Source organism: Corynebacterium sp. KPL1995, from assembly GCF_000477935.1.
GTDB lineage: Bacteria > Actinomycetota > Actinomycetes > Mycobacteriales > Mycobacteriaceae > Corynebacterium > Corynebacterium pseudodiphtheriticum.
In genome coordinates, this window is sequence record NZ_KI515715.1 from 57,672 (window position 1) to 114,150 (window position 56,479).

The window sequence follows — 56,479 nt, forward strand, 5'->3', positions numbered from 1 at the left end:
ATTTCGCAGCGGGATCCCCACCCCTACCGATCTAATGCCCTATCACTCAGCCCCTACCATTAGGCACCTGCGATACTCGCTTCGGCAGTATTAGCCTCGGCAGTATTAGCCTCGGCGACGTGGTGCGTAATGCAGTTCCATCCAAGCATTCGACTGCGGGTGAAAGATCATCAGCAAGGCGATCACAGCCGAAGCCAAGATGAAGATGCCGAAAAACACTGCCCCACCCGACATCATCTGAAACGACGACGCAGCCAGAATCACCTGCAACAACACGATTGGACCGCGCCCCCAGCGCTTACCACGATATTGCGAGAGCGCCGCTGCCACTATCGTGCCGAAGATAATGGCAATAAAACCGGCAGTGCCAGCCCCAATCCAGTTCGCCGTGGCAGCATCTGATGCGATGCTGTTGTTTTCTGCATTGATGATCTCGCGCCAAATCAGCACCCCCGCAAAAATCAGCGCAATCACCGACTGCACCACGGCAATCAGCGACGCAAATTTGATCGTCGCTGGTGGCTGCAAAGGTTTTTCTTTTTTTGCAGGGTTGTTTACTGCGGATTCTGGTTTTTCTGGCATCGCAGAATTTTCGGATCGGGCATTCACGTGCAGTATTCTACCGACTGCAGCAAGCTAGCGATAGATAAAGGATTTGCCGAAAAAAGAACCGCCAGCATTCCTCTCGGAAATTACATTCGCGCTGCATGATTTAACTCACTATTTATGGCAGACCCCTAGCATTCACCTTTTATTCATGTAATCATTCCTTCATAGCGACAACATAGGCCGCTAACCGGCACTATTCCGGATCAGCAGCAGCACGCACAGCGAGCAAGCGCACGCACCGCTGATACATCCCGAAGACTCCGGTCCAACTACCGCGCGCCGCGCGAGTTTTTGGCACAAAACCCGGCCGGTAGCACCGCAGAGGTATCCACCTCTCCGATTTATTCCCTGACCTCGACCACTAAGGAGCACACAGCATGTCTGATTGGCGCCACGAAGCAATCTGCCGCAATGAAGATCCAGAACTCTTTTTTCCAGTCGGCAACTCGGGCCCAGCATTGACCCAAGTGGCAAAGGCGAAGCTGGTGTGCAACCGCTGCCCTGTAACTAACGACTGTCTGCAGTGGGCCCTGGAAACTGGCCAGGATGCTGGTGTCTGGGGTGGCATGTCGGAAGAAGAACGTCGCGCCCTCAAGCGCAAGCGCAACCGTGGCCGTCGCGCCCGCGTCAACGCCTAATATTTATCGCGCTTTCCCCTTTTCCGCAACAACCACAATTCATATGTGCGGTTGTCTATAGTGTGAACAGGGTTCGCTAGTATAGTTTCTGTTAACCGTTCCTATTGCTAAAGGAGTGATCACAATGAGCAAGCGTGGTCGTAAGCGTAAAGACCGCCGGAAAAAATCCGCTAACCGCGGTAAACGTCCAAATGGCGGATAGTGTGTGAAAACATACAAAAAGGCAGCACCTGCACACTGCGGGAGCTGCCTTTTTCCTTGCCCTACCTCGCCCTCCTCTTAGCTCGGCGCATCAGAGCCATCGCAGAGCTTCGCTGATCCAGACGCCAACGGTCCAGGCCCTGACAATCCAAGCACTAACAAACCCTGAACATTATCGGTTTCAATCACCCTGCTCGGCCGTCGCCGATGGTGCGCTGACTCATACGTACCGTCGTGGTCCGCTCGGTTCGAATAGACACGATGATGCGCTCTCGTAGACTCCGCGGCGCTGCGGTTTCTGCGTTTTCCTCCACCGCGTTGCAACAGCGGTTGAGCATCGCACGAAAACGCTCTTCCTGTTCTAAACGCTGATAGCACAGCTCACATGTGGCGAGTTCAGCCCGTACGTCCTGCAGTTCCGTCGAGTTGAGCGCACCGTTTTCTGCACCGTCGATGAGCAACCCCACTAAATAGTTCACTCGTTCTGGGCTGCACCCACACGGGGCATAACTTTCTGCCTGCCGAGCTGTTTGTCGATTAGCTGCTGTCCACTGAGCATTCTCATCACTAGCTGCTGCATCGTTAGCCCCTACACTGTTGTGCGTGTTCCACTGTTGCATCAGCGCTCACCTTCTTTGCTGTTCGCTGCATTTTTCGCTGCGTCTGCCGTTTGTGGCCCAGAGGCCTTGGACACCGCCGGTTTGTCTCCTGCAGAGTTTTCCACCGCCTCTTGTGCGGCTGCGATTCCGTGTTCGGCCGCCACTTCCTTTAACGTCTCGCGTAGCTTTTTTCTTCCCCGATTCAGCCGGCTCATCACCGTCCCAAGCGGAATCTCCAGCACTTCCGCTATTTCTTTGTACGCCAGCCCGACGACATCAGAGTAATAGACCACGCGTCGGTAGTCCTCAGAAAGATCGTTCAATGCCGCAGCAATCGTGGTGTCCGGCATCATCGCCAGCGCTTCCACTTCTGCAGATACCAAACCGGTGGGATCATGCCCAGAGCTGGTATACAACTGCCCGTCGGTCAGCTCGTCGGCACTGGTATGCACCGGTTGACGCTGTTTTTTCCGATACCCATTGATATAGGTATTGGTCATGATCCGGTACAGCCAAGCTTTCAGGTTTGTGCCCGGGGTGAACTTGGCGAAATTCTGGAATCCTTTCAGGTAAGTTTCCTGCACCAGATCTTCCGCGTCCTGTGGGTTCCGAGTCATTTTCAGTGCCCCACCGTAGAGCTGATCCAATAATGGCAACGCTAGTTCTTCAAAGTCGCCGCTTGGTTGCGCCGTAGCGGCTGCGGGCTGTTCGGCACGGTCCGTTTTTAGCGCCGGTGCGTCGCTGAGCTCAGTTCTCATCCACGTGTCCTTTCCTGCACTACCCACCTGGCGCTGCGCACTCCTGTCCAGCGCCACCGATGACGGTCCAGTCTCTATTATCATGGCGTCCATGAGCAATTTCTGGGCTGCCCCGTACGCCGCCTCTCCGGTTTCACACGTACAAACGATCCCGGGGTCCAAATCCCTGAGCAATCGCGCCTTGGTACTAGCCAGTTTAGCCGATCGCCCATCGACAATTCTGCGGCCTTTGCACTCACGCGACACGCAGCTCATGGCACAAGCACTCCGCGCGATGGGGGTCAACGTCACCGAATTAAAAGATCGCATCACCGTCGAGCCAGCACCGCTGCAGCCCGCCACCATCGATTGTGGCCTAGCCGGTACTGTCATGCGTTTTTTGCCGCCGCTAGCGGCACTAGCAGCTGGACCAGTGGAGGTCGATGGCGACGCGCAAGCCCGGGCGCGCCCCATTGGTCCGCTGCTCGACGGACTGCGGGCACTTGGTGTCGCCGTCAGCGGCGAACATCTCCCGTTTCGGATCCTAGGCTCGGGAACGCCAGCTGGCGGCGTCGTCGAGATTGACGCATCCGGGTCCTCGCAGTTTGTTTCCGGGTTGTTGCTCTCTGCGGCCCGCTACACCGAGGGCATTACCGTGCGCCATATTGGCAATTCCTTGCCGTCGATGCCGCACATCACCATGACCGTCGAAATGCTGCGCGATGCCGGGGTGTGCGTTGATGTCGCCGATAATGAGTGGCGTGTACATCCAGGTCCCATCCGGGGCGGAACCTGGGATATCGAACCGGATCTTTCCAATGCCACGCCGTTCTTGGCTGCAGCAGCAGTAACCGGCGGCACCGTCACCATCCCCCAATGGCCCGAAAGGACGACGCAACCGGGCGATGAAATCCGCCCGATCTTGCAAGAAATGGGTTGCGAAGTGCAACTGCACAGCTCTGGGGATTTGCGTGTCACCGGCCCTACCGATGGAAAACTGCTCGGTATCAACCGGGATATGGGGGATATCGGTGAGCTCACTCCCACCGTGGCAGCGTTAGCTGCCCTGGCGACGACTCCGTCGACTTTGTCCGGAATCGCTCATCTACGCGGGCACGAAACTGATCGTTTAGCCGCATTGGCTACCGAAATTAATCGCATCGGTGGCAACTGCGAAGAACATGCCGACGGTTTACACATCGAGCCTTCGGCTTTGCACGGAGGTCAGTGGCATTCTTACCACGATCATCGAATGGCTACTGCCGGCGCAATCATTGGCCTGCGCGTCCGCGGCATCGAGGTGGAAAATATTGCCACGACCGCGAAGACGCTTCCGGGTTTTTCCACGATGTGGGAAGCGATGGTGTCCTAGATGGCTCGGCGTGATTGGGACGAATCAGACGTGAAAACTCGCCCGGGCAAAGGGTCAAAACCCCGGACGAAAAAACGGCCGAAGCACAAGGATGCAGTCTTCGGAATGGTGATCGGTAAAGACCGTGGCCGTTGGACCGTAGCATTGGACGACGGCACCGATGTCGTATGCATGCGTGCACGCGAGTTGGGTCGCACCCCTATTGAGGTCGGCGACCGTGTCGGCGTAGTCGGCGATACGTCGGGGAAAAAAGATACTCTCGCGCGTATCGTGAAACTCTCAGACCGTAGTTCTGTGCTGCGCCGCACCGCAGATGACACAGACCCCTATGAGCGCATTGTTGTCGCTAATGCGGACCAGATGCTGATTGTCACTGCTGTGGCAGATCCCCCACCACGCACTGGGTTTGTCGAACGAGCCTTGATCGCGGCTTTCGTGGGCAATATCAGGCCAATTTTGTGTCTAACCAAAACGGATCTTGCTGACCCCACCGATTTTGCCGCCCAGTTTGCGGGCTTAGATATCGCCGTTGTGTGCGCCGGCACCTCCGACAGACTCGACGAAGTTTCCCGTTTAGTAGCTGGCCATCGCACGGCACTGATTGGACACTCAGGCGTCGGCAAATCCACCTTGGTCAACCGTTTGGTGCCGAATGCTGACCGCGCCACCGGTGCGGTTTCTGCAATCGGTCGTGGTCGACACACCTCAACACAATCGGTCGCATTGCGGCTGCCAGAAACGCTTACCGACGTCGAAGGCTCCCCTGGCGGTTGGCTGATTGATACACCAGGAATCCGCTCATTCGGTTTAGCGCATGTCGACGCCGAGACGGTGTTGCAAGTCTTCGATGATCTCAATGAAATCACCGAAGATTGCCCCAGGGGTTGTTCGCATATCGGCCCTCCCGCGGACCCGGAATGCGCGCTCGACGAGCTCGACGCGCAGGATCCAGATCTCACAGCAACTCGCAATCGCCGTGACGCGGTACGCAGACTGCTTACCGCGCTGCGCAGTAACGTCGACTGGGAAAACTAATTACTCAACTGCACCAAAGCGTTGAGTTCGTGGGCGTCGTAATACGCCATCAAGTTATCTTGGGCATCGCCTACTGCCAGCTCTGCATCTTCATCGCCCAAATCAGCCGCATCAATCAGCTCAATAGCTTTGGCGGTAGCCTCTTCGGCATCCGCAACATCCATATGGATGGCTGCGAAATCCCGAATCTCGATAGTTGCGGGATCCAGTTTGACGACTGGTTCCCCCATCTCGGGGTCCGGTGTACACGACGAGTCTGGGACATCTGCAGAAATCACCACCCGGCGATGCGGGAGTTCGGAGTCGCCGGTAGTCAGCAAGCGTAGGGAAGCTTCCGCGGCGGAATCAAAAGCGATCATCGCGATCTCTTCTTCTTCACCGGAGTCGAAAAAATCCCGCAATGCGTCCGTTACGGCAAACGCCCAACCGCCTTGGGCCGGGAATTCGCCTTTCTCAGCGCACTGCTTAAGCAAGCTAAACGTTGCAGGCAGGTAGATGCGCATTCTAGAATTCTCCGTCGATATCGAAAATTGCCTGTACTTCTACACCTGAGCGGTCGAACTGGGTATACAGCACGCCCACCATGCCGTAGCCGACCGAGGCACGCACGTTATCGATGCCGTCATCGACCATCACGCAGTCATTCAGAGGTAGATCCATAGCAGCAGCAGCATGTTGAAATGCGCCCATTTCCGGTTTTTCCATGCCGATCTCACCGGACAATAGGACAGCATCAACGATGCCGCGGTATTCCCATTCACGAATAGCCTCTGCCTCTGGCCCTCCTGGGTGGTTAGACAGAATTGCAGTGGCAACGCCGTTTGCACGGGCTGCGCCTAATAGGTTGCGCCAGCGGCGCTGATCTTCTTCGGAGCCATCCAAAACTCCGGAATAATCCAGGATTAATCCACGCATATATTCTTCCTTTTGCCCAGGTTATTTCGTTGTTTCGCCCTAGGATTCGGGCAGTGTTGGCATTTTTTGCCGATACTTCCACACAGGTCGTCGTCGACCAGGCACACTGGATACCATACCTGTTTCACATCTTTTTCGGGGAGGGAAAGCATGCTCGCTGCGATACCGGGCTATGCGCACCTGCGAGTGCATATTCCAGATGAGCCAGAGCACAATGGAGACAATGACGGTACCACTATCGACGTTTTGCACCAGTATGCACCGTTGTTGCAAATTGCCTTGGAAATTTTAAGCGGGGTACGCCCGCCGCATCAAATACGTAGCATGCGTTTCGGTGCGGCGGTGCGCATCCATATCGGCGCGCAGCAGCGCAGGGCACGGGCTGAGCAAAACAACAAACTTTCTGGCCCGGTGGCGGTTAAGTCCTTACACAGCAGACCATCGTCTACCCAACCCGATGGTTGGGAACTATTTGGTACTGCCTTAATTGGGGACACCACGACCCGTCGCCGTTACGGGTTTACCGCGGTGTGCGGCGACGATCAGTTGTTAAGTTTTCGGGTACTGGCTTCTTAACCACCCATGATGCTGTTGGTGGCGCCGCCACCGGCAGATTGGATCGGGGTGCCAGGATCATTATTTTGCTCGCTCTGTTGGGCGAAACGTTTACGCAGCATGAACAATTGGCGCACGGTTTCTTCCTTAATGCCTTCATTCATGGCGTTAAACATGTCGCCGCCTTCTTTCTGGTATTCCACCAGGGGATCGCGCTGAGCCATGGCTCTCAGGCCAATTCCCTCTTTGAGGTAGTCCATCTCATAGAGGTGTTCACGCCATTTCTGATCAATAATCGGCAAGATGATCATGCGCTCGGTGTTGCGCATTTGTTCATCACCACCGATTTCGGCGACTGCTTTTTCCAGCTCGTCATATTCCTTCTGCGCATCGGCGGTCACGGCTTCGCGAAGCTGTTCTGCGCTGAGTTCGCCCTTAGAGCCATATTCACTGCCGTCGACAAGTGCTTGCCAAGCAATCGTCGGCTCGTACAGGGTGTTCAAGGCGTTCCACAGCTCGTCGAGATCCCAGTCTTCGACGTAGCCAACCGCCGTAGCGCCGGTAACATAAGCGCTGATGGTGTCGTCAATCATTTTGCGCACGTGAGCAGAGATGTCCTGTGAGGTCAGAATCTCGTGGCGCGTTTGGTAAACCACCTTGCGCTGCTCGTTGAGCACCTCGTCGTACTTCAACACGTTTTTGCGCATTTCGAAGTTCTGGTTTTCTACCATCGCCTGCGCGCCCTTGATGGAGTTCGAGACCATCTTCGCCTCAATCGGAACGTCGTCTGGCACATTGAGGCGATTCATCATGTTTTCCATGGACTGGCCGACGAAGCGCACCATCAGCTCATCACGCATAGACAGGTAGAACCGAGTTTCACCTGGATCACCCTGGCGGCCGGAACGACCACGCAGCTGGTTATCAATACGGCGGGATTCGTGGCGCTCGGTACCCAGCACGTACAAGCCACCGGATTCACGGACCTCGTCGCCGCGGCGTTTACTCTTCGCCTTTTCGTCTTCGATTTCGTTGTCCCAGGCCTCCTGGTAGGCCTCTTCGTCGTCGAACGGATCCAGGCCGCGCTGACGCAGACGCATATCGAGAATGACCTCGGGGTTACCGCCCAGCACGATGTCGGTACCACGGCCAGCCATGTTCGTCGCGACGGTAACGTTGCCCGGCAGGCCCGCACGCGCGATGATATTGCCTTCTTCTTCGTGGTACTTCGCGTTCAAGACGTTATGCTCGATGCCCTTACGAGTGAGCAGCTGCGACAAATATTCAGAGCGCTCCACCGAGGTAGTACCCACCAGGACGGGTTGCCCGGCAGCAACGTGTTCGGCGATGTCTTCCACGACTGCGGAGAACTTTGCTTCCTGCGTTTTGTAGATGCGGTCGGAGTGATCCACACGCTGGTTTGGTTTATTCGTCGGGATCGGAACAACGTCCAGCTTATAAATCGAGTTCAGCTCGGCGGCTTCCGTTTCTGCAGTACCGGTCATGCCGGAAATCTTGTCGTATAAACGGAAGTAGTTCTGCAGTGTGACTGTGGCCAAGGTTTGGTTTTCGTTTTTGATCTCGACGTTTTCTTTTGCCTCGATCGCCTGGTGCATGCCTTCACTGAAACGGCGGCCAGCCAAGACACGGCCGGTGAAGCCGTCGACGATCATGACTTCACCCTCGCGGACGATGTAGTCCTTGTCGCGCACAAATAGCTCTTTGGCTTTCAGCGCGTTATTCAAAAACGACACCAGCTGCGCGTGCTCTGGAGCGTAGAGGTTGTCGATACCCAGCTGGTCTTCGACGTATTCGACGCCGTCTTCACTGATACCGATGGTGCGCTTGCGGTGATCGACTTCGTAGTGCTTGCCTTCGCGCATGCGTGGTGCCAACTGGGCGAACACGGAATAGAACTGGGAACTGCCATCAACGGGACCGGAAATGATCAGCGGGGTGCGGGCTTCGTCGATAAGAATCGAGTCCACCTCGTCGACGATGCAGAAATTGTGTCCGCGCTGCACGGCATCTTTCAACTGGCGCACCATGTTGTCGCGCAAGTAATCAAATCCAAGTTCGTTGTTGGTGCCGTAAGTGATATCGGCGGCGTAGGCTTCACGGCGTTCTTCGGGGCGCATCTGTGAAAGGATCACGCCAACTTCCAGGCCCAACCAGCGGTGTACACGGCCCATCATTTCGGCGTCACGTTTGGCCAGGTAGTCGTTGACCGTGACGACGTGGACGCCTTTGCCTTCCAGTGCGTTGAGGTAGGCCGGGAGTACGGAGGTGAGGGTTTTACCTTCACCGGTGCGCATTTCTGCGACGTTGCCGAAGTGCAGGGCGGCGCCGCCCATGATTTGCACTAGGAAGTGCTTCTGGTCCAATACGCGCCAAGAGGCTTCGCGGGCCACCGCGAATGCTTCCAGCATGATGTCGTTGAGGTCTTCGCCGTCGGCTAGCCGTTTGCGGAATTCGCCCGTTTTGTCCTTCAGTGCCTCGTCAGACAGTGCGGCGTACTCGTCTTCGAGGGCCATGACGTCTTGGGCGATTTTCTTCAGGCGTTTGACGGTCTTGCCTTCACCAGCCCGGAGAAGCTTAGAAAGTCCAAACACAGGTGTGCCATCCTTTAAAATCACGAATAGGTTTTGCTCTGAGCTATTCTACGCGCGCAGCAACAAAAAATTGCCCTAGGCCGATGTTAATGAGCAACACACTTGGGAATCATCGGCCTGGGCGGGCAAGGTAGCTGGCGATGCGCCAGCCATTAATACGCTGTGGTAGCGATTAGCTCTCGTCGCCTTCGGTCAGAGAGATCAAACCGTAGTCAAAGGCGTGACGACGGTAAACTACCGACGGGCGATTGTTTTCGGCATTGATGAACAGGTAGAAATCGTGTCCTACCAGCTCCATTTCGGATAGAGCATCGTCAACGCTCATTGGAACAGCGGCGTGCTCCTTCTCGCGAACGACCTGGCCCGGCTCAATGTCCTCGACGGAATCAGCGTATGGGTCAATATCGTACTTCGACTGCTGAGCCTGTTCTTTAGCTTCTGCTTTCGCCGCTGCAACCATCTCAGCTGCTAGTTCACCGGTACCTTTTGGTGCACGGTGACCGGACTTAGCGGCTTCGCGACGGACCTTCACCTTACGCAGGCTGCGGGACATCTTCTGAATAGCGGTTTCCAGAGCCGCGTAGAAGGAATCTTCCTTGGCCTCAGCACGCAGCAGGTGTCCCTTGCCCGTGGCGGTGATCTGAATGCGGGAGCCTTGATCCTCACGACGAGGGTTCTGCTCTTGCTTCAGCTCCACATGGAAGAACGTCAGCGTGGGGTCCAGCTTTTCGATGCGGGAGAGTTTTCCGTTAACGCGCTCCGCGAAGTGCTCCGGCACCTCAACATTGCGGCCAGTGATGGTGACCTGGGCCTCTGGGGCTTGAGCGTCGTTGTTTACGTCGAAAGTCATAACTGTAATCTTTCCCTTTCATCTCGGTTGCTCTACTTTTATTGTATCAACCGCGAACTAGTTTGACCTGGGTTTGGATTGGGAATTAGCGCTTAATTGGAAAAAGTTTTCAGAGCTTTCCTAGCTTCTCCTAGCTTTTCCTACCTTTAAGCAGCAGCCAAAACCACGCACCCAGCAACATCCGCACCAGCATAAGTAAGCGTGTCGACGGTCGCGGCCAGTGTTGCCCCGGTGGTTATCACGTCATCCACGATCACCACCTCGGCCCCGCGTGGTACAGAGCGCACCAACTGAACGTTGCCGCGAACGTTGTGCAACCTGTCGTCGCGGTTGAGCCCAGACTGATCCGGCATCGACGACGCCAGGCATACCGCTTCGATGACCGGGAACCCACTACCCAGGCACAACTGTGTCATTGGGTCACCGCCGCGCAGCCTGGCTGAGCGTGCACGAGTGGGGGCTGGAACCAACACCACACGATGCGAAAACTCCCCGCGCGCCTGCAAGGTTTCTACCGCTGCCCGCACCACCGCAGCAATATAAGGACGGATTGCACGATTATTGCGTTCTTTCATTTCTAAGATGACTTCGCGGTGCGGGCCTCCATAACCACCGCAGCTATACACAGGGGCGAGGACGTCAGCTCGCGGCGTGATGCGTCGCGGCGGCTGGGCCAGTACCACGCGGCAATTCCGGCACAGCAGCTGTCCGTGCGCACCACAGCCGGCGCACGAGCGAGGTAAAACCAGCTCGACGAAACCGGCGCGATCAGCGTGACGACGAAAATTCGACATAATCCCCCCCATTATTGTCAGCCGGCTAGTTCGCCACCACAGGAACCGAACGCTGCCCCTGCAAACCAGGTACTTCCCGCCAGAACGATGTCTCGCTGCCACTGGCTGGAAGCTGCAGTGTCGCGTGCGCATCAGTGATATACAGCGTTGAACCAGAAGCCGCCACGGCCACCACCGGAGCGGTCACATTGCCCGAAGGCAACGACGACACCGCCGAGCCATCCTGTTCCACACGCCACACCGGCGTATCAGCCGCAGACGTCCCCACCAGCAGTGAACCATCCGGCTGCCAATCCAAACTCAACGCGGTGCCACCGATCTCAGTGGCCATCTCATGCACATTCACGATCTTGCGCTCACCAGAAGTCGTGTGCTGGACAACCCCGGTATACACATGGCCATCAATAATCATTGCCGCAACTGCACCACTGTTAGACAAGCGCAATACGGAAATCTCGCCGTCTATATCATCCAAGGCTGAGGTATCCACGCTGCTGGTAGTCAGCTCGCCGGAGCTCGTAGCACGCACCACACGCACAACTTTTTTGTCCTGCGTAGACACCCACACCGCGCCGCCGGTCCGCTCCAATGTTGGGCGAGTAATGAACTCACTGGACAGCGCTTTTTCCAGCTTGCCGTCAAGCTCACCGATAAATAGCTGGGATTCGCCACGGCCTGCAGAATGCGCCACGCCGGTGTTCTTTGCGCGCACCACGGCAACCGTTCCATCAACCCCGATATCGGCGGCACTGATATCCCGCAATTCGCCTGCTGCGTCGTCAAGCGGCACGCGCTGATCTGAAGCAACACGCACTAAAGAACCATTTGCTAAAGCATATAGCGAGCTCACTCCATCGGTCGATGATTTGGGATTCAACCCCGCAAAATCATCGGTCGACAAAGTTTCCAAACCATCAGCCACCGGAACATCATCAATCAAGACTGAATATGGCCCGGGAACCGAAGCTCCCGCCAACGTCCACACCAATTGTGCGGCAAATTGCATACGCTGCTCAGAGCTCAACGAGGACATGCCGGAGAAATTATAAGTGCCCTCATCAATCCCCAAAAAAGTGGCATCTTCCGGCAGATAATCTTTCGTCGCTGGGGCCAGACGTGAGCTAGCACCTTCTACTAGCATCGTTGCCAACGACGCACCCAGCGATTCTTGCTGCGAATACAACCAGCGCCGATCAGAAACCAGCACGCTGGCAGTGGAATCAAAAAAGTACAGCGACTGCGGCTGATACTGGTTCCGCAGCTCATTACGCTCAATCACTACTCCGGATGGCAGTGAGGAAATCCGCCACTGATTGTCCACCAGCTCCATTTCCACGCTAGTCTCATACAAACCATCTTCGGGCAGATACTTTCCGCCATCACCTAATTTGCCAATGACAGTACCGCGCACGTCGAACTTCCGCTTCGTGGAATCCGCTGGCCCAGACGCAGTGTTGAATTCGATTCGGTCCACAATCAACATGTCGTCGTGGTGTGGCTGCCAGTTGCCCTCGGCATTCTCGGTGAGGTACCGCTTGGCGGCCCGGTAATCACCTTCTGGGCTAGCCGAGGCCCGATAAAATTCCCGTAATAATAAATCTGGTTCTTGCCCATCAGTCGGACCAACATTCATATCATCATCCGGGTTGGAAGACGCCTCAAACGGGCGCAACGCTTGCGGGCCGGTATCACGTGGCAATGAACTACATGCCGCCACAAACCCCAGGCTGCTTGCCACTATCAGCGCAAGGCTTCCACGTCGGAAAACCTGCACACCGCGCTTGCCGACGCCACCATGCTGAGTATCTGCGGAACTCCGTCCAAAGACGCCACATTGGTGGGTGCGTCGCTGCTTATTCTGCATTACCATCACCACCAGTACCAGCGCCAGAATCAGCCTCAGCACGAGCGTCGTCTACGTCGTCAGTTAATTCCGGTTCGTCGGCGCCCAGCATCACCGCCAGCTCCAAAGGAGCAGGGTCGACTGGACCACGCGGAGTACGTGGCAAAACTAACCGAAACGTCGACCCCACACCCAGCTCACCGATGGCATCCAAAATACCGCCATGCAACTGGGCGTCCTCGCGAGCGATTGCTAAGCCCAAACCGGTGCCGCCAGAATGGCGCTTCCTGGAAACATCTGCTCGCCAAAAACGGTGAAAGACTAAATCCTCCTGGCCTTCTTTCAACCCCACTCCGCGGTCGGCGATGGTAATTGCGATAGCGTGATCATTTGCCGCAGCATTCACCAGCACCGGGTTGCCCTCCGAATGGTCTATCGCATTCGCCAACAGATTCCGCAAAATCCGCTCGATACGCCGAGAATCACCAGCAATCGTCAATGGCTCATCCAGCCCGGTAAACCGCACACGAACATTCAACTTATCTGCTAAATGCTCCACCTGGTTCCAGGCTGATTCCAAGCTAGAACGCACATCAATCTGCGTTTCCGACAAATCCGCGACCCCGGCATCATGGCGTGAAATCTCCAACAAATCGCCCAAGAGATCTTCGAACTTGTCCAGTTCGCGAGTCATCAGTTCCGACGCGCGCCGGGTGTGCGGGGCCAGCGATTCAGAATCGGAAGCGATCATATCCGCGGCCATGCGCACCGTCGTCAAGGGTGTACGCAATTCATGGGAGACGTCGGAGGTGAATTGTCGCTGAAGATTGCCGTATTCTTCCAACTGATTAATCTGGCGCACCAATTTGTCCGCCATGTCATTAAACGACATCGCCAACCGCGCCATTTCATCCTCACCTTCGACCACCATTCGCTCACGCAGGTGACCTCCCGCTAGTCGCTGCGCAGTGCGTGAGGCGGAACGAATCGGCAAAATCACCTGTTGCGTAGCCAACCAGGCAATCCCCACCAGCAACACCAACACAACCACGCCGGCCGTGGATAGCAATCCGCGCAACAGGGCCATCGTGGATGCTTCCGATTCCATGGACAGCGCCAAATACACCTGTGCACCCGGGATATCAGATTCTGTCGGCGAACCAATCAGCAACGCATCATAGACGGTGCCATCGGCACGTTCGACGGGCGTGAACTGATAAGAAACTTGCCCTTCAGAGACGTACCTGCGCAATTCTGCAGGTACCCGAAAACCTTCCGGTGCCGTGGTCAAAGAGCCATCACCGTTATCGACGACGATGATCGTGTCGTAAATCGTGGCTAAATCGGTAGATTCGCTACTCGAATGCGAAATCGACGCGCGCGCAGAGGTAATGCGCACTTGCACGCTGTTTGCTGAACCAGTGGCGTTGATCTGTTGTTCCACAGCAAAGCGTGCACGATCAATCTCCTGGCTAGCGACGTCGAGCTTCTGGTCCACCAATCGTTGCGTGATCACCGAGATCAACGCAAAAGCCAGCACCAGCATAACCACCAATGAGGAAACGAAGATAGATACAATTAGTCGCACCTGCAACGAGGTACGCCAAAACTCCACCAACCTGATGCGCAGGTGGCGGAACCGTTTCTTGGCTGCAAACAAAGATTTCTCGGAGTCAGCAGGCTTAACCGACTTAACAGGCTTAACCGCCTCAGCGGGCTTTGCGGATTCGTTCACGCTCCTTCACGCCTAAGCGGTAGGCTTCTTGCCCGTTTTATAGCCCACGCCACGTACCGTCAATACAATCCGCGGATCCTCGGGGTCTTTTTCAATCTTCGCCCGCAAGCGCTGTACGTGTACGTTCACCAACCGGGTATCCGAGGCATGCTTATAACCCCAGACCTTTTCCAGCAATGCTTCCCGGGTATGTACTTGGCCAGGCTTACGCGACATTTCCAGCAACAAATCAAATTCGAGTGGAGTCAGCGAAATCTCTTCGCCGTTTCGGGTCACCGTGTGTTCACTGACATCAATGTGTAGATCACCCACGACGATTGTCTCCGGAGAATCCGCTTTTGGCTCCCCAGGTTCTACCGCTGGGCGCAAGCGAGCACGGATACGCGCAATCAATTCTTTATGTTTAAACGGCTTAGTGATGTAGTCGTCAGCACCCGATTCTAAGCCCAACACGACATCAACGGTGTCGGTTTTTGCTGTCAGCATGACGATCGGCACAGACGACTCGGTACGGATCGTGCGACAAATATCTACCCCGTTCATGCCCGGCAACATCAGATCCAGCAGAATCAAATCCGGTTCGTGCTCACGAAACGCCGGCACAGCCTCGTTACCGTCAGTCACCGCGATAGGATGAAAGCCTTCAGATTCCAGCACGATAGTCAACATTTCGGAAATCGCGGGGTCATCGTCAACTACCAGAATGGTTGCTGCCATCGTCGTGTTCTTCCTCCGAGAGTGGTGTTTCAGGCCAGTTCGGCCCGGCGCGCTTCGATCGTTGCCATTATCTTATCGATGTCTTCGCTGACTAGCCATTGACTTGCCCAATTTGTCGCAGCAAGTTTGTGATATGCGGCATTTGTTTTGGTTTGTAGGCTGCTATCGCGCTCATAGTGATCACGTTCGCGGCTGGCATCCGCCTGCGCTCGGGAATGTGCGCGCGCAGCAGCGACGTCGACTGGAACATCCAACAGAATCTGTAAATCTGGTTTCGGCAAACCCAAGCGTCCGAATTCGAGTTGTGCGACCCAGTCCGTCACTGTTTCTTCGCCTGTACGCGCCCAGCTATAAGCCGCACTTGAGGCGACGTATCGATCGAGTATCAACACCGAATCGCGGTGGGTACCGTCGGCAAGGTAGCTCCGCAATTTCTCGCGGCTAGCCGCGCGATCCAGAGCGAAAAGGGTGGCCATGGCATAGACGGAATCACTGAGATCACCCATCCGCCCATATAAAGCCTCGCGAGCCAACTGCGCATGGATGGAGTTGTCGTAATCTGGGAACCCCCAGACATCCACGCTGATGCCGCTTTGTCGGAAACGACGGGTTAGCTCTGTGACTGCGGTGTTTTTCCCGGCACCATCGATGCCTTCGATCGCGATAAGCATTAAGACAGAGCTTCCAAAAATGGGTCGAGGTCGAAGTCGACATCCAGCTCGCCCAACAGTTCTGCGGCGGCTTCAGTGAGTTGTTCGTCGCTGCTCCCCACCAATTCGCGAACGAACGGATAAGCAGAGACTATTTCGCCGGCGAAAAATGGTGCACCGCTCCAGATTGCAGCGATCGTGGCAGCTGCATAGCCGTTACTAATTTCGACGTTGTTGGCGTTGTTGCCTGCAGCTAACAGGCAGGCATCGCGGACCGACTCGACTACATCTTCGTCGTCAAGATCTACGAGTTCATCCAGGAAATCCTGATTGTTTTCGTCAGAGAAGATTGCTTCGTCCCAGGATTCTGCATCCTCCCACGATGCGGGCTGTTCCCATGCTGCCGGTGTTGTCGAAGAGGCCACTGCTTACTCCATACCTTTGTGATGTTGTGTCGAACTGATTCAGCTGATCTAGTCTGGTTCAGCTGATCTAGTTTGGCATATTTACTCAACATTTCAGCAACGCAAGCACTGTCTGGGTCACCGGAGTACATCTGAGTTGCCGAAATGCACCTGCGTCGCGGGAGTACATATGAGTCCCCGGAACACATAAGGGGAGGGCACATATAAAAGCCGACCCTGAACTATCGAATATAAGCTGTCTCACAATATCGACTTTGCGACGCCAAGGCCTTACTACTTTGGAATGAAGCTGTTATGGTTTGTTATCAAGTTGCAATCAACGCGGAAGGTCATGTGTCCCATGAGCCAGGAAACCCGTAGGGCCATCGCTTTCATCGGTAGTGGCTGTCTTGCTGCGGGCGTAATTGGTTTCGGAGTCTGGCAGTTTTCAGAACCGGCAAACTTTTCGACGGCATCACAAGTACAAGAAGCAGGACACACGCAAACTTCGACGACTACCATCACAGAATCTGCCAGCCCAGCCGATTCCGCTACAGACTCCGCATCCCAAGACGACGGAAACGCCTCGCGTCAGACTCTCCCTGGCTCGGATTCGACCCTCGGCCAACGGCCTGTCGCACCACAGAACCTTACCGAAGCCAACGAGCAGGTACTAGCACCACGGGGCACAAAGCCCTCCCGCCGAGCCCAGATTGACGCTGCCGACCCCTTTCTACCCCCTCACGCTGTTCTCCAAGAAGACCCAGACCCGGTCCAGCCGACGGTTGTTTACCGGCCCCGCGGGTTTGAGGCTCTGCAGCCGCAGCAACAACAGGGTCCCCAGGGTGGCTCCGGCAGTCGCGAAAACCAAGAGCCACAAGAACCCCTCGTAATCGCAGAACCAAAGCCGGCACAGCAGCAAGCACCAAAGCCGAACTCTCCAGCAGATAACGTCGCCGGCGCAATCCCAAAATTGGCAGATCTTGATCCGCAGCCTCTGATCAACGAGACCCTAGATCGGGCAGGTCTAACGCCCAACAATAAGCAACAGCCCGGAAATCAGCAGCCCGGAGAAAGCACGGGCACTGATGCACGGGTTGCAACCGATCCACAGGCTGCACGCGTACAAAGAGCCCAAAACCAGCCAGCCCAACCAGATCCGGTGGCTCCCCCAGCTCCCGGCGCAGGAACGCAACGCCACCAGCAGGGTAACCATGCCAGCAACCACGCAAGCGATGGCCCCCATGATGCAGTCGGTTCTAATAGCGCGAGCGCAGCTGGAGAAAACCACCCACAACCGCAGGGGCTGCGCGATGCTATCAGTGAAGCTCTAAAGAACTCAGGCTCGTCCCTTAGCTCGTCTTGGTTGAGCAACTAACCTGGCCCACTACCTGAGCCCACAGCCTGGGCTGCAGCCGCTAGCTGCAACCTAGCCACACTAAAAAATCCTCGCTACCGGATCAAACGCGGGCGATAAACAACTCGGCACCGGATTCAGCACCGGCGCGCATTCCGTCGTGAACACTCTCATCAGCATCCACGAGGACAAAGCCATTGTCAGCCGCCCCCGCCGGTAGCCACACCGCTTCTGTCGGCCGCAGCATACGCCCGTTGCATTCCACCGCACCGCGGGTCACTAAAGCAATCGCCGGCCCCCCATAGTCACACCGTACTCTGGGGTGCTGTCTGGTTAACTGGACGCGTTCCAGCAAAAAATCTTCCGTATGCGAGGGGTAATTGTACTGCCCCTCAGCAATGAGTTCCGGTTCCATGATCGGATCCCGCACACTGGAAAATTGCAACAATGACAACAGCTCCGGCACATCAACGTGCTTTTCTGTAAGCCCTCCGCGCAACACGTTGTCCGAACTAGCCATGATCTCCACACCCAAGCCAGACAGATAAGCGTGTAATTGCCCCGCTTCCAAACGCAGTGCTTCCCCTGGTTGCAGGGATACATGATGCAATAACAGAGCGCTTAGCACCCCAATATCACCCGGGTAGCGACGCTGCAGGTCCACCACCGTGCGCAAGCTGTCAAGCATCCACTCGGAGTAGGATTGCCAGCTAGATTCGTCGGCAAGTACCTCGCAGGCTTTATCCACGATCGCGCTTATCAAGTGCTTACGTTCATCTTCGGCAAGCGTCACCCAACAGCGAAACAGCGTATGTAGCTGTGCTGCTTCGTTGTCCTCTTCCACGTTCTCCAACAGCTCGGCATATGGATCCAGCTCAGGACACCTCAAAACAGAAAACAGTTTATGGGTGGAGCTCGCTTTCCGGAATCCCGCTAATCCACGAAACGGAGTCAACGCGACAATAAGCTCAGGCTTGTGGTTGGAATCCTTATAATTACGCCGCGGATCATCCAGGGCCAGGCCAGCAGCGTTTTCTCGCGCAAACCCCTCTTCGGCTTCTGCCAGACTAGGGTGTGCCTGCAGCGAAAGCGGCTCACCGGCCGCCAACAGCTTCAGCATGAAAGGCAATCGGGAACCCCATTGTTTTTGCACGCGCGCGCCCAAATGATACTCAGGATCTGCCGCGATTATCTCATCCAAGCCCTTAAGCGCACCGTCAGGCTGCGCCACGTAAGCAGGGCCGGTCGCATGCGCTCCAAACCAAAGTTCGGCCACTGGATCACCGGTGGCTGGTTGCCCAGCCAACTCTGGGATCAAGGTAGTCGAGCCCCAAGGGTAATGGCGAATAGCCGGTCGAAGTGGCTGCATAGATCGAAAATTTTCCTTCTACTGCGGGGTGGTAACTGAGGTCCTGCTACAGGCTAAAGCTGCGGTGAGAAAAGCTGTTGTAACGAAGCTGCTGTTCCGTAACCGTGGCTAGGACACCAACCCAGAGATTTCGTCGACAAGCGCGGAAACTTGCTCGGGTGTTTCCGCCTCTACGTTTAGACGCAGCAGGGGCTCTGTGTTCGACGCACGCAAATTGAACCAGGCAGCGCTACCTTCTAAATCCACAGTCATACCGTCCAATTCGTCGATCTCAGCGGCCCGGTCCGCGAAAGCCGCGCGGACTTTCTCCCGGGCAGCTGCTTGGTCAGTAACCGTGAAATTGATCTCCCCGGAAGCCGAATAGTGCTGATACGACTCCATCAGCTCCGAAAGCGTACCCTCATAGGTGGCCAACGCCGCAAGCATGTGCAACGCAGCCAGCATGCCGGAATCAGCATTGAAAAACTCACTGAAATAATAATGGGCAGAGTGCTCGCCGCCGAAAACAGCATTGTGCTCCGCCATTTCCGCTTTGATAAATGAGTGCCCCACCTTTGTGCGCACCGCGGTTCCGCCAGCTTTCTCTACCAGCTCCGGGACCATCTTCGAGGTAATCAAATTATGGATGATCGTCGCCCCTGGGTAGCGCTGTAGCATGCGTTCAGCAATCAGGGCACAAATAGCTGAAGGTGAGACCGGCTGCCCCTTTTCATCAACCAAAAATACCCGGTCAGCATCGCCGTCAAAGGCCAGCCCTAAGTCCGCGCTCTGTTCAATGGTGAAACGCTGCAAATCTACGAGGTTTTTCGGGTCCAGCGGGTTGGCCTCGTGGTTCGGGAACGTGCCATCGAGCTCGAAATACAAAGGGCGGATATCAATTGGCAGATCAGCAAACACCGCAGGCACTGTGTGGCCCGCCATACCGTTTGCCGCATCAACGGCCACCACCAACGGACGGGTGCTAGAAAGCGGCACGAGTTCGTTGAGATAACGCGCGTAATCATCCAGAATCTCGTGCTTGCTAATGGTTCCCCGTTGTTGCGCCGGGGCACCGTTAGTGCCGTCGTCGGTGTGGTTCGCCAAATAATCAGTAATGATTCCGAGCCCGGTATCTTGCCCTACTGGTTTGGCTCCAGCCCGACACAATTTGATGCCGTTGTAGGAAGCTGGGTTATGCGAAGCAGTAAACATCGCTCCAGCACACTCCATTTTTCCGGCCGCGAAATACAATTCATCGGTAGAAACCAGCCCCAAAGCCGTAACATCCAAGCCGGATTCTGCTACTCCTTCAGCAAAAGCCTCTGCCAATTCTGGGGAGGACGGGCGCATGTCGTGGCCAACCGCGACACGAGTCTCGTTGCCGTGGTTTTTCAGGAAATCTGCAAACGCGCGTCCAACGTTACGAACGAAATCCGCGGTAATCTCGGATTCCACCAAGCCGCGAATATCGTAGGCCTTAATGACAGAGTTGAGGAATTGTGCAGAATACATATAGGCCATTCTAACGGTCTCGCCGAGAAGCGTGCCGATGACTAGCCAGAATTAAGCCCGCGGTTCCTCCGAGGAATCGTCGGGCCACAACGCTGCAAAATCTGTCGTCGAAGAGTCACGCAATTCCGCCAGCATGGAATCAACGGGGTCCCCATCATTTTCGCTGGTGGATTGCTCAACAGCGCCCTGGCCATCCACAAAGTCAGCAGCTTCGTCGGCAGCGTCTACCTTGTGGCCAGCGCCCGAATTGTCTGTAGATTCTGTAATTTCTGTGACCTCGGCTGCACTTGCGTCATGGATGAGATCTTGCTTGCCGACGCCCGCCCGCTGGCTTAGTGCGTGTCGGCTGCCATTCACGTTTACAGAAGGAGCGGTTGCCTCACTAGCGGAATCTTCGACAGAGTCAGTTTCTGGAACCACCTGCAAGTGCGCACGGCGCTGCTGTTTTTGTTCCACCACCCGTGGAACTCGGTGCACCGGGTGATTAGAGCGCTCCGGATCTGCCGCATCTGCGAATGCCGAAGTATGCGCAACCGGGCTCGCGTCCGGGTCTTCCACCAGACCACTAGTAACACGCCCGTTTTCCCGCACCGCCGCGGCAAGAGCGACCAGATCTTCTTCGTCGTCAATATCTATATCCCCGACGCGCACAATCTCCCACCCGACTGGCGCAGTGATTTTTTCCGAATGTTTCTGACATAAATCCCAACTATGTGGGTCAGGTTGCGAGGTCAACGGGCCAACTACCGCCGTAGATTCGGCATACGCATACGTCAGGGTTGCGAGTGCAGGCTGACCACAGCCAGGACGGGAACAGCGACGAATCTGGTTCACGCTCCCAAGTTTAAAGACTCATCGATCACACACGCAAACGGTAGTTCCGCAAGAATTTTCGGCGTGGCGCAACTAGTGCGCAGGCACACGAGTTCTATGCTGATTCCATGAGCAACAGCGCACAACTACGCCCCTACCGCAACCGCCATGGCCGTGGCTTGCGTGGCGTGGTGTTGCCGCAGCAAACCCCACGGTTTCGTTCACGTAGCCAGCAATTCGACATGGCTGCATTGGATGCCTTTAGCTCCATCCATGCTGCGTTCGCCCCGCAGCTAGAATCATTAGATCTTGCGGTTGATACCGTGCCACGAATGAACCTGGGCTCCGACTTAGCGCTGATCGATGATGAAATCTTCAGCGATGGGCCGGTGCCACTGGGACGGGTGCTACAACCAGGAATTGATGCACAGGGGCAACCCACGCGTGCACGCATTGTGCTATTTCGCAAACCCATAGAACAACGCGCAGCCACCAGCGAACAACGCCAGCAATTGCTACAAGAAATTCTGACGGTGCTGGTGGCGACTTATCTCAACCTTGATCCACACGATGTGGATGCACGCTACCCCTGGGGGGATTAACTCAGATACGGCCACACGGGCCATATAACCGCGAAAATGCTAGCCGATATCTCGCTTCAAGCGGCGACGCTCACGGTCAGATAGGCCACCCCAGATACCGAAGCGTTCATCGTGCTCTAAAGCGAACTCCAAGCACTCATCACGCACCGGGCAGGCCTGGCAAATACGCTTGGCTTCGCGGGTAGACCCACCTTTTTCCGGAAAAAATGCTTCCGGATCCGTCTGCGCGCACAGCGCCTGGTCTTGCCATTCTTGTTCTACCGCACCGAAGAGCTCTTCGATCGATAGAGCTGCCGCGCCGCCACGGAGAATGGCGTTTTTAGCCATATCGTCCACGCCGTGTCCTTTCTCCGTAGTTCCGTTCATATACTTCCAAAGATTAGACAATGAGACACTAAATATCGTCAACCCAGAATCCACTATCAGAACAGAAACCAGCAGAAAACCCCTGCAAAAGACCTCACCAGTCACAGCAGTAACAAAACCGCGACAAAGGGGGTAACTTGCAGGGGTACTATATATAGAGCCGGATCGGTTCTGAAAAACTAATCGGCAGGTGGGCGTTCATTCGTCACACAGAAGCAGAGCTTCTCTTCAGGCGTCGGCGTGTCGCTACCAGAGCATTCAGAAAAAAGTCGGAAGCGTTCTAAGCATCAGAGCTGAAGCGAATCCCAGTGTCCGGAATAATCACACCCGGCCACACACGCATGCCCGGCGCCAGTTCACACCGCGCACCGATCTGCGCTCCCTCTCCGATCACGCAGCCATCGACAATCGCATTTGCCCCAATATGTGCCCCATCTGCAATGATCGAATTCCGAATACGAGCACCCGGCTCAATTGTGGCACCAGCGAAAATCACCGAAGAGTCGATACGGCAGCCACCGCCGATTTCAGCCCCGCGCCCCACTGTGGTTCCTCCGAGCAACAGCACTCCTCCTGCCACTCCAGCGGCCGGATCTACCAGTGCCTCACCAGTCCGGCCTTCCAGTAGCGGTGAGCCCACGATTCCACGCACCAAATCCGACGAGCCCTGCACAAAATCATCCGGACGGCCCATATCTCGCCAGTACGCGGCATCAACATGGCCAACGACACTGCGGCCTTCGTCGAGAAGCCGCGGGAACGTTTCGCGTTCCACTGAAACATTGCGCCCGGCGGGAATCGAAGTGATCAAATCTTTCTTAAAGACGTAACAGCCCGCGTTGATCTGATCAGTCGGTGGATCTTCCGTTTTTTCCAAAAATGCCGTCACCTGGCCGTTGGCGTCCGTCGGCACGCAGCCGAAAGCACGAGGATCTGATACTCGGACCAAATGCATGGTCAAATCTGCATTCTTTTCTTCGTGCGTGCGCAAAATTCCGCGCAAGTCGGTAGCTGCCAATACATCGCCGTTGAAGACCATGACGTTATCGCCACGCAGCTTGTCATAGACATTGCGGATACCTCCGCCGGTACCCAAAGCTTCTTCCTCAACGACGTATTCAATTTCTAATCCGAGTTCAGAGCCATCACCGAAATATTCCTCGAAAACCTCGGCCCGAAAGGACGTCGACAAGATCACGTGGTTGATTCCAGCAGCCTTGATGCGCGCCAATAAATGCTGCAGGAAGGGGTATCCGGCAGTCGGCAGCATCGGCTTCGGCGTATTGATGGTCAACGGACGCAGGCGCGTGCCCCGCCCGCCGACCAGAATCACGGCGTCGGTATTGCTCATGGCCCAAAATATATCTGTTGCGTGCGTCGATTCTGTGCTCACACACCGGGGCTCGCCCGATCAGACTCGAGGCCACATCTTCAAGGCTTCACAGCCAGGGATTCACAGCCAGGGGTTCACGGCCAGGGCCGACTGCGGCTGACTGCGGCCGGTTGCGGCTAGCCAGGCCCGAATGGCAGGACCGAATGGCGGGGCTGGGTGGAAAGTTTTAACCACGCGTCAAAATTTTGGCGCGCAAATACAACCCAGCGCGCAGGACTGCCCGCACCGGAGCTTGATACCAGTGTGGCAGTCGGTCGCAAAGATAACGGGCAGCCGATTGATGGTGCACGCGCAACATCGTCGCGGATACGCTTTCAGCCTCGGTGGAATGGCCTTGTGCATGACTGATCCGCGCCTTCGGACAATACACGTTGCTGTAGCCGGCACGGGCGAAGCGATCGCCAAGGTCAGTGTCTTCAAAATACATGAAATAGCGCTCGTCAAAGCCCCCAACCCGGGCGAAAGCTTCTCGCCGCACTAATAAGCAGGAACCAGACAGCCAACCAGCTTCGCGTTCCGTTTCCATATCCTCGCCTTGCCGGTAGCGCGCAGACCACGGGTTTGCAGGCCAGATATCCGCGAAAATCGCATGCCCAATGCCGTCTAGCAGGCTCGGTAATGCGCGAGCCGAAGGGTAGGTGCTCCCATCGCTTTCAATGATGCGTGGTCCGATAGCAGCAGCGTTCGGGTGCCGAGCAGCGCAGAGCAGAAGTTCGTCAATCGCTCCATCGTGGAACACCACATCTGGGTTAGTCAGCAGCACGAAATCGTCGGCAAGCGGAACTGGTTGTGTGCCACCAAGCGGAACACTCCCCACAGCCTGCACCCCGGCATTCATACCCGCGCCATAGCCTAGATTGCCACCAGTGGGATAAAACACCACATTTTCAAAGTCTGTAGCGGCTTGTTCAGGTGCGCCGTCGGTGGAGCCATTATCAGCCAGCACCACTAGAACTTGACGCTCGGTGGCCCCCGACAGTGAGTCCAACAGAGCGCGCAGGTGCTTACCTGGCGAATAAGTCACGGTGATTACCGGCAAACGGGATGCATGGTTTATTTGTTCAGACACAATGCGCTTTATGGTAACGGAAATGTGGCAGTTATGCCCTAAGCTTGAACAGCGTGAATGATCGTAATCGCTCCAGCAGAGAGATTCAGCCCGCCCCGAAATCCCGCTCAACAGTTAAACAGCGCGGTCCCGGTGGGCTTAAGGTCATTATCGCGTTGCTATCTGCCATCACGGTGTTAATCACCGGAGTGGGCTATTGGACGGTCGGTCGCGTTGGTTCCACTCTGACTTCTGCCGGCAACTTGGGGCTGAGCGATACCTCGCAGGGTTCCGGGGAACAAGCCCCTGATGGCGCAGTCGATATTCTCCTGGTCGGTTCCGATTCTCGCACAGACGCACACGGCAACCAGCTCAGCCGCGAAGAACTCGAGCGTCTCAATGCGGGCGAGTTTGCTGGCGAAGACAACACCGACACCATCATGCTGATCCGGGTGCCGAACGACGGATCCCAAGCAACGGCGATTTCCCTGCCCCGCGACACCTACATTCACGACGACGAGTTTGGCAACATGAAACTCAACGGGGTGTACAGCGCGCACAAGCAGGCATACGAAGAATCCGTTCCTGATACTGAGCACGATATCGATCAAGAACGGGAGGCTATGGCAGCCGGACGCTCCGGGCTGATCTCCGCAGTAGCAGATCTCACCGGCATTCAAGTTGATCACTACGCTGAAGTCGGTTTGCTGGGCTTTGTGCTTCTTACCGATGCTGTTGGCGGCGTCGATGTGTGTTTGCAAGAGCCAGTTGATGACCCCATGTCCGGAGCACATTTTCCTGGAGGAACTTCCACTTTGGATGGTCGCGACGCCTTGGCCTTCGTCCGTCAGCGCTACGGACTACCGCGTGGCGATCTCGACCGTATTGTGCGTCAGCAGGCGTTTATGGCCTCCCTAGTCAACAAGGTGTTGGAAACCGGCACATTGACTAACCCATCTACTCTGAACAAAATCTCAAACGCGGTGGAGCGCTCGGTCGTTATCGACGAGGACTGGGACGTCATGAGCTTTGCCACCCAACTATCAAATTTGGCCGGCGGCAATGTCACGTTCACAACCATCCCGGTGACCTCAATTGATGGAGTTGGCGATTTCGGCGAATCCGTCGTGACCGTTGATACCGAGCAAGTCCACGCGTTCATGGACCATTTGCTTGCCGACGATACGGCCGACGAAGAAGGCACCGACGATGATCCTGCCGGTGGTGGCCACGAATCCGTAGACGAAGGCGGCGAAGCACTCGTCGAGATGGTAGCTGCGGGGGCCCAGCTGCACATCCTGAACGCCCAAGCTCCAGCCGGAACTGCTGCAGCGACCGGTGCATGGCTGGACCAGCACGGGTATACCGTGGTTAATACTGCTAATGCGAATGAAGGGTTGTACTCGGTCTCGCAGGTTGTAGCCGCCAATCCGAGTGATCCACGCGCCCAAGCTCTCGCGGATCAACTGGGTATTTCGACGATAACGTCGAATGCGAACCTGGAACCAGATTCCATCGTCGTGGTGGTTGCACCGGATTACAACGGCCCCCTGCTTGAGGAAAAACTGGGGCAAGACGATGCCGACGCCGCTGTGGGCGAAGACTTCGGCAGCGTCGTCGATGCACCAGAAATCGATGCCGGCGGTAACGGCCCACGCTGCGTTCATTAGCAGCAGATCTGTCATAATTCAGCGGAATCTCCACCGGCGATACACAGCTAGCACACTGCATGCCCGCAGCCTGATCCCTAGGATGGGGGCATGGATATGTTGTCTCATTTGCTTGCCGATGACCCCGCGAGCCCACGGCTGACCGTCTATAACGAAGCCGATGACACCCGCATGGATTTTTCTGCTCAAACCACCGAGAATTGGGCATCCAAAATAGCGAATTTCCTGCGCGAAGAATTAGATCTCGACGAAAGCTCGGTAATCCTGTGCGACCTCCCAGTTTCCTGGCACACCGCGATGATTGCCTTGGGCGCGTTGGCTGCGGGAATTTCCGTACGCTTCGCTACTGACGACACCGCAGCCGACCATGCAGCCGCAGACACGACAACTGATTCGGTGACTGATTCGGGTGCCGAACCTGCAGTGTTTTTCACCAGCGCTGAAAAGGTAGCCGAATACGCTAATCATGGGGATGTAGTCGTCGTCACGAACGACCCCTTTGGACGCGGCTTGGAAGAAATGGGTGAACCGGTCCCAGAAGGCGTCATTGATTTCGGCCCAACGGTGCGTTTTTATGGCGATTTTTACCCTGGCCCCACCCGCCCGCTGGCAGAGATCGTGCGTCCCACTAGCGATGCCCAGCGTTTGCTGTCGACCGGTTGGACCGATTGGGATTCCTTCACCCGCCAGGTGCTTTCTCCCTTGGCCGCTGGCGGCTCCGCCGTGGTGGTGGCGGGCATGGCCTCTACGGATCGGCTAGCCGAGATCGCCGAGAATGAAAAAATCACCGCACGGGATTAGCCCTGATCGTTGCCGAAACCTGATTTGTGACATAGACTACGCTCCATAACGAATAACCATTCGTAAACGCTGTTTCAGCTGTTTCAGTTAATTCAGATGTTTCAGATGTTTTAACCGCGAGGAGTCGCATGTCAGAGATCTATATCGCCAGTGGTGCCCGCCTTCCGATTGGAAAGTTCCAGGGCTCACTCTCCAAACTCTCTCCTACCGAAATGGGCACCATTGCTGCAAAAGAAGCAATTGCGCGTGCCGGAATCGACCCCACTGCCGTTGAATCCGTGGTGGTGGGCAACGTAGTTCCCAACGTCCCATCAGATGTTTATCTTTCCCGCAAAATCGGCATCGAATCCGGGCTGAAAGATTCCTCCATCGCCTTCAACGTCAACCGCTTATGTGGCTCCGGCGCCCAGGCCATCATTTCTGCTAGTCAGCAAATCCTCACCGGCGACGCCGAACTAGCTCTGGCGGCAGGCGTGGAACACATGAGTTCTGCACCATACTCCGTCGAAGGCATGCGTACCGGTGGCCAAAAAATGGGGGACGGCCGTTTGCAAGACTGGATGCTCGGCGCGTTGTCTTGCCCATTCGGCACCGGCCACATGGGCGTGACTGCAGAAAACGTCGCCAAGGCCTATGGCATCTCCCGGGAGCGCCAGGACGAATTCGCTGCGGAATCTCAGCGTCGCGCCGCCGCTGCCCGCGATAACGGCGTGCACAAAGAAGAAATTGTGCCAGTCACCCTGCACACCCGCCAGGGCGAGGTCACTTTCGACTTTGACGAACACGTACGCGAAACCTCACCAGAAGCCCTGGCCAAACTGAAGCCGGCTTTCCAAAAGGACGGCACCGTCACGGCTGGTAACTCCTCTGGCATCAACGACGGCGCGGCTGCCCTGCTCCTGGGCACCGAGTCCGCCCTGAACCAGCACGGTTCTCAACCACTAGGTCGCGTGGTCTCTTGGGGCATCGGTGGCGTCGACCCCACCAAGATGGGCTTGGGCCCAATCACTGCCGTACCCAAGGCACTGCAGAAGGCCGGTTTAAGCCTGGACGATATCGACCTTATTGAATCCAACGAGGCATTCGCGGCACAAGCCATCGCCGTACAAGATGAACTGGGCTTCGATCCAGAAAAGACCAACGTGCACGGCGGCGCTGTAGCCCACGGACACCCGGTAGGCGCATCCGGTGCAATCTTGACTGTCAAGATCCTGCACCACCTGCGTGCGACCGACAAGAAATACGGTCTGGTCACCATGTGCATTGGTGGCGGACAAGGAATTGCACTGATTGTGGAGGCTGTATAAACATGACCACCAAGATCATCACGAACCCAGAACCAACCACCGTAGATGCCCCAGTGAAAAAAGCTGCCGTCATCGGCGCCGGCTCCATGGGCGCAGGCATCGCGGCTCTGATGGCCAGTGCTGGAATTCAGGTCACTCTGCTGGACATGGCCGACGAAGGCGATTCCCATGAGGAGCGCAGCGCACGAGCCTACAAAGGGATTGAAACCCAGAAAAATCGCAAAGGCTTTGTGCACCCCAAGTTCGTGGAAAATATTTCCGCTGGGAACACCACCGAAGACCTGGACAAGCTGCATGAATGCGACTGGGTTGTCGAGGCCATTTTCGAGGATCTCGACGCCAAGCGCTCGCTGTATGAAACCGTCGCCCCTCATTTGAACGAGCACGCGCTGCTGTCGTCAAATACTTCCACCATCCCCTTGGCAGAACTAACGGCAAAGCTGCCTGACGTCCTGGCCAGCCGTTTTGCCATCACACACTTTTTCAACCCGCCACGCGTGATGCGCCTGGTCGAAATCGTCGAGGGCGAAAAAACCAGCGCAGCTACCCTGCAAACGTTGAATACCGCTGCTGAGCAGCAACTGGGCAAGGTCGTGGTTGACTGCCGCGATACCCCTGGTTTCATCGCCAATCGTCTGGGCTGTTTCTGGTTGGGTTCCGGCGCAGAACTGGCGATGGAACAAGGCATTTCTTATGAGCTTGCCGACGCCGTATTCTCCAAACCTTTCGGCATTCCTCGTACAGGTGTTTTCGGTTTGTTGGACTACATCGGCCTCCAGCTGGTGAAACCAATCTGGTCCTCGCTGACCAACGCGTTGCCAGAATCCGACCGGCTGCACCAGTTCAATCTGGGAAAAAACGATGTCATCAATGGTCTCGTGGATCGCGGACTCACCGGGCGTACCGGTGATGGCGGCTTCTACCAGGGCCGGGACAAGGTGATCCAAGCAGACTTCAGCTATGGCGAGCGTGAGACCCCAGAAGATCCTGCTACAAAGCACAAGGATGCTGCCGCAGTCATCACCGAAGATAGCCCCGGTGGCCGCTATGCCCGCGATCTATTCGCTGCGACACTAGGCTACTGCTTGGAAACAGCAGAAGAAATCGCCGATACCGTCGAGCTAATGGATAAGGCCATGGTTTTGGGCTACGGCTGGAAGCAGGGCCCTTTTGCTTTGGCAGATTCAATCGGTCTAGAAAAGGTGGCAGAACTTTACGACGAAACACCTTCCCTGCTGCAGGCTGCCATCACAGCCGGAGGTTTCTACCCAGAAGTCGGCAAGGTGCTGGCCACCGACGGATCTGTTGCAGAGACCAAAGATCGCACTGGTGTGGTCACCGTTAAGGAATTGCTCGCCTCAGGCCAAGCCAAGACCGTGCGCGAAGCCGAAAAAGTCCGAGTGCATCTGTTAGATAATGGCGTCGGCATTCTGGACCTGCAGACCTCGCTAAACTCACTAAGCCAGCCAGCTCTGAACTCGATTCGTTCGATCGTGGACGATGCCGACCAGCTGGGTATCCAAGCATTGGTTGTGGGCAACGACGAGCAACGTGCATTTTCTGCGGGGGCAGACCTGACATCCATTGCCAAAGCAGGTGAAAGCGACGATACCCAGCGCATTGATGATCTAGTGCGCAATGGCTCGCAGGTAATGCGTATTCTGCGTAATGCACCATTCCCCGTCGTTGGTGCAGTCCGGGGAGCTGCCTTAGGTGGTGGCTCTGAGCTTTACCTGTCCTGTGACCGCGTCGTCGTCCATGCAGATACCAAGGTGGGCTTCCCGGAACGCAACGTCGGCTTGTTCCCGGCTTGGTCCGGTACCGTCTCCCTACTGGAACGCATGCAGTGCCTGTACGACGATTACCACCAGCGTGCGTTTGACGTGATCACCGATGCTAAACCACTACCAAATATGTATTTTGCAGCAGAATACGGCTTTATCCGGGAAGGCGATGCCATCTTGATGTCGCCGGATCACGTACTGGGTTATGCCATTGAGCAGGCCGCAAGCATGATCGACGGCTATCAGCCACGTGAGGACACCACGATCGCTTTGTACTCTGGCGCTACCCCGCTGGATGAGGGCTGGCCGATTGCGGGAATGACAGACAATGATCATGTCATTGCCCGCCAGCTGGCGAAGCACTACACCGCCGCTGACGGTGTCAGTGAACTAGGCTTCGACGAATTCGCTGACCGGGAAGTCGAGCACGCCGTACCGCTGATTGCACTGCCAGCAAACGTGGAACGCGCTATGCACATGGCGAAAACTCGCAAGCCGCTGAACAACTAGGCCTGGATAGCACAGGCACAGCGCCGTTCTTGCTAAGGGCTACACCTACTACACCGTAGTAGGTGTAGCCTCCCGAGGTAGCTAGCGTTAAGCACGTTATTTAAACGCGCCCACGCCAGTGATCTTTTTACCAATGATGAGTGACTGCACCGTGTCGGTGCCTTCGTAGGTGTGATAAGCCTCGATATCAGCAAAATGACGGGCAATATTATTATCTAACAAAATGCCGACGCCACCGAGCATGTCACGGGCATCAGCAGCGACTTTGCGAGCGCCACGAGTACAACGCAACTTGTTAAAGGAAGCCTGTTCGCCGGTGAGCTTGCCAGAGGCATTGAGTTCAGCGATGTGACGATTCAACAGCATCATTTGGCTGATCTCCAACTGCATATCTACCAAACGCTGCTGAATGATCTGGCTTTCAGACAAGCGACGCCCAAACTGGATACGCTCGTCTGCGTATTCTCGCGCTTTTTCATAACACGCAATGGCCGCACCCAACGCAATCCAAGCCACCCCAGTACGCGTAGCCATCAGCACGGCTGCGGTGTCTTTGAACGTTTTCGCGTTTTGCAGTTGGTTTTCTGCGGGAATGCGCACATCCTTGAGCTTGATGTGTGCCTGGTGGATAGCGCGCAATGAGATCTTATTTTCGATAACCTGCGCGTCGTAGCCCTTCGCATCCTGTGGCACGATGAAACCAGAAACCTCGCCGTCTTCAGTGCGGGCCCACACTACGGAAATGTCCCCGCCCTTACCCAGGCCGATCCATTTCTTCTCCCCGTTGAGCACCCACTCATCGCCATCGCGGGCAGCCGTGGTCTCTAGAGCAATCGAATCCGAACCGTGGTCTGGTTCCGTCAACGCGAAAGCACCCAGTAGCTCACCCTTGGCCATCTTCGGCAAATATTTATCTTTTTGTTCCTGCGAGCCACACATATCAATTGAGCGCATCGCCAACCCCGCTTGCACCGCCAGAATCGTGGCGACGGAGCCATCGATACGGGCGACTTCCATCAGCGTTAAGCCAGAACCCAAATGCGACAAAGTTTCATGACCGGGCACATCCAAGCCGTCGGTGAGCAGATCGCGTTCTACGATTTCTGGAATCAAATCAAACGGAATTTCTGCACGTTGCCAGTAATCGTTGATGACAGCCTCAACCGGTTCACGCAAGCTTGCTGCCCGCTTCCAGGCGTTGAGGTCGGCTTCTGGGATATCGTTGAATACACCGAGCAGGTCTGTGCCTGTCGCAAGCGGGTTGGTGGACATGGTTCAGTCACTCCTTAAAGCGAATCATCGTTAGTATTAAGAGTGACTCACATCGCACTAATAGTCAAGCGGAATGCTCGTAACATTTTCTGGCATGCTTAACTAATAGTGCGTCGTCACCAATAGTGCGTCGTCGCCAACCAGACTGACTAGGAGGCATATACCTCATGGCAAATCCAAAACGTCGAGCACAAATTGCCGAAGCCGCAATGCAGCTTTTCGACGAGCGCGGTTACCACGCCACCGGCATGGAAGACATCGCCACGGCCGTCGGCATGCGGGCCTCCAGCCTGTATAACCACTACAGGTCAAAACAAGAAGTACTGGCGGATATCGCGATTAGCTCTATGGAGGCATTGCTGCGCTTCCATGCGACTGGCTATTCGCCTATGAAAACCAGCGCCGACAAGCTTTTTGCCAGCATGAAATATCACACCATATTCCATGCAGAACAAGCTCAGCGAGCACGCATCGTCAATAACGAAATCCGTGCTTTGCAAGAGCCTTCGCGGTCCATCGTCGTACAGATGCGACGTGATTATGTGGCCCGGTGGATGGCGATTGTGCGCGAAGGTATCGATTCTGGGGTCTTTGTTGCCGACGACATCAAGATCGTGTCCTGGGCACTCATTGATATGGGCATCGGTGTCTCGCAATGGTACGCCGATGGTGGGCGACTCAGCAGTGAAGAGCTCGGCGATATGTACGGCCGCATCGCCTTACGTCAGCTGTGCAAGCCCAGCGCGCATAACGTCCACGACACCCCCAGTCCCAATAGCCAATCCCCGATCACGGACAATGAGCACGACTAAATCCCGCGCCCAGGTCTACAGCGGCTTAAATATTTAAGCTTGCAGCCTTGTGCGCGGGACTCCTTAGCCCTGAAAATTCTTGTCGACTATTACTTACCTACTACTGCTTACCGGCCTTAGCCAGCAAATCCAGTGCACGACGATAGATCGGGGCATCAACATAGTTACCGGATTCCAGCTCTACCGAAGATTCCTTACGCGCTACAGCTTCTTCAAATTTCTCCACGGCCTCACGTGCCCAGGCGATAGCGCTATCTGATGGCTTAAACGCCGCAGTCACAATCTTGCACTGCGATGGGTGGATACACAATTTGCCGCTAAAGCCCAACGCACTGGCGTAATGGGTGGCATCCACCAGCCCATCTTCGTTAGCCACGTTGAAATACGGAGTATCCACCGGTGGCGATAACCGGAAAGCGACGGAGGCAGTGGCCAGCGTCGAACGGGCGAATAGCAAAGCATCCCGGTTCGAGTGGTTCACACGTAGCTGCTCGGAATAATCGCCCGCACCAAAGGCCAACTGGGCCACTCCACGGGTAGAAGCAATCTCCGCAGCGTTAACAATGCCGCGGGCGGTTTCTACCAAAGCCACGATTGGTACCGGAGCGCCGTCCGAGTCTTTCAATAACTGCTTGGTTTCTGTCATCGCCTTGGACTCGTTAACCAGCGGCTGCATAACAAAATCCAGTTGATCCGATACCGCCTGAAGTGCCTCCAGGTCCTTCGGATACTCCTGCGAGTTCACGCCATTAATACGCACACCAATCAACACCGGCTTATGCGCGGCAATGATATCTGCGCTCTGGCCAGAAGAGTATTCCTCGATAAACGAGACAATATTCTGCCGAGCACGCGCCTTGTTCTCTGGTGCACAAGAATCTTGCAAGTCGAAAACGATCGAATCGGTCCCACAATCTACAGCCTCTTGGAAGCTATCAGGGTGGTCACCGGGAACAAACAGAGGCGAAACGAGTGAAATCATATCTTTGAGTCTACGTGAGGAAGATCAACAATACGGCTTTAGGATTCAGATTTCCCGTCCCTGACTTAACCAGGCACATACCAAAATTCGCAGGCCACTAGTGCGCGTGAATCATCCGGATCAAGCCACCATCCACAACGTGTTCATCACTGCGTTCTGGTTGCAGCGCATACGCGGTTAGCTGCTGAAATTGTGCTTCTTGTTGAGCGGAAAGCCCGCAGCCCGGTGCGGGCTGCTGCGAATCTGCGTGCCACATGGCTAACAGCATAACGGGCCAGGCGGGCTAACGGCCATTCCGGATAGCACTCGCTCGTCCTTTCGCTTCCCGCGCGGCGCGCACGCTTGCGGAAGGATGCTTATCTTCTGTCGCCAAACGTTCAAACGCCAAGGCAGCTAATGCCGCGGCCTGATCCCCCAGGATCGAATCATTGAAATTAATCTTCGGTGAGTGATTCCAATCGCGCAGATGCTCCGGCTTGTCCGGATTTGCGGTACCCAAGAACATGAAAGTTCCTGGCACCTGGGCCAACACAAAACCGAAGTCTTCCGAGGCCATCATCGGCGCCTCAAAGGGTTGCACGGCCTCTTCCCCGAACATTTCGCCCCATACAGAGGCCGCGAATTTGGTTTCCCGAGGATTAGTCTTCGTCGTTGGGTACAGCACCTGGAAATCAATATCTACAGAACAGCGATGCGCGGCGGCGACGTTACCGGCTACCTCGGCAATCATTTGGCGTACCGCATCAATCTTTTCATCACGCAGCACCCGCACGGTCGCACCCAAAGTTGCGGTGTCTGGAATCGCATTAAACGCTCCTTCTCCGGCTCGCACATTGGTCACCGTCACCACAATGGGATCCAGCGCATCAAAACGACGGGTGATAGCCAGCTGCAAGGACGTCTGAATCTCTGCCAACGCTAACACAGGATCAATAGCATCATGCGGGCGAGAGCCATGCCCGCCTTTACCAGTGACAGTAATGGTCAAATTCGATGATGAAGACATCATCGGCCCTGGCACATAGTGGAAAGTGCCGTAATCCTGCGGGCCAACATGGATACCGTAGGCCGCAATTGGGCGCCGACCAGCAGCATCCAGTACGCCTTCTTCAATCATGGGCGCTGCCCCACCCGGGCCTTCCTCACCCGGCTGAAACATGAAAATCACGTCACCGGCTAGTTCTTCCCGGTAGCGGCACAGGATTTTCGCTGCCCCGACCAAACCTGCGGTGTGTAAATCGTGGCCACAGGCATGCATGTAATCATTTTTCGAAGCAAAAGGCAGGTCCAGACGCTCACGTACTGCCAAAGCATCCATGTCGCCACGCAGCAACACGGACACGGGGTGCTCGCCTCGCTTCCCGCCACGCAACACCGCAATCACAGAAGTCAGTTCCCTACCAGTGGTAATTTCCAACGGCAAACCCTCTAGCTCACGCAGTACCTTTTCTTGAGTGCGTGGTAGATGCAAGCCGATTTCTGGATGCTCGTGGAGGTCGCGGCGTAGTTCTTGCAGCTCACTGATGATTTCGCTGGCGGCACCACGGAATAATTCCCCGACCGGTTGGCCACCAACAGTAGCCCGCACGAATTCCAAAGGGTCTTGTGTCTGTGCCGCGCGCTGCGGAAGCCCTTGCCCCTGAGCCTGTGGCTGCCCAGGGCTAACTGGGCGCCCGACACGCCCTGGGCTGGCGGAACGGCGATTGTTTAGCGGATTAAACTCTGGCTGTTGCAATTCTGGGCCGGGCACGTGAAGTAACACTTCCTTCGCTAAGAAACCACACCGCGCACAAGACGTCTCAGGAAACTACGCGTGCGCGACGCGAGTCGGTAAAACACTTATGCCCTTCCACAATAGTGAATTTTGGGAGCAGTTACCGACTGCGTCTCATTAGCACCAGCCATCGGTCACTAGGCGCGACTAATAGCAGTGCCTAACAGCGGCACCTAATGGCAGCACCTAATCACCATCAGTCGACAGTGCCGCCACGAAAGCTTCCTGTGGCACGTTCACCGAACCCAGTGACTTCATGCGCTTTTTACCGGCTTTCTGCTTTTCCAACAGCTTCCGCTTACGCGAAATATCGCCGCCATAGCATTTCGCCAACACGTCCTTACGCATCGCACGAATGTTTTCGCGGGCAATAATCTTCGCGCCAATAGCCGCCTGCACCGGCACTTCGAATTGTTGGCGCGGAATAAGTTCTTTTAGCTTCTTCGTCATCTTGTTGCCATAGTGATATGCATGCTCGCGGTGCACGATTGCACTGAAAGCGTCGACAGGATCACCCTGCAGCAAAATATCGACCTTAACCAGATCCGCCAACTGCTCACCGGCCTCCTCGTAGTTCAACGAGGCATAGCCTTTGGTGCGAGATTTCAGCATGTCGAAGAAATCAAAGATGATCTCACCCAACGGCATCGTGTAGCGCAACTCGACTCGGTCTTCAGAAAGGTAGTCCATGCCACCCATTTGTCCACGCTTGGACTGGCATAGCTCCATGGTCGGCCCGACGAAATCCGCTGGCACAATGATGGTCATTTTCACGATCGGCTCATAGACCGCATCGTGCTTACCCTCTGGCCAGTCCGCAGGGTTGTGCACATACTGCTCGGTGCCGTCTTCTTTGACCACGCGATAAGTCACCGAAGGCGCGGTGGAAATCAAGTCCAGGTCGAATTCACGTTCCAGACGGTCGCGGGTAATTTCCATGTGCAGCAGCCCCAGGAATCCGCAGCGGAAGCCGAAGCCCAGCGCGACGGAAGTTTCTGGTTCAAAGGTCAGTGAGGCGTCGTTAAGCTGGAGTTTTTCTAGCGCATCACGCAGGTCAGGGAAATCTTCCTGCGAGATCGGGAACATGCCCGAATAAACCATCGGTTTGGGTTCGTCATAGCCCTGCAGTGGTTCCTCGGCTCCTTTGTTGGCCCAGGTAATGGTATCGCCAACTTTGGTCTCACGAACGTCTTTTACACCCGTGATGACGTAGCCAACTTCACCAGGGCCTAAGCCTTTACAAGAGGTTGGCTTTGGCGAAACGATGCCCATATCCAGAATTTCCAGGTCTGTCCCGGTATTCATCATGCGTACTTTTTGCCGTGGCTTCAACTGGCCATCGACCACCCTGATATAGGTAACGACACCACGGTAGACGTCGTAGACAGAGTCGAAGATCATTGCGCGGGCGGGCGCGTCGTCTGGATAATCTGTGTGTGGTGGCGGTGTCAGTTCGACGACTTTGTCCAGCAGCTCAACCACACCTTCGCCGGTTTTTCCGGAAACATGCAGGACATCTTCTGGTTCACAACCGATGATGTTCGCCAGCTCTAGGGCATATTTCTCTGGATCTGCGGCAGGCAAGTCAATCTTGTTGAGAACTGGAATGATCTCCAGCTCGTGTTCCATTGCCAAGTACAAGTTCGCCAAAGTTTGCGCTTCGATGCCTTGGGCTGCGTCGACAAGCAAAATGGCTGCCTCACAGGCATCCAGGGCCCGGGAAACTTCATAGGTGAAGTCGACGTGGCCGGGAGTGTCATTCATCTGCAGCACGATTTCTTCACCCTTATGCGGGCCGGACGTTGGGACCCACGGCAAGCGCACAGACTGCGCTTTAATCGTGATGCCACGCTCACGCTCAATGTCCATGTTGTCGAGGTACTGATCGCGCATATCACGCGCATCAACGACGTTGGACAATTGCAGGATGCGGTCCGCCAGGGTGGATTTACCGTGGTCAATATGCGCAATGATGCAGAAGTTGCGCAGGCGCTCGGTTCCGGTGAACGTCTGCGCTGCAAAATTTTTCGACATTACTTCCTCGGACTACCTCTCGTTGTAAACTCCCACCAGCCTACCGAACCACGCCGCAAGGAAAATAGCCAGGACAGCTAAGCGCAATAGCTAGGATGACTAGTATGTCTGCAGCACGGCGGAAAAATAAACGCTGGTCGCCATCCAGCCCCAACGAAGACCTGTTGGAAAAAGGTCTGGCACTAATTAACCAGCGCCTAGGCATGCAGAACACCGTGTCGCGCTCAGTGGCGCGTGCCGCAGCAAAAATTCAAGTATGGAAATCCCGCGCACTGACCCGCACAATTTTCTACGCCCCCGATATGGACGGACACGCTGATTCCGGCGAGGTCGTATGGGTTTGGACACCCACCGACGGCATCGATTCCCCACCACGCGAACGCGCAGTGTTGATTGTTGGGCGGACGAATAGCAGCGTGCTGGCCTTGTTAATCTCGCCGAATCCTACGCATGATCACGATCCGCGGTGGACCAGCATCGGCACCGGGGAATGGGATGAAGCAGGTCGGCCCTGTTGGATTCGGGTGGATCACGTGCTCGAGATCCAAGAGCAATATTTGCGTCGGCAAGGCGTGTTATTTCCTAGACGACGTTTTGAACGGATCGCCAACCGGCTGCGCAACGAACATCAATGGAATTAGTCGGTACGCGATACGGCGTGACGTGGCAAGGCAATAGACAAGACACGGCGAAGTGAAATGAAGTGGGATTATCGGCCTAATTCTGCTAGGCTCTACAGGGTTGCTCGTCTGTCGAGCTGCACCAAGCGGGGCGGTCAGGACCTTGGGTCCGCCCGATAACGGTTTGGTGACGCGCATCTAGGGTCAGTTTCGGCTGATCGTAATGCTGGAAATGCTTAGGCAGAATGAGTTTTCACGTCAATGTCTATCGACTATAAGAGGTATCTTCACCATGGCAAACATTAAGTCCAAGCAGAAGCGCGTAATCACTAACGAAAAATCGCGCCGTCGCAACCAGCACGTTCGTTCCCGCGTTCGCACCATGATGCGCAACTTCCGCTCCGCTGTTGAAGCTGGCGACAAGGCCGTCGCGGAAGAGAAGCTGCGCGTAGCTTCCCGCGAGCTGGACAAGGCTGTTTCCAAGGGCGTTTTCCACCGCAACACCGCCGCTAACAAGAAGTCTGGCATGGCCAACCTTTTCAACAAGATGGAAGGCTAAGCTAGTTTCTAGCTCAGTCAGTTTCTCACTGAATAGCTGCTAGTCTTGCGCGGTCACCAAAAAGAACCGGCCTGGGTTACTGCACACCCGGCCCGGTTCTCTAGTTTTACAGTCACAACGCTTGAAACTATCCTTAACTTTAGCGGTTAACCTTAGTTTTGCACATGATACGTAAAACATATTTGATATTTCCCACCAAAAGCCCTTAAAATTGGGAGCGCAATGCAAGGATAAACCCGTCTATCTCCGGGATTTTGAATTGCGCAACATTCATAAGGACATCAAGGAGAAGACTTATGCCTTTGCCTAAAGTAAACCCAATGGACCCAACCAACCCACTCGTTGCCGATGCACAGGCATCCAGCGTCGGTAACTTCATCGAGGCTATCGGCGTTAACATCGCCAATGTAATCTCTGGCTTCGCCGAGGCTTTCATTCAGGCCTTCGGCTCCAGCTTCTAATTTAGGCAAATAAGCCTAATGCCTTGGTCTAAATTCACTTAGACCAAATCTGCCCGTCAGCGCTTAAGCGTTGGCGGGTTTTTCCTTTTCACGGCATTTTTCTACTTCTTATGTAAATATTAAATTAGCAAAGCATAATATTACTAGATTGCGGTTTTTATCACAGTAGAATCTTTCGACCTGGGATTTTTCAGTTTCTTACTGGGAATCATTTGCTCAATATATTTCCCTGCCCCTAGAGTTGGGGGCGCAATACAGGGCGAACCTAGAACAACAAGCGTTCGACCTAATTCATCTCTACATTTAAGGAGTCCCCATGGACAAGCTTCCTGCAGACGCACCAACCACCACCGGCATCCTGGCTTTCATCGAACAGATCGGCGTGGGCATCGCATCCGTCATCTCCGCTATCGCTGAGCCTTTCATTCAGCTTTTCGGCTCCAGCATCTAATTTAGGCCAAGGCCAAAACAACCGATTGGGAACCCCTACCCCAGTCAATGCCTAAGGCGGCTAACACAACAGTGTTAGCCGCCTTCACAATTACCCAGCAAGCAACTCAACTTGCCCATCGCGCCAGCCCCTGGGTCAACAACTCCAGGTACAACAACACATTCCTAAAGGAAAGTGTTGCAACGACTCTCTGAACTCACGGCGCAGCCATAAATGCAAAAACTCCCCAGCGGAAAACCGCTGAGGAGATCTCAAAGTAACGGCAGGAACTTAGAGCCCCACCGCAGCTGTTAAACAGTCAATTACTTAGAGGAGCTCAGAACGTTGGTGAAAACGCCGGAAACGCCAGCGAATACGAACTTAGCAGCCTCGATGAGGTAACCAGCAACGCCGCTAGCGGTGGTGGACAGGTTAACAAGAATATCGTTGATCATGGTCAACAATCCTTTCATATGAAACGAACGGTACGTGACATAGCTTAACAAGCTACAGTCCACCGCCCATAACCCAACGAAAATATATAAATCCATAAGGCTCGCGTTAAACAAAAAGGTTTTTCTGCAAGTAAATGCGAAGAAATCAAATTAACTGCGCTAAAAATCCCGTTTGAACTGTATGAACTCGAACGTAATATTTTTTGTTTTCCACTTTTTATTTTCGTTACAAGCTACCCCCAGATTAGTGCGTTACAGATCCAGATGCCCCATATTTTTGGGGCATAGTACGCTGTCTAAAAGAATCCTATCCCCCGATAGAAATCGGTTTTAGTTACGATCTCACTGCTTATTGCTTAAAAAGGCATGAAAATGCACCCAACCAATCCAGATTGGGCGCATCCAAAGTATTTTCAACGGATTCCAAGCATTACTTGGGTCCAGATTTTGCAGGTGCCCTATGCCCTCTTTGGATCTTGGCTCTATAGCCTAAGCCCAAATCATTGTCACAAGCCCGTTAATAGCCAGAGAGCCGCCAATAACCATAAACAGCACTCCAGAAGCAATATCAATCCACGGCCCGGCGGCTAACACGCGACGACGTACTGCCTTCGTCGACAAGAAGAATGCCACAACCACAAACAACAAAAACGCTGAAAGTGTCAACGCCGCAATCACAGCAATGGACAAACCAATCGATGGGCTTTGCGGCAACAACGGCGCCACAATTGCCGCTAGGAACAGTACAATCTTCGGGTTCGCGATATTCGTCAGCCAGCCAGTTTTAAACGCAGACTTTAACGAGCCCAAACGTAGCGCAGCGTCGGCCAGATCCACCGGCTTAGTGCTACGGTCGCGCCAGCCGGCCATAGCCATATTCCGCCCCATCCAGATCAACGCGATACCACCAATCAGCTGTACAAAGGCCAGCACAGACGGATAGGCAGTCAGGATCGCGGCCGCCCCAAACACCGTCAGGCTAGTCCACATCACCACCCCCAGCTGAATGCCTAGCGCAGCGGCTAATACGTGCGTCCGCGATCGCGTCGCCAAGCGCATGATCAAAATCATGTCCGGACCGGGGCTGGCAGCTCCAGCGAGATTCAGCGCTAACAGGCTAACCCACTGTGCCAGCGTCACTTGGTATTCTCAAAACGCTCGAGCAAGTCCGCACGCTCAAACATGCGCGCAGTATCCACCGCCGTCGGGTGCCCGTGGTTCGGATCTGCCCCGGCTGCGAGCAACGCGTCTACCACCGCATCTTCCTTCTTGAACACCGCGCCAGCTAATGGAGATTGGCCGCGGTCATTGAGCTTGTCGACGTCTGCCCCACGCTCAGCCAAGCCACGCACCAAATCAGCGTGACCATGATAGGCAGCCATCATCAGCAGACTGTGGCCTTCATGATTAACCAAATCCGCGTTCAGACCATGCTCAATGTATTCGAGCAACGTGGTATCACCGGCTCGTGCGAAATCAAAAAGCTTAGTGGCGAATTCCTGCAACTGCAGATCATCTGCTGGTTCCGGTTGTTTTGTAGCGTCTTTTTCTGTGTCTTTTTCAGTCATAGCGCCACAATTTTAGCGCGCAAGCTCCGAAATTTTCCGCACCGCTGATTCCAACGCGTACTCGGCGTCGCCTCCCTGGCCTTTCACCTCAGCATCCAACTCGGCAATAATCATCACCGCCTGCGATACATTTTCGCCCCGCCACCGGCGCGCTACCTTCAATGATTTATCCACCAGCCACGGTGGCATTCCCAATTGTCCAGCGAGTTTTTGCGCATTACCGCCGTGCTCTGAATACAAACGCGCCACCGTACCCACCTTGCTCGCCAACGCATAGGCCAGTTTCACCGGTGGTTCCCCCAATTGCAGGGCGCGTCGCACCGAAGCCACTGCTTGGGAAGTGTGGCCGGCTACTGCAGCATCCGCGATATCGAAACCGGATACCTCTGCCACGCCTTGGTAATACTCGCGTACTGCGGCCTCGGTGACGTTTCCATTGGTATCGGCAACCAGCTGACTCACCGCCGAGGCAAGTTCACGTAAATCCGATCCCACCCCTTCCAACAGGCTGTGGATAATTTCCGGGCCCACCCGCACGTTGTGTCGCCGGAATTCCTGGGTCAGCCAATTGGCACGCTCAGAGGGCTTTAGCTTGGCCACGCGATGAGTCTGCGACAATTTTTCAATCTTTTTCATTATCGCCTGATTTCGCCCACCACCGGCATAGACAATGATGATGGTGACCGAAGGCGCTGGGTTCACACACGCATCCAACAACAAATTCAATGGTTCTTTTCCAGCGGTTTCTGCATTGGTGACCACCACAATCCGCTCATCGCCAAATAACGACGGGCTGGTGGCTTCAATAAGCTCCGGGCCGGTAATATCCCCGGCGCGCAACGTAGTTTGGTGAACCTGCTCGCCATCAGCGGCATTGTTGCGGACTTCCGCCGTCAAGTCTAAGCGCACGCGCTCCGCCAAAAATTCTTCGTCTCCAATAATTAGCTGGACGCTGGAATTCAATGCCATGCTTCCTATCGTGCCACAGCTAGAACTTGCCGCTTTCGGCGCGCTGTGAGCCATCGACGTACACGGTTACTGGACCGTCTCGATTGGGGAAAATAATCGGGATACCGGCAGGGGTCGCGGTCGGCCGATCGGCCTTTCTTCCCGACGAATCGGTAACCACAATAGCTTCTGTGTTGCCGGGAATAGTCTCTGCAGCAATCTGGCCGGAATAATCTGTGATTTCTGCAAGCTCATCAATTACCAGCACGTTATCCGGAGAGATTTCTGCTGGCGCCGGTGGGCGTTGGAGCCAGCCCGCAAACAACATGCCTGTAATACCGACAGCAATGGTGGTCCGCACCAATCCCGCCAGCAAGGCTACGATTATCCAGCCATATGCAATCGCAGCGGCCCACGGCGTGACCTCAATGGTTGCCAATGGAAGGTTTTGTGCCCAGCTCGCAACGCGGTAAATCCACCACACAACGGGTTCTGCGAGTTTCAGCGCAACTGCTTCTGCTGGAAAAGGTAGTGGCAACACGGCCAGAATGGTGGCAGCCAACCCAAGCAATAAGGCGATGCTGACCACGGGGGTAACCGCAACATTGGCGAGCACACTCACCACCGAGACCCGGCCGGCCATGAGCGCCACGAGGGGCATGGTCACAATATCCGCGGCAATAGAAACCGCGAAAGCCCGGACGACCACATCAGGTAGTCCAATTCGCGCCAACGGCCGGTACAACAAGGGCACTAACGCGATGATTCCCGCGGTCGCTGCCACCGACAACGCAAAACCGAAAGTCACTGCCAAATCGCTGTCAATAAGCAAAAGAGTGATCACCGCAATGCTCAAAGCATGAATCGGTGGCATGCGGGAGGAATTCACAATGGCCGCAACTCCGACGAGACCAGTGATGCTTGCGCGCAACACAGATGGTGCCGGCCCCACCACACTGGCGTAGAAAGCCAATACCACTAGCGCTGCAATCGATTGACCTACCGGACCACACCGTGCGACACGGGCAAGTATTACGGCAGCAGCCACAATCGTCGCCACATGCAAGCCACTCACTGCGGTGAGATGGCTTAATCCAGCATCGATATACATTTGGCGTTGCTGATCTGTCTGCGCACTTCTATCCCCCAGTACCATTCCCGGAACCAGGGCCGCGGTATGTTCACCGAGAAATTGTTGACTAGCTGCTTGCAAAGAATCAGAGATATTAGCCGCAAATTTGGCAAAACCGGTAGGAGGTTGTACTTCCAGGATCTCGCCACGGGCTACCACCGGGGCTAATCCAGGACGAGCAGATTCTTGATATGTAGCATCAACCAATATCTGGGATCCGGGAGCTATTCCAGCTGGCTGTTGTGCTGTTTGTCTGGCGGTTTGTTGCACGGTGTCTGCATCCATCCCGGTGGTAGCCGGTTTAGTGAACAAAGCCAAGTTTGGCGCAAGACCATCTACCTTGACTGGAAAATAGTATCCGCCAAATTCTAGTGCCGTACCACGCCCGGCCACCGTGGCCGACAATTGCTCCGGATAAGAAAAAGCTGCTGCGCGACGCTGGCGGGTGGCTGCCATAAACAACGCTGCACCAGCCGCGGCTACTACCAGCATTGCGTGTTGCCAGTGCCCAGTGAATATGCACACCGCACCAACCACCACGAGTAATACAACCGCCCAACCTGGGCCTCCGGTTAAGATCACCAACAGCGCAACCGCCCAACTCGTCAGTGCACTAGGCAGCAAACGCAGATCTTGCATGGCTGGTTTATACCGTTACTTCATCTTTTAGCCGGGAAAACTTCGCCGGACCAATCCCGGGCACCTCTAAAAGCTGATCTACAGCAGCAAAGCCACCATTCGCATCCCGAAACTCTATGATCGCAGCAGCTGTAGCTTCGCCTACGCCATGTAACGACGTCAGCTCAGCAGCCGAGGCAGTATTCAATGGAATCGGACCAGTATTTGCACCTGGCCCTGTACCGGTGCTGCCGTTTCCTCCGCTGCTCTCGCTGTTCGGTGCAGCAGCTAAAGGAACAGGATCATTCGGACCAAGCACTACTAACTGTTGGCCATCACTGAGTCGTTCTGCATGATTGATGCGAACCAAATCTGCTTCCGGCAACACACCCGCCACCGCCAGCGCGTCAGCGGCACGGGAACCTTCGGGAAGGGTCATTATTCCCGGGTTATGCACTAACCCCACTACCGAGACCACGATCTCTTCAACTCCGTGGGGACCCGCGGTGCCATCACCGGAAGTCTTGGCGCCTGCTGAGGCTTCCCCAGTTGTATCGTTCCTTGCAGTGGCATCACCCGCTGCTCCAGATCCTGCAGTGCCATCCCCTGCAGAATTCCCACCGGAGGCTGCAGCAGACCCTGCTGCCAGCGCAGCGAAATCCAGCTGCTCCGAATCCGACTTCCCCGAACCTAGTCCATCCGAGCTCAACGCCCACCACAGCACGCAGCCAATCAGCGCAAACACTGCCGCGGCAATCGCTGCGGTTTGCGACAAAGAAAACCGTGGTTTGGGATAATCCACCGCCATGAGGTCTTCTTCTCCAGTCGGGCGGGTTAATTCCGCAATACGTTCTTTTAAGCGTGCTGTTGGGCTCATGGCCGCGATACTAAAAGTACAAAAGAAGAAAAAGAATACGGCCGCCAACAAGCCTGTGAAAAATTACCTGACAGGTCAACACGCTGCAGCGTTCTGTGGATAACTAACACACAAACAACGCTATTCCTATAAAACCGTGCTAGTAAAAGCGAGCTAATAAAAACAGGCTAATCTGCCACGGTAAAAACAGCAGAAACCCCGATCGCGCCGGTGCCGACATGCACTCGCAACACTTCACTCATCTCCATGACCATCACCGAAGAACCAGGAGCTAAGGCGTCGACAAGCAAGTCATATAACGTCTCTGCTGCCTCTTCTGCCTCGCTATGCTGCACCGCGATAAACGCCGGCTCGCCAGCAGCCTGCTGAGAAATCAGCTCGACCAACTTGTTAAAGGCTTTGGTTTGGGTGCGGGTTTTCCCAACCAACTCCAACTTGCCTTCCTTAAACTGCATAATCGGCTTCGTCGCCAACAATGCGGTCGACAACATTGCCGTTGTCGTCGACAAACGACCTGAACGGCGCAGATCATCAATCCGGTGCAAATACACCCAAGTAGCAGAACGCGACAGGACCCCCAACGCAGCGTCATGACATTCATCGAGGTCAGCGCCCTGTTGTGCAAGTTTCGCGGCCGTCATCACTGCCGCGCCCATTGCCATCGCGATCGCCGGTGAATCGATAAGGCGAATCTCATCATCGTCGAAAAGCCCCACTGCCGTCTGCGCAGAGTTCCACGTCGCAGACAACTCTTTTGGCAAATGCATCACCAGCACGCCGTCCCCCCGGCTGCGCTCCACCAACCGACCATAAGTTGCCGCCAACTCCAATGACGACAACCCCGCTGTGGAACGCTCTACCGAACCATCCTTGGCAGTTTTCTCCATCACGTGCAGATCCAACACAGTGATGCCAAGTTCTGCGATAACGTCCTCGCTCAAACTAGCTGAGGAATCCGTAACCACCTGAACCGCCATTTAGTCCCCTCGACCCATATTCCAGCCTTCAAGAAACCACCGGGCACTACGCGCATCAGCCGTAGTCGAAAACCGCGGACTAGACTTCGCAGCATCCGAGTGCAATCCCGGGCGCGCGACCAGCTTGGCCCAATGTGTATTCTTCAGGCTCGTCAGCATGGGGAACTGCTCCACTTGCAAATCCAATAAAGCACAAGCCAACGCGGAAATCGCGCCATTGTGAGCAACCAACAACACCCCACCGTCGTCCCAGTCGGAATACTCTTCCATCAGCTCGTCGACAACCGGACGGATACGCTTGGACACATCCACGCGAGATTCACCTCCCGGTGGAGTCCAGCGAGCATCATTGCGCCATTGCGCACGCGCTCCCGGATACTGCTCGTCAACCTCGGTACGAGCCAGACCTTGCCAGTCACCCAAATGAGTCTCGCGCAAGCGTTTATCGGTAGTGACTTCCAGCCCCAAACGATCAGCAATATGACCGGCAGTGGTGGCCGCACGGCTTAAATCTGAAGCAACGATACGCGTGATGCGGACGTCGGCAAGCGACTCCGCTGCCTGGCGTGCCTGGGCATGCCCGCGTTCAGAAAGCTCGGTGTCCAACTGGCCCTGCATCCGCCCGCTGGCGTTGTAGGTCGTCTCACCATGGCGGACGAGATACAGAGAGCGGGTCATGAGCGCTCCTCGCCCACCACCGGAATATCATCGATAGCCTGGGCAGAACGCACCTGCGCACCGTCGAACTCAGAATAAGTACCCGGACGTGAATATTCCACGCCATCGACTTCTACCAGTGGGCAATCGCCATACAAGCGGTCCAGGCCATAAAAATCGCGTTCATCATTGTGCTGGACGTGCACGACAATATCGCCATAATCCAGCAACACCCAGCGATAATCACGCTGGCCTTCCCGACGCAACGGCTTCCGGCCAGCGTCTTTCAGGTCTTCTTCAATCTCGTCGACGACAGCCTTAACCGCGCGCTCCGTATCCGCCGAAGCAATAATGAACACCTCGGTAATGCCCAGGACATCAGAAACGTCCATGGCAACGATATTGGCCGCAGATTTCTCATCAGCGGCGCGAACGGCCACACTCGTGAGTTCGCGAGCGGTATCAGTAGCGGTCAATGCGCACCTTCCTCTTTCTGGCAATAATTTCTTCTGACAGTAGTTAGCTCTGGCAGTAGCTTGTTCTGGCAGTAGCTTGTTTTGGGAATAACTTGTTTTTGACAGCGCACAGCTTCGTGGACTGTGCAGTGAGCGCCAAAGTTGGTCAAGCCCATGAATGGTCTAGTCACAGTTTCGCACGAACTAGCCGGTTTGGGCTAGTTTTCCGCATATAAATTGTTCTTCGAGATATACTGCACCACCCCATCCGGAACCAAATACCACACCGGGCGGCCCTGTCCAGCGCGCTCGCGGATATCGGTAGACGAGATCGCAAGCGCCGGTACATCCACCAAATCTATGCGACGCTCATGAATATCCGGCAGCATCGCCTCAGACAACTCGTAGCCCGGGCGGGTTACCGCCACAAAACGCGCCATCTCGAACATCTCCTCCCACTTATGCCACGACACGATATTCGCCATGGCATCAGCACCCGTGATAAAAAACAGCTCGGCTTCCGGGTATTTTTCCCGCAAATCCCGCAGCGTATCGACGGTATAGGTAGCGCCAACACGGTCAATATCGACGCGGCTCACCCCAAAGCGCGGATTCGACGCAGTAGCAATCACCGTCATCAAATACCGCGCCTCTGCCGGGGTGACTTGCTTATCTGCTTTTTGCCAGGGCTGACCAGTAGGCACGAACAAGACGGTGTCCAAACAAAACTGGTCCGCCACCTCACTTGCAGCAACCAAGTGACCGTTGTGGATCGGATCAAAAGTACCGCCCATTACGCCAATGCGCTGACGGGAACCGGGCATGCTAGCACGACAAACACCGCGATTATGAGGTTTAGCCATGCACAATCCATTCTGCTAATTCATCGACCACGAGGCCATCGTTCGGATAATCAATGAGGAAATAATCACCGTGAATACCAGCTTCATCCCGCAAGGCAGCTACTGCAGAGTGCGGGGTGAGATCACAGGCGAAATCATCAGTCATACAGTAATTAATGCGCCGCACCGAAGCTAATTCCGGGCGTAACAACGGCGGCACCACTGCCGAACCAGCAATGAGCCCGTTACCAACCCGTGGACTGCCCACGATAGAAGGATCCTCAGCGCCTAATTGCGGATTTCCAATATAAACCGCCCCGCGTAATTGGTTTTTCTGGTGCAAATATTTTTCCAGGTGGCTGAGCACAATCGAACCTTGCGAATAACCAAACACAATATAATCCGGGTGGCAGCCTGTGGAATCCTCAAGCTCTTCCACGAAACCAGGTGCCTCGTCGATACCTGACCGCAAGCTCCCAACCACACCAGAAATTGCTTCATGCGCGATTACGCGCGGCGGGGTTTCCCGCAAAATTTCTCCAAGACTGGCGGAAAACTCGAACGCATTCGGATCACTACCGCGCTCAGCGAGCCCCGTGCAGCAGTAATCGCCAGCCTTGTTGCAGCACGGACTCGCAAGCATGAGGCAGTCATACCGGGAATTATTCCAGCTCACATAATCAAATGCGAGCTGACTTATGGGCGGGTGTGACCAGTGCCCTGCAAAATCCACTTGCTAGAGGTCAGCTCCGGCAAAGCCATGGGGCCGCGAGCGTGCAGTTTCTGGGTGGAAATGCCAATCTCTGCACCCATGCCGTAAACCTCACCATCGGTGAAGGCAGTGGATGCATTCAGCATCACTGCAGCGGCATCGACCTCATTGGCGAACTTCTGCAAAATATCTGCATCTTGCGCGGCAATACCTTCGGTATGTCCGGTGCTCCACTTCTGAATGTGCGCGATAGCACCATCGACACCACCGACAACCTTGGCGTTAATATCCATGGACAGGGATTCTTCTGCCCAATCTTCCTCAGTAGCTTGCACCGCGTTTTCCACACCGAAAGCGGAGAGCTCTTCTACATCACCATGAATAGTTACCGCAGCATCCTGTAGTGCGCGTACAACCTGTAGCTTGTCTTCATCGCTCAATGCGGAATCCAGCAGTACAGTCTCGGTGGAGTTACACACCGAGGTACGACGGGTCTTTCCGTTAACCACCATCGCGATGCCCTTGTCAAGATCTGCCGATTTATCAATATAAAAATGGCAGTTCCCAGTACCGGTTTCGATGGTCGGTACAGTAGCACCCAACACAACCGCGTTAATCAGGCCAGCACCACCACGTGGAATAACGAGATCCACAAGGCCACGAGCAGTAATCAGATCCTGCACGGAGTCACGGGTCTCACAAGGCAAAAGCTGCACGGCTTCACGTGGGTGACCCAATTTTTCCAGAGTGTCCTGCAAAAGTTCCACCAACTGCTTGTTGGACTCACGAGCGGACTTCGAACCGCGCAACAACGGCACATTACCTGACTTAATAGCCAGGCCAAATGCATCCACAGTGACGTTAGGACGAGCCTCATAGACCATGCCCATAACACCAAGCGGGACACGCACCTGCTTCATCTCAATGCCGTTGTCCATGGTGGAACCTTGCAGAATCTCGCCTACCGGATCCTGCAAGCCAGCGACCAGACGCAAGCCATTAGCGATACCCGCGATGCGCTCTTCATCCAAACGCAAGCGATCTAACAGCTGATCACTCAGGCCAGCTTCTTTACCATTGACGATATCGCGCTCATTAGCGCCAAGAATAATAGAAGTGTTATCCAGCAAATGCTGGGCCGCAGTTTCCAAAATTTCATTCTTCTGCGGAGTTGAAAGTTGGGCAATCACCGGGGCCACGTCCTTAGCGGCACGGGCCTTGGTGAGAACCTCTTCGCGCTCCTGGGCGCGTTCGGGCGACAAGTTTTCTGTAGCTTTGTCAGTCATGTCGCCCAGTATACGTATTTAACAGCCTGCTTCCAGGCTTAAATAAAACGGCTGTCCGGTTTAGTCGGCCGCTCAAATTATGAAGGCTGCTGAAATTAGTAGCCTGCTGCAACATCAACTTCCGTCGGCATCTTCTCGCCAGCCGCGAAAGCTTCCATATTTTTCAGCATGTGCGCGCCGATGCGCTTACGCACCGAATACAGCGGGTTCGCCAAATGTGGAGTGATGACGCATTCCGGCATCTTCCACAACGGGTGCCCATCCGGCAATGGTTCAGGTTCAGTGACATCCAAACCAGCACCAGCGATGACACCATCACGGAGCGCGTCGACAAGATCATCGGTGTTGACCAAAGGTCCACGACCCACATTCACGACGACGGCGCTATCTTTCATCTTCGCAAAAGCATTGGCATCCACAATATGGTGGGTTTCCTCGGTCAACGGCATCAGCAGCACAAAGTAGTCCGCGCGCGGCCACACCGAATCCAACTCAGTGCTTGGCACAGTCTCATCCGCACCTTCAACGGGGTTACCGGAGCGATTAACCGCAATAATCTCCGGGCCAAAGCCAGAGAGCATGTTAATTAATTCCGCGCCAATTCCACCCGCACCGATAATGGCAACGGTAGAATCTTCGCACAAAAATCGCGTCTTAGCTTCTAGCTCCTCCTGCAACCAAGTTTCCGCCTGCGTGGACGCTTTGTGTGCATGCAGTTGCGCCAAAAGAAGCGCAATCGCAGACTCTGCCACGGTCTTGTCGTACAGGCCGGCAGCATTTGCCCACCGGGCCGACGACGCCTTCATCTGGTCGACGAAAGCATCCACGCCGGCCAGGTGCAGCTGCACGAAACCAAGGGATTCTGGAATCTCCGGCAGCTCATCCGGCTTACCGTTAAACAACATGCAGTCCGCGTCGTCGATGTCGTCGACAAGCGTGTGGCCGGCGTCTTCTAGGGTCTTTTGTACTTTATCCCAGCTGTGCGGGTACATAAGAAACTTCATGGCCCCCAGGTTACCGGGATTTTCGGCGAAGCAACCAATCCTAGCTTCTTCGCCACAACTTCAAGACACCAGTTTTACAGACGCGAAGCGTAGTTCGAGAGGTAGTCAGCATGCACAACCGGACGTTGCATTTCCTCCGGCATGTCTTCGGTCTTCTTACCCATGATCGACTTCAACGCCGACGACGAGTAGTTGACCTCGCCACGGCCGACGACCTCAGAATTCGGTCCAACGATATCCACAATTTCACCGGCACGGAATTCACCATCAACATCGGTGATACCGACTGCCAGCAGCGAATTACCGCCACGAGTAACTGCCTTGAGCGCACCTTCGTCCAAACGCAAAGTTCCACCGGAATCGGCAGAATAGAGTGCCCAGAATTTCCAAGCGGACAAACGGCGTTCTTCACGAGTGTGGAATACGGTACCAACTCGGGCATCTTCCAACGCCGGGCCAATATTATCCGCCGACGTGAGCAGCACCGGCACGCCGCCGCGCGCTGCCAGGCGAGCTGCCGATACTTTCGAGGCCATTCCGCCAGTACCAACCTTGCCGCCGTCACCAGCGGCAACGCCTTTCAGGTCTTTACCAGTGACAACTTCGTCGACGAAGTTAGCATCTGGCTCCGCCGGATTCTTGTCGTACAAGCCATCGACGTCGGAAAGCAAAAATAGCGCATCCGCGCCAGTCAAGTGGGCCACGATTGCCGATAGGCGGTCGTTATCACCAAAACGCATTTCGGAGGTCGCCACCGTGTCGTTTTCATTCACGATCGGTACCGCACGCAAAATACGCAAACGATCGATAGTACGCTGCGCGTTCCGGGTGCGGTCGCGTCGGCCAGCATCCGAGGCAGTCAACAAAACCTGCCCGCACGTACGGTTGTAGCGGGCGAAAGAGCGCGACCACTCATAAGCCAAATGCACCTGGCCAACCGCAGCAGCTGCCTGCTTGGTGGCAAGATCCTGTGGGCGTTCCGTCAAGCCCAGCGGCTTCATGCCAGCGGCGACAGCTCCCGAAGAGACCACAATAACGTCGGAGACTTCCATACGCGCCTGCAACGCATCAACAATGTGATCGATCTTTTCCGGGGAGACGGAAAAATCATCCGTCAGCGAGGAAGAACCGATCTTGACGACGACGCGCTTGGCTTTCGTAATCTGCTCACGCAAAGCAGATTCGTGGCCCATGGCCAAGCTATCTTGTGCTTCTTCCGGCGGATCCGGGAACTTCGCTTCCGGCGAATTATCCTGGTACGGATCCAACGGGAGGTGGGCATGAATGTCACGGTCATGGGCGTTGTGAGGCATACTGCTTAGTCTACAAAAATCCGCGCGCGATCTCACCCATCACACGATCTGAATGTTTAACCCTGCCAACGCTCGCGATCTGATTGTTCTTCGTCGACGTCTCCATAAACCAGTTCGTCGATCAGGCCGCGTCGCGCCTGCGAAGCACGCTTACGCTCTGCCGCGGTAGCACGATCCGTGGTTTCCAATCGAGCATCACGTCCACGACCAGCCAAAGTTGGATCGCCGCCGATCATCGGTTCCCACTCGAAAGTGATCTCGCCGATGGTCACCGGGCAGCCTTCCACCGCGCCTCTGCGGAAAAGCTCTTGTTCCACACCGGCGCGAGCTAAACGGTCAGACAAATAACCAATCGCTTCGTCGTTTTCGAAGTCCGTCTGGGAAATCCAACGCTCAATCTTCTTGCCTTCGACGATGAAGCCACCTTCCACCTGTGGGTCTTCGCGCACTGTGAAATCAGCATGATGGCCGCCCTGTTTCGCACCACGCCCCATAACAGCCTGCGGGCGGATAACTTCTGGCGCCGGTTTTTCTTCTCCAACTGGGCGCTCTGCCCGGTCTGCATCCACAATTTCTGCGAGTTTATAGCGCAATGCATCCAAGCCCTGCCGCGCGACAGCTGAGATGATGAACACCGGCCAACCAAACTGGTCTTCCAGGTCCTCTTTGACAAATTCTGCCAACTCACGGGCTTCTGGCACATCGGCTTTATTAAGCACAATCACTCGTGGGCGTTGCATGATATCGCCCAAACCTGTGTCTTCTTCCAAAGCATCTTGATATTGCGCTAGTTCATGTTCCAAGGCTTCAATATCCGATACCGGATCACGACCTGGCTCAATAGAAGCCGTATCGACGATATGGGCTAGTACGGCGGTACGCTCAATGTGGCGCAAAAACTCCAGGCCCAGGCCTTTGCCCTGGGAAGCACCGGGAATTAGGCCGGGCACATCAGCGATAGTAAATACACTGTCACCAGCAGTAACCACCCCTAGGTTCGGGCTCAAAGTGGTGAATGGATAATCACCAATTTTCGGCTTTGCTGCAGACAGAACGGAAATCAGAGACGATTTACCGGCCGACGGGAAACCTACCAGCCCTACGTCGGCAACCGATTTCATTTCTAAAATCAGATCATGTTCCTCCCCGGGCTCGCCTTTCAGCGCGAAACCGGGCGCTTTCCGGGAGGCATTAGCAAGAGCCGCGTTACCCAGGCCGCCATATCCACCTTCCGCAGCCATGAACCGGGTGCCAATTGTGGTCAAGTCCGCCAGCATCTCGCCTTTCGCATTGCGCACGACCGTGCCCACGGGCACCTCCAAGACTAAGTCTTGGCCACGCTTACCCTGGCGATGATCTCCTTCACCGTTGCCGCCGCGTTCTGCCTTGATGTGCGGTCGGAAATGGAAATCTAACAGTGTGTGCACCTGGTTGGAGACTTCCAGGATAATGTCGCCACCATGGCCGCCATTACCGCCGTCGGGGCCACCGAGAGGTTTAAATTTTTCGCGGTGCACCGAGGCACAGCCGTGCCCGCCGTCGCCTGCAGATAGGTGCAGGGTTACTCGATCGATAAAACGAGACATGGCGCGGGCCCTTTCTAGAAAAATGTTGGCGGTGCGTTAGACCATTATTTAAGCAAAAAACGCGCAGCCCCACATTCAGGTGGGAACTGCGCGTTGGAACCGTGTCGGTTCCGACGAGAAGCTCAGGCTATTTATGCGCTGGCTTCTGCGGCTACTTCTTGTGCCGGAACGATGTTGACGACCCGACGTCCGCGCTTAACACCGAAGCTGACGGATCCAGCTTCGAGAGCGAACAAGGTATCGTCGCCACCACGGCCGACGTTCTCACCTGGGTGGAACTTGGTGCCACGCTGGCGAACGATGATCTCACCAGCGTTGACTTTCTGGCCGCCGAATCGCTTAACGCCGAGACGCTTGGCCTCGGAATCGCGACCGTTCGAGGTGGACGATGCGCCCTTCTTGTGTGCCATTGTGCTATCCCCTTAGTGCTTTACTTAATTCCGGTGATCTTGACGACGGTCAGTGGCTGACGATGGCCCTGACGACGCTTGTAACCAGTTTTGTTCTTGTACTTCAGGATCCGGATTTTTGGACCCTTGGTCTGTTCTACGATTTCAGCGTTGACAGATACACCGCTGAGCTCATCAGCCTTGGTCTTGACGGTTGCGCCATCGGCGAGCAGAACCGGGGTAAGAGCCACGGCATCGCCTGGCTCGCCCTCAAGCTTCTCAACCTTGACGAGGTCACCTTCAGCAACCTTGTACTGCTTTCCGCCGGTCTTGACGATCGCGTACATGGAGGGTTACCCCTTATCTATACTCGACTCGGAACATACCCACCGCACACTGCCAAACAGCCGCGGTGCGTAAGCCCCAAGATGGACTTTAATTACTTAAGCGTTACTTGCCACGCTATCCATGTGCCAACTAGATAGCCACCTAGATACGGCTATCTAGCAGCTGTCTGGATAATGATGCGCAGGCTCATAACAGCGACTGTCCAAGACTACCGTGCACACACCCAAAAAGACAAACCCAACTATTTCTTTATTGGGCGTCGCACAACCCGACGCCGCCGTGTGCTTTTGCACACAGCCGCGTCTTTAGCACTGCGTTGATGTTTCTCACCACCGGTGCGGTGCGTGCTATCACTCGCGTCGCCAGCCTGCTGCTGCGTCGCTGTCGCCTGCGAGTCATCGCCTGATTGGGAAGCCACCGCAGAAATCCGCCGCACTACTCGACGACGCTTCATAGACTTACGCACTGCCTCCTCAGCAGCCCCTACAGCCCCTGCAGCCCCTGCTGTTTCTGTAGCCTGTGCAACTGTGTCCTCGTGCTCCTTGCGGTTCGTGAGGATTCTCTTGGTCGGCGCTGTCTGATTGCTTCCCTGGGTGTCATCCCACCGGAAATCCGCCCTGCGCGGACGGTGATCAGAACGGGAATTACCACGAGTACGACGGCGGCGGCGCGGACTGGACTCAAACTCTGCAACCGCTTTCTCGTAGGCGTTCTTATCACCTACAGGTTGCGTGTCTCCGACGTTTTGCTTCTCAGCGCCGTTCTTTGCCTCAGCGCTGTTTTTTGCCTCAGTGTCGATTTGTTTCTCAGCGACGTTACGTGTCTTAGCGCCATCTTGTGCGGCAACCGAAGCTTGCGACACAACATCATGAGCACGCTTGTTCCTACGATTCTTGCCACGCTTAGCACGGCCAGATTTCGCCGAGCCAGTTGTTGGCTCATCCGAACGATCCGAAGTTCGAGCCTTTGGCTGTTGCTTGCCAATCACGCTAGCCGCCAAATTTTCAAATTCTGCGGCTGCAGCACGCTCTCGTTCGCGTTTGCTCTTCGGGCTCTCGTCCTCATGCACGTCTATTGAAGTCGACGCAGTCACGTCCTCATCATCAGCCGCATCCGCATCATCACTTGCGCTAGCACCATCCGCGCTAGCGTCAGAGCCTGCCAACAGTACACGATCACGACCATAGCCATTGTCTGGCTCATGATCGTGCGCCTGTGCCGCAATTTCGGCCTGTTTCATGGCATCAACAGGATCACTGTTGATCAGCACTCCCCTGCCCGAACACGTCGGGCAGTCCGCCGCATAAGCTTCCAATAAGCCGGTACCAATACGCTTTCGGGTAAGCTGCACCAAACCTAAGCTGGTGACTTCCGAAACTTGATGACGGCTACGATCCGAAGTCAAACGCTCTTTCAACCGACGCAACACCAGATCCTGGTTTTCTTCCAAGATCATGTCAATGAAGTCAATGACAATCATGCCACCCAAATCTCGCAAACGGATCTGGCGCACAATTTCGTCTACAGCTTCCAAGTTATTGCGCGTGACAGTCTCCTCCAGGTTACCGCCCTTGCGCTTACCAGTGAATTT

General features: G+C 55.2%; 58 protein-coding genes and 1 pseudogene (2 of these 59 only partly in view). 17 read left to right on the forward strand and 42 right to left on the reverse strand.

Features of this window, described 5'->3' with window-relative positions; translation table 11 throughout:
* On the forward strand, position 1 holds a 1-nt sliver of the coding sequence (locus tag HMPREF1292_RS00215) for a hypothetical protein (RefSeq protein ID WP_023018243.1). 1,379 nt of this gene lie to the left of the window's left edge; a 1-nt sliver of its 1,380-nt coding sequence is all that appears in the window; its start codon lies off the left edge, out of view; the stop codon is cut by the window's left edge — 1 of its three bases falls inside, at position 1.
* A 104-nt stretch (positions 2-105) separates the two neighbouring features.
* On the opposite strand, the gene HMPREF1292_RS00220 is transcribed toward HMPREF1292_RS00215, so the two are convergent.
* Positions 106-609, reverse strand: coding sequence for a hypothetical protein (locus tag HMPREF1292_RS00220; RefSeq protein WP_051137335.1), 504 nt, complete (start codon positions 607-609; stop codon positions 106-108).
* A gap of 377 nt (positions 610-986) precedes the next feature.
* Here HMPREF1292_RS00220 and HMPREF1292_RS00225 point away from each other — a divergent pair, with 377 nt between their 5' ends.
* Both HMPREF1292_RS00225 and HMPREF1292_RS11485 read left to right on the forward strand, forming a co-directional pair.
* The gene (locus HMPREF1292_RS00225) at positions 987-1,247 is read left to right on the forward strand and encodes a WhiB family transcriptional regulator (protein ID WP_021353668.1); all 261 of its coding nucleotides are present in this window, start codon (positions 987-989) and stop codon (positions 1,245-1,247) included.
* 124 nt (positions 1,248-1,371) lie between these two features.
* The gene (locus HMPREF1292_RS11485; protein ID WP_369707185.1) at positions 1,372-1,449 is read left to right on the forward strand and encodes a 50S ribosomal protein bL37; all 78 of its coding nucleotides are present in this window, start codon (positions 1,372-1,374) and stop codon (positions 1,447-1,449) included.
* Positions 1,450-1,633: 184 nt separating this feature from the next.
* Here HMPREF1292_RS11485 and HMPREF1292_RS00230 read toward each other — a convergent pair whose 3' ends face one another.
* Both HMPREF1292_RS00230 and HMPREF1292_RS00235 read right to left on the reverse strand, forming a co-directional pair.
* Positions 1,634-2,068 (reverse strand): hypothetical protein, encoded by a 435-nt coding sequence (locus tag HMPREF1292_RS00230; protein ID WP_023018245.1) that lies wholly within the window; start codon positions 2,066-2,068, stop codon positions 1,634-1,636.
* Positions 2,068-2,805, reverse strand: a complete 738-nt coding sequence (locus HMPREF1292_RS00235) for a sigma-70 family RNA polymerase sigma factor (RefSeq protein ID WP_021353665.1) — start codon at positions 2,803-2,805, stop codon at positions 2,068-2,070. The genes HMPREF1292_RS00230 and HMPREF1292_RS00235 overlap by 1 nt, the downstream gene beginning before the upstream one ends.
* 91 nt (positions 2,806-2,896) lie before the next feature.
* On the opposite strand from HMPREF1292_RS00235, the gene aroA reads away from it, so the two are divergent.
* Entirely contained in the window at positions 2,897-4,156 is a 1,260-nt protein-coding gene (gene aroA, locus HMPREF1292_RS00240; RefSeq protein ID WP_023018246.1) for a 3-phosphoshikimate 1-carboxyvinyltransferase, read from the forward strand.
* Positions 4,157-5,191, forward strand: coding sequence for a ribosome small subunit-dependent GTPase A (rsgA, locus tag HMPREF1292_RS00245; RefSeq protein ID WP_034644915.1), 1,035 nt, complete (start codon positions 4,157-4,159; stop codon positions 5,189-5,191).
* On the opposite strand, the gene HMPREF1292_RS00250 is transcribed toward rsgA, so the two are convergent.
* The gene (locus HMPREF1292_RS00250) at positions 5,188-5,694 is read right to left on the reverse strand and encodes a hypothetical protein (RefSeq protein WP_021353662.1); all 507 of its coding nucleotides are present in this window, start codon (positions 5,692-5,694) and stop codon (positions 5,188-5,190) included. The genes rsgA and HMPREF1292_RS00250 overlap by 4 nt on opposite strands.
* A gap of 1 nt (position 5,695) precedes the next feature.
* The gene (locus HMPREF1292_RS00255) at positions 5,696-6,106 is read right to left on the reverse strand and encodes an HAD family hydrolase (protein ID WP_023018248.1); all 411 of its coding nucleotides are present in this window, start codon (positions 6,104-6,106) and stop codon (positions 5,696-5,698) included.
* 150 nt (positions 6,107-6,256) lie between these two features.
* Here HMPREF1292_RS00255 and HMPREF1292_RS00260 point away from each other — a divergent pair, with 150 nt between their 5' ends.
* Positions 6,257-6,682 carry a hypothetical protein gene (locus HMPREF1292_RS00260; RefSeq protein WP_023018249.1) on the forward strand — a complete coding sequence of 142 codons (426 nt, stop codon included), beginning with the start codon at positions 6,257-6,259 and terminating at the stop codon, positions 6,680-6,682.
* Here the strand turns inward: HMPREF1292_RS00260 and secA are convergent.
* The 8 genes from secA to HMPREF1292_RS00300 all read right to left on the reverse strand — a co-directional run bounded on the left by secA (position 6,679) and on the right by HMPREF1292_RS00300 (position 16,287).
* Positions 6,679-9,273 (reverse strand): preprotein translocase subunit SecA, encoded by a 2,595-nt coding sequence (secA, locus tag HMPREF1292_RS00265; protein ID WP_023018250.1) that lies wholly within the window; start codon positions 9,271-9,273, stop codon positions 6,679-6,681. The genes HMPREF1292_RS00260 and secA overlap by 4 nt on opposite strands.
* Before the next feature lie 172 nt (positions 9,274-9,445).
* Positions 9,446-10,123 carry a ribosome hibernation-promoting factor, HPF/YfiA family gene (gene hpf / locus HMPREF1292_RS00270; protein ID WP_021353658.1) on the reverse strand — a complete coding sequence of 226 codons (678 nt, stop codon included), beginning with the start codon at positions 10,121-10,123 and terminating at the stop codon, positions 9,446-9,448.
* 146 nt (positions 10,124-10,269) lie between these two features.
* On the reverse strand, positions 10,270-10,917 hold the full coding sequence (locus HMPREF1292_RS00275) for a ComF family protein (RefSeq protein ID WP_023018251.1): 648 nt from the start codon (positions 10,915-10,917) through the stop codon (positions 10,270-10,272).
* A gap of 25 nt (positions 10,918-10,942) precedes the next feature.
* Positions 10,943-12,781 (reverse strand): MtrAB system accessory lipoprotein LpqB, encoded by a 1,839-nt coding sequence (gene lpqB, locus HMPREF1292_RS00280; RefSeq protein ID WP_021353656.1) that lies wholly within the window; start codon positions 12,779-12,781, stop codon positions 10,943-10,945.
* Complete coding sequence (gene mtrB, locus HMPREF1292_RS00285; RefSeq protein ID WP_274542608.1) at positions 12,771-14,390, reverse strand: MtrAB system histidine kinase MtrB; 1,620 nt, start codon at positions 14,388-14,390, stop codon at positions 12,771-12,773. Before mtrB ends, lpqB begins: the two co-directional genes overlap by 11 nt.
* A 117-nt stretch (positions 14,391-14,507) precedes the next feature.
* Complete coding sequence (mtrA, locus tag HMPREF1292_RS00290; RefSeq protein ID WP_021353654.1) at positions 14,508-15,212, reverse strand: MtrAB system response regulator MtrA; 705 nt, start codon at positions 15,210-15,212, stop codon at positions 14,508-14,510.
* A gap of 29 nt (positions 15,213-15,241) precedes the next feature.
* Positions 15,242-15,883 (reverse strand): dTMP kinase, encoded by a 642-nt coding sequence (locus HMPREF1292_RS00295; RefSeq protein WP_021353653.1) that lies wholly within the window; start codon positions 15,881-15,883, stop codon positions 15,242-15,244.
* Positions 15,883-16,287: a hypothetical protein gene (locus tag HMPREF1292_RS00300; RefSeq protein WP_021353652.1), complete on the reverse strand. Its 405-nt coding sequence runs from the start codon at positions 16,285-16,287 to the stop codon at positions 15,883-15,885. Before HMPREF1292_RS00300 ends, HMPREF1292_RS00295 begins: the two co-directional genes overlap by 1 nt.
* 340 nt (positions 16,288-16,627) lie before the next feature.
* On the opposite strand from HMPREF1292_RS00300, the gene HMPREF1292_RS00305 reads away from it, so the two are divergent.
* The gene (locus tag HMPREF1292_RS00305) at positions 16,628-17,644 is read left to right on the forward strand and encodes a hypothetical protein (RefSeq protein WP_034644918.1); all 1,017 of its coding nucleotides are present in this window, start codon (positions 16,628-16,630) and stop codon (positions 17,642-17,644) included.
* Between the two features lie 82 nt (positions 17,645-17,726).
* On the opposite strand, the gene manA is transcribed toward HMPREF1292_RS00305, so the two are convergent.
* The 3 genes and pseudogenes from manA to HMPREF1292_RS11315 all read right to left on the reverse strand — a co-directional run.
* On the reverse strand, positions 17,727-18,992 hold the full coding sequence (gene manA / locus HMPREF1292_RS00310; protein WP_023018255.1) for a mannose-6-phosphate isomerase, class I: 1,266 nt from the start codon (positions 18,990-18,992) through the stop codon (positions 17,727-17,729).
* A 108-nt stretch (positions 18,993-19,100) separates the two neighbouring features.
* On the reverse strand, positions 19,101-20,483 hold the full coding sequence (locus tag HMPREF1292_RS00315; RefSeq protein WP_034644919.1) for a phosphomannomutase/phosphoglucomutase: 1,383 nt from the start codon (positions 20,481-20,483) through the stop codon (positions 19,101-19,103).
* Positions 20,484-20,891: 408 nt separating this feature from the next.
* A pseudogene (locus tag HMPREF1292_RS11315) lies at positions 20,892-21,317 on the reverse strand (DUF3499 domain-containing protein); the annotation flags it as partial.
* A 107-nt stretch (positions 21,318-21,424) separates the two neighbouring features.
* Between HMPREF1292_RS11315 and HMPREF1292_RS00325 the strand changes: the two are divergent.
* On the forward strand, positions 21,425-21,898 hold the full coding sequence (locus tag HMPREF1292_RS00325) for a metallopeptidase family protein (protein WP_023018258.1): 474 nt from the start codon (positions 21,425-21,427) through the stop codon (positions 21,896-21,898).
* Positions 21,899-21,937: 39 nt separating this feature from the next.
* On the opposite strand, the gene HMPREF1292_RS00330 is transcribed toward HMPREF1292_RS00325, so the two are convergent.
* From HMPREF1292_RS00330 to HMPREF1292_RS00340, 3 genes are all read right to left on the reverse strand, one after another.
* Entirely contained in the window at positions 21,938-22,264 is a 327-nt protein-coding gene (locus tag HMPREF1292_RS00330; RefSeq protein WP_021353645.1) for a WhiB family transcriptional regulator, read from the reverse strand.
* A 280-nt stretch (positions 22,265-22,544) separates the two neighbouring features.
* On the reverse strand, positions 22,545-23,615 hold the full coding sequence (locus HMPREF1292_RS00335; RefSeq protein WP_023018259.1) for a sugar phosphate nucleotidyltransferase: 1,071 nt from the start codon (positions 23,613-23,615) through the stop codon (positions 22,545-22,547).
* A gap of 208 nt (positions 23,616-23,823) precedes the next feature.
* Complete coding sequence (locus HMPREF1292_RS00340; protein ID WP_023018260.1) at positions 23,824-24,726, reverse strand: glycosyltransferase family 2 protein; 903 nt, start codon at positions 24,724-24,726, stop codon at positions 23,824-23,826.
* Between the two features lie 53 nt (positions 24,727-24,779).
* Here HMPREF1292_RS00340 and HMPREF1292_RS00345 point away from each other — a divergent pair, with 53 nt between their 5' ends.
* The 4 genes from HMPREF1292_RS00345 to HMPREF1292_RS00360 all read left to right on the forward strand — a co-directional run bounded on the left by HMPREF1292_RS00345 (position 24,780) and on the right by HMPREF1292_RS00360 (position 30,777).
* Positions 24,780-26,375, forward strand: a complete 1,596-nt coding sequence (locus tag HMPREF1292_RS00345; protein ID WP_023018261.1) for an LCP family protein — start codon at positions 24,780-24,782, stop codon at positions 26,373-26,375.
* Between the two features lie 90 nt (positions 26,376-26,465).
* Complete coding sequence (locus HMPREF1292_RS00350; RefSeq protein ID WP_023018262.1) at positions 26,466-27,176, forward strand: TIGR03089 family protein; 711 nt, start codon at positions 26,466-26,468, stop codon at positions 27,174-27,176.
* A 128-nt stretch (positions 27,177-27,304) separates the two neighbouring features.
* Positions 27,305-28,483: an acetyl-CoA C-acyltransferase gene (locus HMPREF1292_RS00355; protein ID WP_023018263.1), complete on the forward strand. Its 1,179-nt coding sequence runs from the start codon at positions 27,305-27,307 to the stop codon at positions 28,481-28,483.
* Between the two features lie 2 nt (positions 28,484-28,485).
* Positions 28,486-30,777 carry a 3-hydroxyacyl-CoA dehydrogenase/enoyl-CoA hydratase family protein gene (locus HMPREF1292_RS00360; RefSeq protein WP_023018264.1) on the forward strand — a complete coding sequence of 764 codons (2,292 nt, stop codon included), beginning with the start codon at positions 28,486-28,488 and terminating at the stop codon, positions 30,775-30,777.
* 96 nt (positions 30,778-30,873) lie between these two features.
* On the opposite strand, the gene HMPREF1292_RS00365 is transcribed toward HMPREF1292_RS00360, so the two are convergent.
* On the reverse strand, positions 30,874-32,049 hold the full coding sequence (locus tag HMPREF1292_RS00365; protein WP_023018265.1) for an acyl-CoA dehydrogenase family protein: 1,176 nt from the start codon (positions 32,047-32,049) through the stop codon (positions 30,874-30,876).
* A 167-nt stretch (positions 32,050-32,216) separates the two neighbouring features.
* Between HMPREF1292_RS00365 and HMPREF1292_RS00370 the strand changes: the two genes are divergently transcribed.
* Complete coding sequence (locus HMPREF1292_RS00370) at positions 32,217-32,861, forward strand: TetR/AcrR family transcriptional regulator (RefSeq protein ID WP_023018266.1); 645 nt, start codon at positions 32,217-32,219, stop codon at positions 32,859-32,861.
* 100 nt (positions 32,862-32,961) lie between these two features.
* Here HMPREF1292_RS00370 and HMPREF1292_RS00375 read toward each other — a convergent pair whose 3' ends face one another.
* The 4 genes from HMPREF1292_RS00375 to lepA form a co-directional block, all read right to left on the reverse strand.
* Complete coding sequence (locus HMPREF1292_RS00375; protein WP_023018267.1) at positions 32,962-33,843, reverse strand: CoA ester lyase; 882 nt, start codon at positions 33,841-33,843, stop codon at positions 32,962-32,964.
* 97 nt (positions 33,844-33,940) lie between these two features.
* Entirely contained in the window at positions 33,941-34,099 is a 159-nt protein-coding gene (locus tag HMPREF1292_RS10960) for a hypothetical protein (RefSeq protein WP_153246426.1), read from the reverse strand.
* Positions 34,100-34,126: 27 nt separating this feature from the next.
* On the reverse strand, positions 34,127-35,578 hold the full coding sequence (locus tag HMPREF1292_RS00380; RefSeq protein WP_084521374.1) for a M20 family metallopeptidase: 1,452 nt from the start codon (positions 35,576-35,578) through the stop codon (positions 34,127-34,129).
* A 225-nt stretch (positions 35,579-35,803) separates the two neighbouring features.
* Entirely contained in the window at positions 35,804-37,651 is a 1,848-nt protein-coding gene (gene lepA / locus HMPREF1292_RS00385; RefSeq protein ID WP_023018269.1) for a translation elongation factor 4, read from the reverse strand.
* Positions 37,652-37,755: 104 nt separating this feature from the next.
* On the opposite strand from lepA, the gene HMPREF1292_RS00390 reads away from it, so the two are divergent.
* The 4 genes from HMPREF1292_RS00390 to HMPREF1292_RS11455 all read left to right on the forward strand — a co-directional run bounded on the left by HMPREF1292_RS00390 (position 37,756) and on the right by HMPREF1292_RS11455 (position 39,742).
* Complete coding sequence (locus tag HMPREF1292_RS00390; protein WP_023018270.1) at positions 37,756-38,292, forward strand: type II toxin-antitoxin system PemK/MazF family toxin; 537 nt, start codon at positions 37,756-37,758, stop codon at positions 38,290-38,292.
* Positions 38,293-38,563: 271 nt separating this feature from the next.
* A complete protein-coding gene (rpsT, locus tag HMPREF1292_RS00395; protein WP_021353629.1) occupies positions 38,564-38,830 on the forward strand; it encodes a 30S ribosomal protein S20 in 267 nt (88 codons plus the stop codon).
* Between the two features lie 296 nt (positions 38,831-39,126).
* Entirely contained in the window at positions 39,127-39,291 is a 165-nt protein-coding gene (locus HMPREF1292_RS10965; protein ID WP_021353628.1) for a hypothetical protein, read from the forward strand.
* Positions 39,292-39,607: 316 nt separating this feature from the next.
* Positions 39,608-39,742, forward strand: coding sequence for a hypothetical protein (locus HMPREF1292_RS11455; RefSeq protein ID WP_021353627.1), 135 nt, complete (start codon positions 39,608-39,610; stop codon positions 39,740-39,742).
* 302 nt (positions 39,743-40,044) lie between these two features.
* Here HMPREF1292_RS11455 and HMPREF1292_RS11460 read toward each other — a convergent pair whose 3' ends face one another.
* The 18 genes from HMPREF1292_RS11460 to HMPREF1292_RS00485 all read right to left on the reverse strand — a co-directional run.
* Complete coding sequence (locus HMPREF1292_RS11460) at positions 40,045-40,176, reverse strand: hypothetical protein (protein ID WP_255342454.1); 132 nt, start codon at positions 40,174-40,176, stop codon at positions 40,045-40,047.
* A 489-nt stretch (positions 40,177-40,665) separates the two neighbouring features.
* A complete protein-coding gene (locus HMPREF1292_RS00405; RefSeq protein WP_023018271.1) occupies positions 40,666-41,316 on the reverse strand; it encodes a LysE family translocator in 651 nt (216 codons plus the stop codon).
* Entirely contained in the window at positions 41,313-41,744 is a 432-nt protein-coding gene (locus tag HMPREF1292_RS00410) for an ankyrin repeat domain-containing protein (RefSeq protein ID WP_021353624.1), read from the reverse strand. The genes HMPREF1292_RS00405 and HMPREF1292_RS00410 overlap by 4 nt, the downstream gene beginning before the upstream one ends.
* Before the next feature lie 12 nt (positions 41,745-41,756).
* Positions 41,757-42,713: a DNA polymerase III subunit delta gene (gene holA, locus HMPREF1292_RS00415; RefSeq protein WP_023018272.1), complete on the reverse strand. Its 957-nt coding sequence runs from the start codon at positions 42,711-42,713 to the stop codon at positions 41,757-41,759.
* Positions 42,714-42,732: 19 nt separating this feature from the next.
* Positions 42,733-44,463, reverse strand: a complete 1,731-nt coding sequence (locus HMPREF1292_RS00420; RefSeq protein WP_023018273.1) for a ComEC/Rec2 family competence protein — start codon at positions 44,461-44,463, stop codon at positions 42,733-42,735.
* Positions 44,464-44,470: 7 nt separating this feature from the next.
* Positions 44,471-45,319 (reverse strand): helix-hairpin-helix domain-containing protein, encoded by an 849-nt coding sequence (locus HMPREF1292_RS00425; RefSeq protein WP_023018274.1) that lies wholly within the window; start codon positions 45,317-45,319, stop codon positions 44,471-44,473.
* Positions 45,320-45,486: 167 nt separating this feature from the next.
* On the reverse strand, positions 45,487-46,296 hold the full coding sequence (locus HMPREF1292_RS00430; RefSeq protein WP_023018275.1) for a DegV family protein: 810 nt from the start codon (positions 46,294-46,296) through the stop codon (positions 45,487-45,489).
* Positions 46,297-46,974 carry a histidine phosphatase family protein gene (locus HMPREF1292_RS00435; protein ID WP_021353618.1) on the reverse strand — a complete coding sequence of 226 codons (678 nt, stop codon included), beginning with the start codon at positions 46,972-46,974 and terminating at the stop codon, positions 46,297-46,299.
* Positions 46,971-47,429 (reverse strand): ribosome silencing factor, encoded by a 459-nt coding sequence (gene rsfS, locus HMPREF1292_RS00440; RefSeq protein ID WP_021353617.1) that lies wholly within the window; start codon positions 47,427-47,429, stop codon positions 46,971-46,973. The genes HMPREF1292_RS00435 and rsfS overlap by 4 nt, the downstream gene beginning before the upstream one ends.
* A gap of 197 nt (positions 47,430-47,626) precedes the next feature.
* Positions 47,627-48,271 carry a nicotinate-nucleotide adenylyltransferase gene (gene nadD / locus HMPREF1292_RS00445; protein WP_021353616.1) on the reverse strand — a complete coding sequence of 215 codons (645 nt, stop codon included), beginning with the start codon at positions 48,269-48,271 and terminating at the stop codon, positions 47,627-47,629.
* Positions 48,264-48,893: a hypothetical protein gene (locus HMPREF1292_RS00450; RefSeq protein ID WP_021353615.1), complete on the reverse strand. Its 630-nt coding sequence runs from the start codon at positions 48,891-48,893 to the stop codon at positions 48,264-48,266. Before HMPREF1292_RS00450 ends, nadD begins: the two co-directional genes overlap by 8 nt.
* 53 nt (positions 48,894-48,946) lie before the next feature.
* Entirely contained in the window at positions 48,947-50,248 is a 1,302-nt protein-coding gene (locus tag HMPREF1292_RS00455; RefSeq protein WP_021353614.1) for a glutamate-5-semialdehyde dehydrogenase, read from the reverse strand.
* Between the two features lie 95 nt (positions 50,249-50,343).
* Positions 50,344-51,252: a D-isomer specific 2-hydroxyacid dehydrogenase family protein gene (locus HMPREF1292_RS00460; RefSeq protein WP_034644925.1), complete on the reverse strand. Its 909-nt coding sequence runs from the start codon at positions 51,250-51,252 to the stop codon at positions 50,344-50,346.
* A 74-nt stretch (positions 51,253-51,326) separates the two neighbouring features.
* Complete coding sequence (gene proB / locus HMPREF1292_RS00465; RefSeq protein ID WP_021353612.1) at positions 51,327-52,565, reverse strand: glutamate 5-kinase; 1,239 nt, start codon at positions 52,563-52,565, stop codon at positions 51,327-51,329.
* A 56-nt stretch (positions 52,566-52,621) separates the two neighbouring features.
* Positions 52,622-54,151, reverse strand: a complete 1,530-nt coding sequence (obgE, locus tag HMPREF1292_RS00470) for a GTPase ObgE (RefSeq protein ID WP_023018277.1) — start codon at positions 54,149-54,151, stop codon at positions 52,622-52,624.
* 131 nt (positions 54,152-54,282) lie between these two features.
* Positions 54,283-54,561 (reverse strand): 50S ribosomal protein L27, encoded by a 279-nt coding sequence (rpmA, locus tag HMPREF1292_RS00475; protein ID WP_023018278.1) that lies wholly within the window; start codon positions 54,559-54,561, stop codon positions 54,283-54,285.
* Positions 54,562-54,581: 20 nt separating this feature from the next.
* Positions 54,582-54,887, reverse strand: a complete 306-nt coding sequence (gene rplU / locus HMPREF1292_RS00480; protein ID WP_021353609.1) for a 50S ribosomal protein L21 — start codon at positions 54,885-54,887, stop codon at positions 54,582-54,584.
* A 242-nt stretch (positions 54,888-55,129) separates the two neighbouring features.
* Positions 55,130-56,479: the 3' end of a translation initiation factor IF-2 N-terminal domain-containing protein gene (locus tag HMPREF1292_RS00485; RefSeq protein WP_023018279.1), read on the reverse strand. Its footprint extends 2,280 nt past the window's final position; the window shows 1,350 of its 3,630 coding nt (coding positions 2,281-3,630); its start codon lies off the right edge, out of view; the stop codon is at positions 55,130-55,132.

Bases quoted from the DNA above. Each gene is read 5' to 3' on its own strand.
- HMPREF1292_RS00360 (WP_023018264.1), top strand. From the start codon at position 28,486: ATGACCACCAAGATCATCACGAACCCAGAACCAACCACCGTAGATGCC.
- HMPREF1292_RS00460 (WP_034644925.1), bottom strand. From the start codon at position 51,252: ATGAAGTTTCTTATGTACCCGCACAGCTGGGATAAAGTACAAAAGACC.
- HMPREF1292_RS00260 (WP_023018249.1), top strand. From the start codon at position 6,257: ATGCTCGCTGCGATACCGGGCTATGCGCACCTGCGAGTGCATATTCCA.
- nadD (WP_021353616.1), bottom strand. From the start codon at position 48,271: ATGGCTAAACCTCATAATCGCGGTGTTTGTCGTGCTAGCATGCCCGGT.
- HMPREF1292_RS00275 (WP_023018251.1), bottom strand. From the start codon at position 10,917: ATGTCGAATTTTCGTCGTCACGCTGATCGCGCCGGTTTCGTCGAGCTG.
- hpf (WP_021353658.1), bottom strand. From the start codon at position 10,123: ATGACTTTCGACGTAAACAACGACGCTCAAGCCCCAGAGGCCCAGGTC.
- HMPREF1292_RS00305 (WP_034644918.1), top strand. From the start codon at position 16,628: ATGAGCCAGGAAACCCGTAGGGCCATCGCTTTCATCGGTAGTGGCTGT.
- HMPREF1292_RS00235 (WP_021353665.1), bottom strand. From the start codon at position 2,805: ATGAGAACTGAGCTCAGCGACGCACCGGCGCTAAAAACGGACCGTGCC.
- HMPREF1292_RS00255 (WP_023018248.1), bottom strand. From the start codon at position 6,106: ATGCGTGGATTAATCCTGGATTATTCCGGAGTTTTGGATGGCTCCGAA.
- proB (WP_021353612.1), bottom strand. From the start codon at position 52,565: ATGCCTCACAACGCCCATGACCGTGACATTCATGCCCACCTCCCGTTG.
- HMPREF1292_RS00225 (WP_021353668.1), top strand. From the start codon at position 987: ATGTCTGATTGGCGCCACGAAGCAATCTGCCGCAATGAAGATCCAGAA.
- HMPREF1292_RS00435 (WP_021353618.1), bottom strand. From the start codon at position 46,974: ATGACCCGCTCTCTGTATCTCGTCCGCCATGGTGAGACGACCTACAAC.
- rpsT (WP_021353629.1), top strand. From the start codon at position 38,564: ATGGCAAACATTAAGTCCAAGCAGAAGCGCGTAATCACTAACGAAAAA.
- HMPREF1292_RS00355 (WP_023018263.1), top strand. From the start codon at position 27,305: ATGTCAGAGATCTATATCGCCAGTGGTGCCCGCCTTCCGATTGGAAAG.
- rpmA (WP_023018278.1), bottom strand. From the start codon at position 54,561: ATGGCACACAAGAAGGGCGCATCGTCCACCTCGAACGGTCGCGATTCC.
- mtrA (WP_021353654.1), bottom strand. From the start codon at position 15,212: ATGGCAGCAACCATTCTGGTAGTTGACGATGACCCCGCGATTTCCGAA.
- HMPREF1292_RS00370 (WP_023018266.1), top strand. From the start codon at position 32,217: ATGGCAAATCCAAAACGTCGAGCACAAATTGCCGAAGCCGCAATGCAG.
- HMPREF1292_RS11485 (WP_369707185.1), top strand. From the start codon at position 1,372: ATGAGCAAGCGTGGTCGTAAGCGTAAAGACCGCCGGAAAAAATCCGCT.
- HMPREF1292_RS00315 (WP_034644919.1), bottom strand. From the start codon at position 20,483: ATGTATTCTGCACAATTCCTCAACTCTGTCATTAAGGCCTACGATATT.
- rsgA (WP_034644915.1), top strand. From the start codon at position 4,157: ATGGCTCGGCGTGATTGGGACGAATCAGACGTGAAAACTCGCCCGGGC.
- lepA (WP_023018269.1), bottom strand. From the start codon at position 37,651: ATGTCGAAAAATTTTGCAGCGCAGACGTTCACCGGAACCGAGCGCCTG.
- manA (WP_023018255.1), bottom strand. From the start codon at position 18,992: ATGCAGCCACTTCGACCGGCTATTCGCCATTACCCTTGGGGCTCGACT.
- aroA (WP_023018246.1), top strand. From the start codon at position 2,897: ATGAGCAATTTCTGGGCTGCCCCGTACGCCGCCTCTCCGGTTTCACAC.
- HMPREF1292_RS00430 (WP_023018275.1), bottom strand. From the start codon at position 46,296: ATGGCGGTTCAGGTGGTTACGGATTCCTCAGCTAGTTTGAGCGAGGAC.
- holA (WP_023018272.1), bottom strand. From the start codon at position 42,713: ATGGCATTGAATTCCAGCGTCCAGCTAATTATTGGAGACGAAGAATTT.
- obgE (WP_023018277.1), bottom strand. From the start codon at position 54,151: ATGTCTCGTTTTATCGATCGAGTAACCCTGCACCTATCTGCAGGCGAC.
- lpqB (WP_021353656.1), bottom strand. From the start codon at position 12,781: ATGCAGAATAAGCAGCGACGCACCCACCAATGTGGCGTCTTTGGACGG.
- HMPREF1292_RS00325 (WP_023018258.1), top strand. From the start codon at position 21,425: ATGAGCAACAGCGCACAACTACGCCCCTACCGCAACCGCCATGGCCGT.
- HMPREF1292_RS00455 (WP_021353614.1), bottom strand. From the start codon at position 50,248: ATGACTGACAAAGCTACAGAAAACTTGTCGCCCGAACGCGCCCAGGAG.
- HMPREF1292_RS10960 (WP_153246426.1), bottom strand. From the start codon at position 34,099: ATGTGGCACGCAGATTCGCAGCAGCCCGCACCGGGCTGCGGGCTTTCC.
- HMPREF1292_RS00335 (WP_023018259.1), bottom strand. From the start codon at position 23,615: ATGAGCAATACCGACGCCGTGATTCTGGTCGGCGGGCGGGGCACGCGC.
- HMPREF1292_RS00350 (WP_023018262.1), top strand. From the start codon at position 26,466: ATGGATATGTTGTCTCATTTGCTTGCCGATGACCCCGCGAGCCCACGG.
- HMPREF1292_RS00250 (WP_021353662.1), bottom strand. From the start codon at position 5,694: ATGCGCATCTACCTGCCTGCAACGTTTAGCTTGCTTAAGCAGTGCGCT.
- HMPREF1292_RS00420 (WP_023018273.1), bottom strand. From the start codon at position 44,463: ATGCAAGATCTGCGTTTGCTGCCTAGTGCACTGACGAGTTGGGCGGTT.
- HMPREF1292_RS00330 (WP_021353645.1), bottom strand. From the start codon at position 22,264: ATGAACGGAACTACGGAGAAAGGACACGGCGTGGACGATATGGCTAAA.
- HMPREF1292_RS11455 (WP_021353627.1), top strand. From the start codon at position 39,608: ATGGACAAGCTTCCTGCAGACGCACCAACCACCACCGGCATCCTGGCT.
- HMPREF1292_RS00230 (WP_023018245.1), bottom strand. From the start codon at position 2,068: ATGCAACAGTGGAACACGCACAACAGTGTAGGGGCTAACGATGCAGCA.
- HMPREF1292_RS00295 (WP_021353653.1), bottom strand. From the start codon at position 15,883: ATGCTTATCGCGATCGAAGGCATCGATGGTGCCGGGAAAAACACCGCA.
- HMPREF1292_RS00425 (WP_023018274.1), bottom strand. From the start codon at position 45,319: ATGAGCCCAACAGCACGCTTAAAAGAACGTATTGCGGAATTAACCCGC.
- HMPREF1292_RS00450 (WP_021353615.1), bottom strand. From the start codon at position 48,893: ATGCTTGCGAGTCCGTGCTGCAACAAGGCTGGCGATTACTGCTGCACG.
- rplU (WP_021353609.1), bottom strand. From the start codon at position 54,887: ATGTACGCGATCGTCAAGACCGGCGGAAAGCAGTACAAGGTTGCTGAA.
- HMPREF1292_RS00390 (WP_023018270.1), top strand. From the start codon at position 37,756: ATGTCTGCAGCACGGCGGAAAAATAAACGCTGGTCGCCATCCAGCCCC.
- HMPREF1292_RS00365 (WP_023018265.1), bottom strand. From the start codon at position 32,049: ATGTCCACCAACCCGCTTGCGACAGGCACAGACCTGCTCGGTGTATTC.
- HMPREF1292_RS10965 (WP_021353628.1), top strand. From the start codon at position 39,127: ATGCCTTTGCCTAAAGTAAACCCAATGGACCCAACCAACCCACTCGTT.
- HMPREF1292_RS11460 (WP_255342454.1), bottom strand. From the start codon at position 40,176: ATGATCAACGATATTCTTGTTAACCTGTCCACCACCGCTAGCGGCGTT.
- HMPREF1292_RS00375 (WP_023018267.1), bottom strand. From the start codon at position 33,843: ATGATTTCACTCGTTTCGCCTCTGTTTGTTCCCGGTGACCACCCTGAT.
- HMPREF1292_RS00410 (WP_021353624.1), bottom strand. From the start codon at position 41,744: ATGACTGAAAAAGACACAGAAAAAGACGCTACAAAACAACCGGAACCA.